Raw genomic sequence first — 57,671 nt, 5'->3', positions numbered from 1 at the left:
CATCTTCCAGCCGTTACCGGCGGGATCGCGAAAACCGGCATCGACGCTGCCGTAACGGTCCACCGGCTCCTGCGTGAATTCCACGCCGCGCGCCTTCAGTTGCTCGTAACTCGCCCGGCAGTCGGCGACCGAAAGCACCAGAGGCGGCATCGCCCCTTTCGCGACCATCGCGCGCAGTGTCTGCGCGGTGGCTTCGTCGTGTATCGGCGGGCCAGGTGTGAAGAGGCCGAGCTGGAACGACGGCTGCTCCGGATGCTGGACCGTCAGCCACCGGTAGGACCCGTTGCGCACGTCCGTGTGAACACGAAAGCCGAGTTTGTCGACGTAAAACGCGAGCGCCTCGTCCTGATTGTCGACGTACAGGCCGACCACGTTGATACCCTGGTTCATCGCTCCTCCCTCGTTGACGACTTCGATGGTTTCGACGGCTCGACTGTATCGCCGGCCACGCGGCGGCGCTTCTCCAAAACTGCGATCGTGAGGTCGGGACGTTGCGCGGCCTTCAGCACGCAGGCAGGCACGCGCTCGCGTTGCGACTGATCGGCTCGCGCGTCGACGCGCATCTCGCTCGGGCTGCGGCCGGTGATGTCGCGAAAGATGCGGCCGAACGTGCCGAGGCTTTCCCATCCGGTTGCGAAGGCGATATCGGTGATGCCGAGGTCGGTGTCGCGCAACAGCGTAATGGCTTGCTCGATACGCCGTGTCAGTAGATAGCGGTGCGGCGGAACGCCGAAGGCCCGCTTGAACGAGCGCGCGAAATGCGCTTGCGACACGCCGCTGACTTCGGCGAGACGCCGGACCGGCCAGGCCTCGTGCGATGCGGCGTCCATGCGGTCTTTGGCGCGCAGCAGCCGGCGCAGCAGGGCCGGGTCTTCCAGTGCGCCGGCGGTAGTCTGCGACGGGGATGACTGAACGTGACGATGCTGGCGACCGGGCATGAGTTCGGATGGACGGCGCTGGCGGTAAGCCAGTAGTTTAGCCGCCGCGCAGACCCGCCTCGCGTCAGAACCGATACCCGATACCGCCGAGAATCACATCGGTATCGCGGCTATAACGCGTCATCACGCGATTCCACGTGACGCGCGCCGACCAGTGCTGCGTGACGCGGTACGAAGCCGTGAGGGACAGCAGTCCCGACAGAATGCCGTCGCCCGTGTCGCGATTGTCGTTGGAATCGCCGTGATGGATCGCCGCGTACGCGCCCGCGCCGACGCCGATCGCAAAGCGGTCGTTGAAGAAGGCGCGCGTCAGCCACAGTTGCGCGGTCATGCCGTCGCGGCGCGCGGACAGGCCATTGCCTTCGTGCAGGTAACCGAGCGTCGCATCGAGATACGGCGTCAGTCCGCGCCGGTATTCGATCGCCTCCGCCGCCGACGCCCGCGAGTCGAGGCTGTTCAGAATCGTCTGGCCCGCCATCAGCGTGATTTCGTTGTTCGTCACCCTGTTCGTGCGCGGCAGCGCGAAATCGCGCGGACCCGGCGTGTCGGGCGCATCGAGCTGGTAGCCGATGCCGAGCAGGATCGCGGTAGTCGACTCGCCGCTCCTCACCTGCACATGGTTGAGCTGCAGATTCGCGGTCCAGCGCGGCGTCGAATACCACGTGGCGCGCGCGCTATAGACGACGCCCCAGCCGTGCGTATTCGAATAGCCCTCGCCCTGTTCGGCCGCCTCGGTATCGAAGTAGCGATACGGGCCGACGCCGAGTGCAAGGACCACGCGCCGGTCCATCACAGGGAGCCGGCCCCATACCTGCGCGACCGGACCATCGCGATGATGGCCGGGTATGTGCCCTTCGTTGAGCCACGTGAAGCTGCCGGCGAAGTAATGGCCGAAACCTTCCGTATAGTCGAGCGCCCATGAATAGGTGTGGTTGTGTTCGCCTGTGAGCGGCCCGGCGTACAGTCCGAGTTCCTGCGCGGAGGCCCGACCTGCCGTCGCGCCGAGGGCGGCAGCGGCAATCAGAAATGTCCAGATAACCTTCGTCATCGAGTGGCTGGTTTCATGGTTATAAAAAGGGTGTACAGCCTGACGACCAGCGGTCGTGGTCGTGACGTCGGGGGCCATTGTGGCATGGGTTTGCGTGAAACCTGAGTCAACCGTCGCATCGAAATTTTTCAGTTCATTTAAAAAGTATCGAACACACCGGCTGTAAATCAGGCTTTGTGAAGTTCTGAAAAGCAGCGAAAAGCTCGCATCGTCGCGGTCGTGCGCCCCCTTCTCATCGCTTCGATTCGCCGATTATCTTATATGTTGTCATATAACATGCAAAGGCCATCGATAATCATCGAAACCCAGCCGGCAATCCTTCATCCCCGTTCACCCTTTGTTGACAAGAGACAACTCGTAATACGCAGTAAGTTCGGGTAAGTACTGCGTGTACGACAGCACGCTCTCACATAGAATTTATACGTCATCGTATAACTATCGTAGGAGAGAGAGGATGCACCAGATCTCGCCAGCCACGCGCGCTCCTCTTTCGCGCAGCCGGCACATGACCTCCCCCAGCGACATCCCAAAGCGGATTGCCGACTGATCGCCGGACCATGCGCGCCGCGGGACGCCGCGCCGCCCGCGGCGCAATCGAGGTCGCTGCATTTTCAGGCGACGGCTGCGCATGCCCGCCCCGGTCAAGAAAACCGGAGCACATCTGAATACATCGCCTTCTTCAACAACAGGACAAATCCATGCTCTATAGACTCACCGTCATTGCATGCTTCGCCGCAACACTCGCGGCTTGCGGCAGCGGCGACAACACGCCGCCCGCGTCGAGCGCGGACAACGGTACGACCACGCCGCCGGCTGCGGCGGCACCCGCCCCGTTCAAGGTCGGCACGACGACCAGCGACCCCGATCTGCCGCCCGCACCGCAACTGCCAACCACGGACCAGGTCTGCAGTACGCTCGAGGCAAGCAACAATCTGGTGCGCCAGCCCACCGGCGCATTGGGACCGGAAGCCGACAACGGCAAGACCGCGGCAATCCTGAATCCGGACCAGGCGCGCATCCAGGCCGCGCTCGATGCCTGCGGCGCGGCCGTGGACGCCGAGGTCGGCGCGGCGATCTCCGCGGCGGACGCCGCGGCTGCCGCGTCGCAAACCGCGGCAGCCGTGCCGAACGTGAACATCTCGGGCGCGTCGGCACAGCAACTCGCCGGTTCGCAATATCGCGCGAAGAAGTTCGCGGTGCGCCTCGTCGTATCGAGCACCGGTCCGGGCAACGCGTTCATCACGGGCCCGCTCACGCTGCCCTCGGGCGTCACGCTGTGGATCGACAACGGCGTGACCGTGTACGCGACGCGTGACGTGATGGCCTACGCGCCGAACGCTTCCGGACCGTACTGCGCGAACACGGCCGTCAGCTCGACCAAGGCAGGCAGCTCCGGCAACTGTCTGCCGCTGATCGGCGGCAACTACCTCGTCAATTCGGCGGTAGTCGGCGGCGGCAGCATCGACGGCCGCGCGGCGTCGGAGATCGTCAGCTCGAACAGCCTCTATCCGCTGATGCGCGTCGACCTGAGCTGCACGAACACCTACGCCGCGTATGCGCAGGGCCAGCAGGCTCCGACAGGCACGCCTTGCGACGACGGCGGCAACTTCGTCAACACGTCGGCTTCCGCGCGTCACATGACCTGGTGGGATCTCGCGTGGCTCGGCAACATGATCGAGAACGGCACGACCGGCGTCGGCTCGCAGTCGAACTTCCGCATGATGGTGTTCAGCTACGCGAAGAACCTGACGCTCTTCGGCATCACGCTGAACAACAGCGCGAACTTCCACGTCGTGCCGAGCGGCGTCGACGGCCTCACGGTGTGGAACGTCAAGGTGCAGACGCCGTCGGCGTCCGCTTCGGCCAACCCGGCTGGCAACGGCAACCCGAACTACCTGGGCATGGTGCCGACCGTCGATACGGCGAAAAACACCGACGCGTTCGACCCCGCTTCGGCATCGAAACCCGTCGTGCAGGCGCTGACGATCAGCGCGGGCAAGACCTCGACGGCCGGCAAGATCTCGTTCGACGGTTATCTGAAGAACGCGGTGTTCGCGTACAACTACATCAGCACCGGTGACGACGACATCTCGCCGAAGGGTTCCAACAACCCGAGCCCGGCGGAATCGGGCCTGTACGGCATCGACGGCAATCGCGGCGTCGCGACCGATCGCAAGTATGGTTTTGTCATCGCGCACAACCATATCTACGCGGGTCACGGCATCTCGGTCGGCAGCGAAACCAACGGGGGCGTGACGAACATCCAGGTCTACGACAACTCGTTCGACGGCTCGGAGCAGGCGCTGCGCATCAAGTCCGACTGGGCACGCGGCGGTCTCGTGACGAACATCAACTACAACAACATCTGTATCCGCAATAGCGGCCAGGCGCTGCTGTTCACGCCGTACTACAGCACGAAGGCATTGTCGAATCCGACCACGCCGCTGTGGCCGGATTTCCACGATATTTCGCTGTCGAACATCCACATCATCGGCGGTACGTCGGCGATTTTCGAGGGTTTCGAGGCGAATTCGGGCGGCATTGCGCACGCGCAGATTCCGCTCGGCATGACGCTCACGAACGTGCTCGCCGATTCGCCGGATAACGTGGCGGTCACCACGTCGGACGCGAACCTGACGCTGAACAACGTGAACCTGCCGATCTTCCCGTCGACCGCGAACCGGGTCGTGCTGAACGGCTCCGCGTCGCAGTCGCTTTCCACCGCGAACGCGGTCGATTGCAGCGCCGCGTACGTCGACTTCCCGGCAATCGGCGATTCGTCGACGACCGGCCAGACGTGGGCGGGTTCGCAGTAAGCACCGGGTAGTAGTGAATCGACGGCGTGCGGCAGCGGCAAACCGCACGCGTCGAGACAGGGATGTACGCGGAATATGTGTTCAACACGCCGGACCTGAAGAACGTTTCCGGCGTGCTGCCTTTATCGGCCGGCCGCGCCGACCGCGTCACGCCGCCGGCTGACTCTTGCCGTAAGTGAGCCGGCCGTTTTTCGACAACAGCACCGCCACCGGCCGCGTCATTTCGAACTCGGAGAAGATGATCGTTACGCTGACCGTGATCGGCACCGCGAGAAACGCGCCCGGCACGCCCCACAGCGCCGACCATACCGCCATGCTGGCGAGAATCGCGAACGGGCTCAGGTTCAGCGAGTTGCCCATCATGTACGGATCGAGGATGTTGCCGATCACGAAGTGAATCGCGGTCAGCGACAGCAGCACGATCAGTATCGAGTTGAAGTCGCCGAATTGCAGCACCGACATCAGCACCGGGAACACGATCGCCAGCACCGAGCCGATATACGGCACGTAGTTCAGCAACGCGGTCAGCACCGCCCATAGCCCGGCGAATTCCAGACCGATGCCACGCATCGCGCCCCAGCAGACGGCGCCGAGCAGCACGCCGAGAAACGTCTTCAGCGCGAGGTACGCGCCGATGCGGCGGTTGATGTCGGTGACAACCGCGCGGATCCGCGCGGCATTGGTCGAATTCGCCGACATGTTCGCGAGCTTCTCGCCGAACGTGCCGCGCTCGACGAGCAGAAAGGCCGCATACAGCACGACCACGAAGAGGTCGATGATGACCGACGACAGCGACGTGAGCATGCCCGTCACGATCGCCTGGATGTTGAACTGCGCGAGCATGTTCCGCCGCAGCGAATCCCAGGTCGGTTCGCTTTCCAGATGCAGCAGCACGGAAATTTTATGGATTATCGCGAGCACCGAGTCCTGGTAGCGCGGCGCGAGCGCGACCAGCGCATCGTAGTTCGCGACGAGCATGTCGACCGCGAAGAAGATGCCGGCCGCGATCAGGAACATCGACAGCCCGTAGCGCAGTTGCACCGGCAACCGCTTGCCGATGACCGGGATACGTTGCAGCAGGCGCGTGAAATCGACGACCACATACACCGCGATCACGCCGAACACAATCGGAATGAAAACCGCGCGTCCGATATAGAGCACCCAGCCCACAATCAGCAGCAGCACCACCACGCATACGGATGCCTGCAATCTGTCGGTCATCTGTCAGTGCTCCATTGATCCGCAAACAGGTTCGCCCCAGCGTCGCGCGGGTCGTCACGCCTCGCGCGGCATTGCCGTCCCCGTCGCCACGACCGCTGTCCATCTTACGGTCGCCAGCGACGAACGTCTCAGGGTAGACAGCACCGATCTTCGCACATAACGATGACACGCCAAACAAAACGCGACAGATCGCTCCATCGACGAATCACGCGCCGGCGAACGCGACTTCGGCGGCCGTGCCACACCCGCCATCGGGCCCCGGACACCCCGAAATGCGCCATCAGAAAGTCGCAAAACGTTGTGATTCACCGGGTTCGCTCGCGACACGCATCTGCTACGCTGACCTGAAAGGTTTCACCCGGCCTGACATAAGCCGACGCTGGCGCATCCGCGGCGCGGCGGTGAGGTATTACCGTCGTCCACGCAGCGAAGCCCGCGCCGCGCGCATCTCGCGTGTATCCCGCATGTATCTATGCGCCGCGGATATCGGTGCGATATCCGCGTGCGATATCTGCTGCACGTATCCCTCTTAATCACGGCACGGAGTACGAGATGCTGGAACGGCTGGGAGCACGATTCGTCGCACTAGGCCTCGCCCTGACCTTCGCCGGTTGCGGCGGCGGCGGTGGTGGTTCGGACACAGGCAGCACAGGCTCGAACGGCGCGGCCGGCACACCGGCGTCGAGCCCAACGCCCGCGTCGAGTCCCGCGCCCGCATCGGGCGCCTCCGACGCGAGCGCCACGACGCCGACGCTCGCCGCCGCGACGCCGATCATCGACGGCACGACACTCGGCGACACCAACTGGCCCGCGGGCGTGAGCGCGACGGGCGGAACCGGTCAGCCCGTCGGCGGCCTCAATTGCGCGCTGCGCAGCAGCGCCTACACGTACGCGCATCTGTCCATCTACCAGAATGGCCGCCTGCTTACCCTGCCCCCCGACATCGGCATGGTCGAGCCGACCCTGGCCGCGCCGACCGGCTGTGCCTATCCGGTCCACACAGTCGACTCGAGCGGCAAGATCCATATGGATGCGACGACTGGCGCGTCCTACACGCTCGGGCAGTTCTTCTCGATCTGGGGCGAGACGCTCAGCGCGTCGAACGTCGCGGGTCTGACCGGCTCGCCGGTCGCGATCTATGTGAACGACGGCGGCGCACTCACGCAATACACCGGCGACCCCACGAGCCTCGTACTGAAGCCGCATACGGAAATCACCGTGATGATCGGCACACCGCTCACGCAAGTGCCCACCTACACGTGGACCGATCCGCCGCCGTTCGATCCGAACCCGATCACGCTCGTGTATGGCGGGGTGGTGGGCACCACCGGAGCCTGGCCGAACGGCAGCACGGCAACGGGCGGCACCGGCTCGCCGGTCGACGGGCTGACCTGCGCGCCGGACATGAGCGTGCTGTATCACGTGCACGCGCACCTTGCGATCATCAAGGACGGTCAGTGGCTCGCGTTGCCGATGAACGTCGGCATCCTGTCGCAATGCACGTATGAGATGCATACGCACGACCAGACCGGCATCATCCATATCGAAGCACCGAACGTCAAAACCTACACGCTCGGCGATTTCTTCGACATCTGGGGCGAGCCGCTGACGAACACGAACATCGCGGGCATCACGGGAGATGTGGTCGCATATATCAACGACAACGGCGACTCGCGCCGCTACATGGGCGACATACGCAATATCGAGTTGACGTCGCTGCGGGATATCACGCTGCAGATCGGCACGCCGCCGGTGAGCACGCTGGCGACGTATTCGTGGTACGAGCCGCAGTGACGAACGGGGGTCGCCGGCTTCGTGCGGCGTGACGGTTGCAGCCGGTGCGATCTGCTGCAAGAGCACGGCGGCAACCTAGCGCGGCGTGCGCGAATGACCGATGCCGCCCGGCCGCCGCGGCACGATCCCCGCGACGGATCGCGGCACCGCGTTCGCGATCAGAATCAGCGACGCGCCCGCGAGACCGCTCGACACATGCTTGAGCGCATGGCCGGCGATCACGTGATGCGTCAATTCCCACACCTGCCAGTCGAGGCTCTCGAAAATCTTCGCGACGCCGTAGAAGACGATCACGAGCGTCCACCCGAACACGCCATTCACCTTGCGCGTCATCGTCATGACGATGATGAACGCGAGCCCGCCGAACTGCAGGATCGCGTACGGCCACAGACTGTTGAACGCCAGCCAGTAGCCGACGGTCGCGGGCGATACGACGGCCATGATCAGCAGTTGCGGCCAGCCGACCCGCTGACCGCTCCACGATGTCCATAGCATCGCGAGAATGCCGGCGAACACGATCGTCATCGGCAAGCGATCCCAGACGAGCGTCGCATCGGTCGGCGCCACGTGGTAATAGGCTGAGCCAAACGCGGTCAGCACGAGTCCGAACGCGGCGACCACCATGCCGGGAAATTGCGCCGGTTGATTCGACGCATGCCGTCGCACCCAGTCGAGACAGAGAATCCCCGCGATCAGGATCACGACGTTCGACAGCACGTCCGACGCGTTGTGCAGCGAGCCGAGCGAGCGTTCGTCGGCGAAGTGATGATAGGACGCCGGCTGCGCAAGCGGCCAGATCAGTTGCAACACCGCGCCCACCACGAAAAGCATGACGCTGCCAGACAGCAAGCGGGAAATCTTCACGTTGCTCGACTCCGGAGTGGGCAAAACCCGGGAACGCTCGGTAGAGGGTGACGCGGCGCGGATCGACGGGCGTGCCGGGTTGGTCCCCGTTTGAATTCGCGCAGCCTGCCCGTATCATCGGACAAACCGGTTTGTGCAACAAGACCGGTTGCGGCCACCGATTACGCTGCGGTCATAGTATTCTCCTTACTCGATGAAAACTGCGTGCAAACCGTGTGCAAACCGCGCGCAGGATTGCGAGTAAAAGAGCGCAAGTTGCAAAGCCGCAAGACCCGGCGAGCAGTGCCGACGCGATGTTTCCGCGAAGTTTCGGTTGTAAAACCAGCAGGGTCGCGACGACCCAAAGAACCCTTTGGACTTCATGCAAGCGCAGAAACACCCCCCGTCCCACCCGCTGCGTCGATGGCTCGGCGCAACACCCGCGCTGCTGCTATGCGCGAGCCTGCTCGGCGGCTGTGCGTTGCCCTCGCTCGAGAATCGCACCGAATCGCATGCATTGACGTCCGCGCAGGCCGCCACCACCGACCTCGGCCGCGCCGTCGCCCCCCAGCTTGCCACCCATGCGGGCCTCGCGGGGATCTATCCGCTGTCGGATGCGCACGTCGCGTTCGCCGCGCGCATGGACCTGATCCGCTCGGCGCAGCGCACGCTCGATATCCAGTACTACATCTGGCGCAATGATCTGACCGGCACGCTGCTGCTCGAACAGATCCACGAAGCGGCCGACCGCGGCGTACGGGTGCGGCTGCTGCTCGACGATCTCGGCACCCCCTCCTCGCTCGACCCGACGCTCGCGGCGCTCGACGCGCATCCGAATATCGAGGTGCGGCTGTTCAATCCGTTCGTGGTGCGCAACCCGAAATTCGTCGGCTTTCTGACGGATTTTCCGCGCGCCAACCGGCGCATGCACAACAAGTCGCTGACCGCCGACAGCACCGCCACGATTCTCGGCGGCCGCAACATCGGCGATGAGTACTTCGACGCAACCGACGGTGTCGTGTTCGCCGACCTCGACGTACTGGCCGTCGGGCCGGCCGCCGCCGACGTCTCGCGCGACTTCGACCGCTACTGGGCGAGCGCGTCGGCCTATCCGGCCGAGCGGATCCTGCCGCACGAAAGCGTCGACCAGTTAGCCGTGCTCGAACGCAAGGCGCAGGCGATCGCCGGGGACCCAGCGGCCGCGGCCTACATGGAGGCACTGCGCGGTCCGCACGTCGTGCAGAAAATGCTCGACGACACGCTGCCGTTCGACTGGGCCAGAACGCAAATGATCAGCGACGACCCCGCGAAAGGGCTGAACAACGCGCCGCCGGAAGCGCTGATTCCTCATCAGATGCGCGAAGTGCTGGGCGACCCGACAAAGGAAATCGATCTCGTGTCGCCGTATTTCGTGCCGGCGCGCACCGGCACGCAGTACCTGACCGGCCTCGCCGGAAAAGGTGTCGACGTACGCGTCCTGACGAACGCGCTCGAGGCGACGGACGTCGCCGCGGTTCACTCCGGCTACATGAAGCGGCGCGTCGAGCTGCTGAAGAACGGCGTGCACCTGTACGAACTACGGCGTATGCCGGGCACGCCCGACAAGAAAGAACAGTCGCCGGGTCCGTTCGGCAGTTCGGGCTCCAGTCTGCATGCGAAGACGTTTGTCGTCGACTCGCAACGGGTCTTCGTCGGCTCGTTCAACTTCGACCCGCGCTCGGCCTATCTGAATACCGAGCTTGGCCTCGTGATCGACAGCTCCGAGCTCGCGACCCAGATCGATCGCAAGTTCCTCGCGCTATTGCCTCAAGTCGCGTATGCGGTGCGGCTCGACGAAAACGGCAAGCTCTACTGGATCGAGCGCAACGGCGACGTCGAAATCCGCCACGACACCGAACCCAATACGACGTGGTATGGGCGGCTCGGTGTGTGGATGTTGTCGATTCTTCCGATCGAGTCGCTGCTGTAGCGGGCGCGCAAAAAAGCCAGGGATACCTCGGTATGCCTGGCTCTTATATGCAACCGGGCCGCTGCGCCGCGGCGACCATCAGAAACGCCGCAAGTCGCGATCGCGCAACGGATCGGGCGTACGCGACACTTCACGCAACACGCCGCTGGTGTCGAACGAGAAGTTGAACAGCAGGTGGGTGATGTTGTTTTCCGTATAACGGTACGACCACACTTCGCGTTGCGAGCGACGGAAAAAGGCCGTTTCGACGGGCCGGCCAAAATTGACCAGCACGTCGTCGCGCGTCCATGTGCCGATTTGCGCGCGATTGAATTCGCTCAGTTGCAATACCTGACGCACGCTGACGATCTTGCCGGAAGCGTCGATGTCGGCGGCGACAGTGGTCGAGCCCATCGGCTGGGTCGGCCACATGAGCCGGCGCCCGCCATTGGGCAGTTCATGGACTTCGCGCGGCGGGCCCATCCGGGCAATGACCGCCGACTGATCCTGGCCGGCCTGGAATTGTTGCCACGGCTGCGCGCAACCGGCCAGGATCAGCGCCGTTACGCACGTGAGCGCCGCGCGGCGCCAGCTAATGGATGCGCGCGCGGTTCGCGCGGCGGAATCGGGAACGTGAGCGACGCGCGTCGGCATGGGTTCCTCCCGTGACGTTCAATGATGCGATGAGCGGAGCGGCGTGGAATGTCTCTGCCAGCCTGGTGTCGTCGACACAGCGGGAACGTTCGCAAATCGCGCTCATGTTTGCGGGGGCTGGCGATGACAGATACCAGGTTACCGCCCTCGGCGATGCAGGCAAGACGCCCGCTCGCCGAGGGCGGCCATCAACGGCGTGCTGCTTACCCTATGATCTTCGCGCGCAGACGCGCATGTTCTTCCGCGGAGATCGAGCCGGACGCCTTCAGCCGGTCGAGCTTTTCCAGTTCGTCCGCGGCGCTGAAGCCCACCACGTTGCGCAGGTCTTCCCGCATCTGTTTGGCGCGTGCCTGATCGCGCTCCGCCATGCCGCGATGCTGCGTGAGCAGGTACGCGAAGATACCGATATACGGCAGGATGATCAGGAAAATCACCCACAGAACCTTGCCCCAACCCGATACGTCATGACGGCGGAACAGGTCGCCCGAAACCGTAATGAGCAGCCAGAACCACAAAATGAACATGAAGATGGAAAAGACATCGGCCAGGAAATTTGTGAACGTGAAACCATCATTAAAGAAAAGCATCCTTGTTCTCCATTCATTCCGGTTGAAATTGAAAGGCTTATTGGATTTCCATCTAATGGTTACTCGCTATGGACAACTCATGCAATCAGCCCAGCAGCGCTGAAAATTTACCATGACAGCATGTCAATTGCGCACGCGCGTGCATAGGGTTTGCATGAAGCCCCCCATCGGCTGTTCAGCGCGTGTTTCATCTGTTCTCCTTGCGTTGCGCGACGCATATTCCCGATGCCGGCCTTTGTAATCTTTATAGCGTAACCCGGCACAATAACGCGAGGATTTTTTTCCGGCTTCCGCGCCGCCCGCCATTTCATTGCGCCGATCAACCTGCGGAATTTGCATTTTCCGCAACCGGCTGAAAAGCATCGCAAGGAATCAGCGCTTGCGCATCGCCGTGCCCTTTTGCGCGCTGACGGTCTGCCTGGTCCGGTTCAACTGCGCGGCGATTTCGTTGATCGTCGCGCCGCCGACGTAGAGCCGCACCACTTCCACTTCTCGGCTCGTGAGTTCGGGCGCGGCGCGGCTGAAAACCTGCGCGGGCGCCACGGTGCCGCCGAGCCCCGTCAACGTCGACGAAAAGTACCTCGCGGCCGCATGCACCGCGTGAATGGCGGTCACCAGATGGCCGATATCCTTGGCCTTGTTCAGCACCGAATGAATACCGAGCCGCCACATTTCCGCGACGATGGCGGCCAGGTCCTGCGCAAATAGGACAGCAGCGTCATGCCATCGCCGTACTCGCCGCCGGGCATCGCGTAATCGGTGACGACGACATCGCATTCGACCGTATTGAGCAACCTGATGAGTTCCCCAGAATTCGCTGCCGTGCCCATGATCTCCAGCATCGGAAGAACGGACAGTTCGTGCTTGACGCCCGGGAGCAGCACCGGCTGGTCGTCGGCAAGCACGATACGAATCTTCACGCTGTTCATCTGGACCTCCGCGAATGGGGGGAGAGAGAAAAAAAACGGGGGGGTGGGATGCATGCCGAATGTATCTGAAACGGCTTCCGCGGAACATCCTCGCACGCCCCCACCGCTTCGTGCATACCGAAAACGTTCGGACACGTTCTAGATATTAGATTTTTAAATAGTACCCGTCCTATTTAACGGGATGCCACATTCTGCTCACTCGTGATGTCGGGATAATGCAAAGTCGGCCGCAGTCCATACTTTTTGCGCGCCGTACGTCCACAAAATGTTCCGGTGTTGCCATGTCGTCGAGCTCTCCCTACAACGTGTTGAATCAGTTGCGCCGTTATAAGCGGCTGCTGGTGTTCGGCGGCGGAGTGGTGACGACCCTGATGCTGCTGATCGCATTCATGCTCGCGACGGTGTCGGCGATACGCGCGCACGTGGCCGCCGAGCGCGAGAACTTCGCCGCCTGTCGCGACCGGATCATGGAACAGATCCGCGCGGGCAAGGCGTCGTTCCGGATCGCGCTGGTCGGCGCGGAGATGGCCTGGCCGAACGGCTAATGGCCGCGCTCGCCGCCGGTCTGGCCGGCGCCGCCGACAGCCGGGCCGGCGCGCGGGCCGAACGACGCTACGCCGTTCGCAATGCTGGTCACCGAATACGAACCCGACTTCCTGAGCGCGCCGCTCGCCGCGGACGGCCGTTTCAGGGGTGCCTACACGATCGTCGACAGCACGCTCCCGCGAGCGCGCGACGAAGCGCTGGACGACCCGCAACGCATACTGGCGATGACGAAGAAAGCCGGCGAAACGTGGCACAACGGCAAGTTCACGATCGTGGAACCGCTCGGCGGCATGGGCTGGATGCTCGTGCATACATACACGTGGCGCGACATCATCGCGAGCATGGGTCACAACTGGCTATCGGCGCGACGATAACGCTCATCACGCTGGTGGCCGCGTGGACGTTCCTGATGTCCTTCATAAAGCGCGCGGTTCGCCCGGCGCTCGATCGCTCGCAGCGCCTGTTCGAAAGCGAGCAGTTGAGCCGCACGCTGATCGAGACCGCTCCCGTCGGGCTCGGACTGATCGCGCTGAAGGACGGCACGCCGCTGTTGCGCAGCCCGGCGATGGTCGACACGGCGCGACGCGTCGTCGTGCCGGCGCCGACGCTGTCGGCCGAGCTGGCCGCGCGCTATCGCGCACGCGCGCGCGGCGGCGAGCATGCCGGCAGCGAAGTGATGCACGAAGAGCTGACGTTGCCCACGCGCGACGGCGATCCGGTCGACCTCGCCGTCAGCGCGACGCCGTCGCGCTACCAGGGCGAGGACGTGCTCGTCGTCGCCGTGACCGACGTGACCGCGCGCAAACGCCTCGAACAGCATTTGCGCGAGGCGCGGCAAGCCGCCGACTCGGCCAGCGCGGCGAAGTCGGCGTTCCTCGCCGCGATGAGCCACGAGATCCGCACGCCGCTGAACGCGGTGCTCGGCAATCTCGAACTGCTCGCGCAATCGTCGCTGAACGCGTTGCAACGCGACCGGCTGACGACGATTCGCGCGTCGTCGGAGGGGCTGCTCGCGATCATCAGCGACGTGCTCGATTTTTCGAAGATCGAAGCGGGCGAAATGACGCTCGAACACGTCGAGTTCGATGCGCTCGACGTGGTGTCGCGCTCGCTGACGATGTTCGCGCCGCTCGCGCACGCGAAGGATCTGCGGCTCGTCGCGGGGCTCGGCGCCGCTGCGTAGCGGCCGATGCGCGGCGACCCGACGCGGCTCGGTCAAGTGATCAACAATCTGCTGTCGAACGCGATCAAGTTCACCGGGCGCGGGGAAGTAGTGCTGCGGATGTCGGTCGTCGAAGAAACACATCTGCGGATCGAGGTCAAAGACACCGGCATCGGCATGACCGCCGAACAGCAGGCCACGGTGTTCGCGCCGTTCAGTCAGGCGGACGCGACGATCAGCCGCCGCTTCGGCGGCACAGGCCTCGGGTTGACGCTGTGTTCGCAGCTCATGCACGCGCTGAGCGGCAGCATCGCGGTGCGCAGCGAGGCCGGTAAAGGCAGTTGCTTTACCGTGCGCGTGCCGCTCGGCGAGCCGCAATCCGCGCCCGACATGCCGCGCTTCCACGGCGAAACGGTGGCGCTCGTGGCCGCCGCCGATGCATGGCAGGCCGCCACCGCGCCGACGTTGCAGGCGTGGGGGCTGACGGTCGCCGCATACCGGCACCCGGCGTTGATCGGGCAGCAGACGCTGGAGGAAGTGGAAGCCGTCATTTTCAGCGGCGACCGCGATACGTGGCACGCGGACGATGAAAGCGCGATCCTCGACGAGGCGTCGTGGGTCATCGATTGCAGCGCCGAAGGTCCGGTCTATCCGGTCGCAACGGGCCGGCTCGTGCGGGTGTCGAGCTTCAGTCCGAAGGGACTCGCGCAGGCGTTGCAGCATACGCTGCGCGGCATGCCGCTGGAACGGAAGACCGAGACGCCACAGGTGCTGCCACGCCGGCTCAAGGTACTGGTCGCGGAAGACAATGTGGCCAATCGCCGGCTGTTCGAAGAGCAACTGGCGCTGCTCGGCTGCGAAGCGACGCTGGCGGCGGACGGCGAGGAGGCGCTCGACGCGCTGTCGCAGCGGACCTTCGACGTGCTGATCACCGATCTGTGGATGCCGTGATGGACGGCTATGCGCTGGCTCGCGAAGCACGCACGCGCTGGCCGGACATGCCGGTAATCGCGGCCACTGCATCGGTGACGCTCGAGGAGCGCGAGCGCTGCGAGCAGGCGGGGGTGACGAAGCCGCTGTCGCTTGCGCGGCTATGCGCGGCGCTGGCCCAAGTGACGGGGCAGACCACGGCCGCTGCATGGACCGAGACAGAGGCTACTACCCGGGACGACCGCAGTATCGGCGCCGGGGACGCGGACGACGGACTACTCGGCGAGCGGGCATTGCCGCCCGCCGTGCGTCAGTCCTTCCTCGATTCGTTCGACGCGTCACTTACGGCGCTCGCGGCCACACGACGGGACAACGATACGACGCGTATGCTCGCCGAACTGCATTCGCTACGCGGTGCGCTGCGCGTTTTCGACGCGGAGGAATTGGACGAGCCCTGCGCGCGGTTGCAAAGCACGGTGCGGGAGCAAGGCGTTGCGGCAGCCGCGGATCTGCTCGACACGTTCGACATCCAGGTTCAGGCGACGATGCTGCGTCACGCACAGAGTGCGCGCGAAGCGTTGTCGATGATCCTGGCCAATGCCAGGCGAGCCGCGCCTGAACATGCGGCGAACCGTTTGCTGCCAGCGCTGGAGGCTGTGCTGCATAAGCCGGTGGTCGACGCAAACTGAGCCGGGTTGATGCCCGTGCGCGCTAGCCAAACCATACGAGGACGAAGCAATACAGGACGAATGCCACCAATAGCAGCATCCAGGCGTGGGAAAGTTCCATATGAGAAATCGTTGATCTTGATCGAGATCGCTCAGCGCAAGAAAATCAATCGCAAAGAAGGTCGCAAACCATTAGCAGCAGCACAAACGACGCGAGTAAACACACGATGCCCGTGCGTACCAGGACGCTGGGCCATTGCGTACGCTGCAGTACATCGATCTGGATAATGTTTTGTACCGGTAGTGGATCACATCGCATCATAAGTATTGCGAGTACGACGGACAGTACCGTGAGCAGGACGACAAAAAAATGTAGGGCAAACGTGTAATTCAAGATCAATATCTTTTCGACTTTTAGTGCGGGCGCCCATCGCGAACAACGCTTTCGACATTGCAAACGTGCGCGAGTTAAGCATACAGACAGGAATTTTTCGGAGCGCTGATATACGCCCTCCGCGGACCTGTGTGAGCCCACTATTTCGGATAGAAATAGCGGGCTCATGGCTTGGTTGTCTCTATGACAACACCTTGGCGAGCATAGTAATGGCTCGCACGGTCAATTCGCTATCAGCCCTGTCCGAAAAGATTCTCTACAAATCGGATTGATCGAAATACCCAAAGGATGTCCCGGTCACACGGGATTGGATGACTTGAACACGAACGCTTCAGCAGGCGCCGCGGCCGGATCGGCCACTTCGATCGCGACATGCGTAAGCGCTTCTTTCGACGCAAATGCATTGAGCCATTGCCACGCAAGCCGCGACAGCACATGCTGTTCGATAAAACCGATCAACAAACGCGCGCCCGTTTCCTGCACCAGGCAACGTCCGACGATATAGTCGACCACTTCCGGCGCGTATGTCAGCTCGATCTGTTTGCTTTCCGCCATACGCCACACCACCCGATCCAGGTGCAAACGCACGATCTCGGCAAGAGCGTTCTGGCTCAGCGGTCGATACGGCACGACCGTCACGCGGCCGAGGAACGCCGCGGGAAATGCCCTCAGTAATTCCGGTGTGAGCGCGGACCGCATCCCGTCCATATCCGGCGCGAGCATCGGATCGGCGCACAAACTCGCGATCAGATCGGAACCGAAGTTGCTTGTCATCAGGATGGTGGTGTTGCGGAAGTCGATATAGCGTCCGTCTCCGTCTTCCATGTAGCCCTTATCGAGCACCTGGTAGAACATTTCGTGCACGTCGCCATGCGCCTTCTCGATTTCGTCGAGCAATACGACCGAGTACGGGCGCCGACGTACTGCCTCCGTCAGCACGCCGCCTTCGCCATAACCGACGTATCCCGGCGGCGCCCCCTTGAGTCCGGAGACGGTATGCGCCTCCTGATACTCACTCATGTTGATCGTGATCAGGTTCTGCTCACCGCCATAAAGCGCCTCGGCCAATGCAAGCGCGGTCTCGGTCTTGCCGACGCCGGACGGCCCCGCAAGCAGAAACACACCAAGCGGCTTGCACGGATCCGCCAAGCCGGCACGCGCGGTCTGCACACGCTGTGCGATCTGCTCAAGCGCGGCGTACTGGCCGATCACCCGCGAAGCGAGTGTGATGGGTAATAACTGAACGGCACTCACCTCGTCTGTCACCATGCGCCCGACAGGAATGCCCGTCCAGTCCGAGACGATTTCCGCAACGATCGCTTCGTTGACCTCGGGAAATACGAGTGGGGTGTCCGCCTGCAGGTGCGATAACTTCTGCTCCAACTCGCGTAATGTGCCCATCGATGTGTCGACGCTCGTCCGCGCATCGCCCTCGACGATGCCGCTCAGTGCATCGCGCGCGTCCGCCAGCGCCTTCGCGGTCTGCGCCTGTACCTGCCATGCAACATCGACAGCGAATTCCTCCACCTCGAGCGTGGCGATGCTCTCCTTGATCCCAACGAGCGCCGCACCATCGCCGAGACCGATGCGCGCCTCGTTGTCCAGCAGCTCAGCCTCGACGCGCGCGGCCCGCAACCGCTCGCGGATACCTTGCAGCTCGCGCGGCGGCGCATGTTGCGACAAGGCGACGCGCGCGCAAGCGGTATCGAGCAGGCTGATCGCCTTGTCCGGCAATTGACGCGACGGAATGTAGCGATGCGACAGCGTGACGGCCGCGCGAATCGCTTCGTCGAGCACCACGACACCATGATGGCTGGCAAGTGTGCGGGCAAGACCTCGCACCATGTCGATGGCGGATGGTTCCTCGGGCTCCACGATCTGCAGCACCTGGAAACGGCGCGTGAGCGCCGGGTCTTTCTCGATGTGCCGCTTGTACTCAGCCCACGTGGTCGCGCCGATCGTGCGCAACGTGCCGCGCGCGAGCGCCGGCTTGAGCAGATTGGCTGCGTCGCCGGTGCCGGCCTGACCGCCCGCGCCGATCAGCGTGTGGATTTCGTCGACGAACAGCACGACGGGTGCCGGCGACTTCACTGCTTCTTCGAGCACGGATTTCAGTCGCGCTTCGAACTCGCCCTTCATGCTCGCGCCGGCAAGCAGCGCACCGACGTCGAGACTCAGCAACCGGACCTCGGCGAGTTTCGGCGGTACTTCGCCGGTCGCGATCGCGAGCGCGAGTCCCTCGACGACGGCGGTCTTGCCCACGCCCGCGTCGCCGGTGAGCAGCGGGTTGTTCTGGCGCCGGCGCAACAGCACGTCGATCATCGTGCGAATCTCGAGTTCACGGCCGACCACGGGATCGATCTCGCCCGCTCGCGCCCGCGCGGTGAGGTCCGCGCAGAACTGCGCGAGCGCGGCGCCCTTCGCCGGCGCGGCGAGCGCCCCGGACGCCTCGCCCGGCACCGCGGACGAGAAATCGCTCCGGTCGTACGGCGCGTCCTGCGCCTCGGGCGATCCTTCTATCCACGCCGGCAGTGCGTCATGAAGGCCGTCGAGCCGAATCTTGCCGAACGCCGGCGAAATGGACAGCAGCACGCGCCGCAACTCCGGTGTCTCGACGAGCGCGGCGATAAGCCACGCGCCACGAATCCGGTGCTCGCCGAACGCCAGCGTCGCGACCACCCACGCTCGCTCGATCGCCGCCTCGACGTGATGCGAAAAATCGGTGAGCGCACTGGCACCGGACGGCAATGCGGCCAGCGAGGTTTGCAGGTCCCGTTCGAGCAGTTCGCGGCTGATGTCGCAATGCCTGACGATACGATGCAGATCGCTATCAGGCTGCATCATCAACTGATGCAGCCAGTGCACCAGCTCGATATATGGATTACCGCGCAGCTTGGCGAGCGCGGTAGCGGATTCAATGCTCCTGAAGAGCGTCGCGCCGAGCTTGCCGAACAGCGCATGGCGTGAAATGGACATGATGACGTAGCGGTTGACTGAGGCTTGTGGCCAGGGGTAAGGCGAACGAAGTGCGGGTTCGGCTCGACATTCGATCTGCTGACCGGATGTATCCGAAAACACGCACATGTCGCATTGATCGTGCGTCAAAGCATAGCCCGTCGAGTGCCACATGTATTTGGGCCGTTGCCCATATTCCGCCCGAAACGTGCGAAGTACCATCCATTCCGTAATGCATCCCCTCACACGTCGGCTCGCACTTTTTGCAGGCGGCTTTTGCACTTCCCGTAGCAGGAGAGTTTTCCCGCATGCACGCTCCATCGGCAGATTTCTTTCGCGCCCGTCGCGTTCACCCAGCGGCCAGATCATGACCGGATATCAGGCCCGGTGGGACAACTCGCCCCCCGAAGCAGGCATGCTCAGGATGTTCGCAAGGGCACTCGAACCTATCGGGCAGAAGCCGTCCGTTTCACGAAGCGATCCGTCAGACGCGAGCGCGGCTGGCTGCGTACTCCGCTCGAACGGAGACAACGGTACTGATTCGGGCCACTCGTCCAGCGGCGAACCGTCCGCGAGTGCCGACCCTCAACCCATGTGCGATTCTCCATTGAACCCGCGAAACGAAATGCCGCCCTGTTCAGAAGCCGCCGGTCCTGCGCATCGCACAAGCGTGCCGCCCGTTGCCCGGATCGAACCCGAGCTCGGGAAGCCGGAAGACTGGAGCGACCTGATCGCGCTAGCCGGGGATGGCTGCGACAATGGTCATGGCGATCCGCTGCGAACCGCGAACCATTCACCCGTGCGTGAAGACGACGGGCGCGGCGGCAGCACGTTGTTCTGGACGACCGACGTCGGCGCGGCGGACACACTCGAATCAAACGTATCCGAGCTGGACCCGCTCGCCGCGCTCACACTGGAATACCGTCAGGCACTCCTGAGCCAGAAGAGCGGCAACACGCATGCGCTGAAGACGGCAACCGCGGACAACAGCAACCCGGTCATCACGATACGGCACGATCCGTTCGCCGAACTCACGCCCCCCTCGCATACCGAATCGTCGGTGGTCGACCTGCTCACCCACGGCAGAAATATCGACACGCTGCTGGATAGCCTCGACGCGTTTGGCGCCGGCCAGATCTTCGAAGCGGACGAACCGCACGAAATCCTGACGCTGCTCGCGCCGCGCGGCCTCTCCCCCCGCCGTGCGAGCCAGGCCGCGCAGCTTGCGCGCGAGGAACACCACATGGTCAGCATAGACAGCTCCATGTCCATGCCTCATTCGATCGAATCCGAAGAACCCGAGTCCCCAGATGAACACGACCGCTGAGCTGCCCGCATCGCGCGCGCCGACACTTAACAGCCTGCTTGAGACACAGACCTTCGGCGAACTGAAAGCGCGGACAATCGACAACGTGCGCAGGCATCCGTCGAACGTACGCGAACGCTGGCTGCTGTTCGAGCTGTTGTGCGTCGACGGCGAATGGGAACGCGCGCTGCAGCAACTGCAAACGTGTGCCGCGCTGGAACCCGAAGGCGCGTCGCGCGCGCACCTCTATCGCGGGCTGATCCAGAGCGAGATGTTCCGCACCGAGGTGTTCGCGGGTCAGCGCACGCCCGGCGAAATCGATCCGCTGCCGACGTGGGTCAACTTGCTGATAGAGGCCAACGTCAAACTCGGCGAAGGCAACCTCATCGCCGCCGACGAACTGCGTACCGCCGCCTTCGACCACGCACCGGCAACGCGTGGCGAAAGCACGCGGATCGGCGCATTCGAGTGGCTTGCCGACAGCGACACCCGTCTTGGCCCGGTGTGCGAACTGGCCGTCGCGGGCGGCTACCGGTGGGTACCGTTCGACGCAATGAAATCGCTCACGCTCGGCCCTGTCACCGCGCTGACCGATCTCGTCTGGCGTTCAGTCATCGTGGGCCTGCGCAACGCCACCGTGTTGCGCGGCTACCTCCCAGTGCGCTATCCGGGTTCGGAAAGCGGCCCGTCCGCGATCAAGCTTGCGCGTGAAACCATATGGAGGGACATCGGCGAAACGGGCGTGATCGCGCTCGGCCAGAAAACCTGGCGCACCGACACCGGCGACTTCGGCCTGCTCGACATCGGCGAATGCCACTTCATTCACGACGAGCGGACATGAGCACGTCCGACATCCGGCATCGGCAGGCGTACCTGCCGTCGTTGATCGATCGCCTGCTCGACGACGCCCCTCACCGGCAAACCGAACATCCGGGCGCTTATGCGCCCGACGCCGAACGCATGCACCGCATTATCGAACGCGATCTGAGTCTGCTGCTCAACACGACCAGTCTCGACGACGAACTCGACAAGACGCGGCATCACGCAGTGGCCGCGTCGGTCGTCAACTATGGCATTGCTCCGCTGTCCGGCAACTATCTCACCAATCACAATTGGGAGAATGTCGAGAACACGGTCCTCACCGCGCTCACGCGCTTCGAACCGCGCCTGATATCTGGCTCGCTGCGTATCCGGCCGCTCCACAGCAAGGACCCGATCCGCTACAACCAGTTGATATTCGAAATCGCCGGGCTCATGCACTGGTCGCCCTATCCGCTCGAATTTCGCATTCAAAGCGCGTTCGACATCGAAATGAACCTGATCAGGTTCGATACGGACTTCCGTGGGGAGCACTGACATGGATCCGCAATTTCTCGACTACTACAACACCGAACTGACCTACATGCGGGAGATGGCCGGCGAATTCGCCGCGCAGCATCCGAAGATCGCGCGCCGTCTCGGCATGGACGGCATCGAGGTCGCCGACCCCTTCGTGGAGCGCCTCATCGAGGCGTTCTGCTTCACATCCGCCCGTACGCAGATCAAGCTCGATGCCGAGTTTCCGCGCTTCACGCAGCGGCTGCTCGAAGTGATCTATCCGAATTACGTCACGCCCACGCCGTCCATTGCGGTCGCGCAGTTGCGGCCCAGCCTCAGCGCCGGCGAATTCACGAAAGGCGTGCAGGTGCCGCGCGATAGCATGCTGCGCTCGGCGATTCCGCCCGGCGAGCAAACCGCGTGCGAATTCCGCAGTAGTCAGGACGTGACACTGTGGCCGATCGAAATCGCCGAGGCACGGCTCACTGCCGTGCCTCCGGATATCCCGAACACCGACCGCCATCTGCTGCCGCATCAGCAGTTACGCGGCGCATTGCGGTTGCGGCTGCGCACAACGGGCGAGGTCACGTTCAGCCAGATGCCGAACTTCGACCGGCTGCCGGTCTACCTCGGCGGAGACGAACGCATCGCCTCGCATCTGTTCGAGCTGATCCACGCCGGCAGCGTCGCCTCGGTGGTACGCGCGTATGGCGCGCAGCGCGGCGAGGGGCACGTGGTTGCGAAATCGCCCGTGGAGTTCGAAGGCCTGCGGGCAGATCAGGGACTGCTGCCGCTCACATGCAATACGTTCCACGGCCACAATCTGTTGCAGGAGTATTTCGCATGCCGCCAGCGCTTCTATTTCTTCGCATTGACGCAGCTCGCACCGGGTCTCGCGCGCGTGGACAGCAACGAAGCCGAAGTCGTGCTGCTGCTCGACCGACTGCCGGAAGAACTGACCACGCACGTCGATGCATCACGCTTCCTGCTGTTCTGCACGCCGGTCATCAATCTGTTTCCCAAACGCATCGACCGTGTCGAACTCAACCGCGCGCAGACCGATTTCCATCTGCTTGCCGACCGCACGCGGCCACTCGATTACGAAATCTTCTCGATCTCTCGCGTGTCCGGCAAGAAGGCCGAAACCTCGCTCGAAGTCGAGTTCAATCCGCTCTATCAGACGCTACACAGCGACGTGGGCAACCACGGCCGCTATTTCTCGGTGCGCCGCGAGCAGCGTGCGCTGTCGGCCAACGCGCGCAAATACGGCACACGCACGCCGTACATCGGTACCGAGGTCTACGTGTCGCTGGTCGATCAGGCCGAAGCGCCGTACCCCGACGACATCCGTTACCTGTCGGTCGACGCCTGGGTCACGAACCGCGACCTGCCGCGTCTGATTCCGCGCAACGGTAAAACCGACCTCAGGATGCCCGACTCGGTGCCAATCGAGGGCGTCAGCCTCGTGCATGCGCCAGGCGCGCCGCGCGCGCCTTATGCAAGCGGCGAAACGGCGTGGCGTCTGATCCGCCAGTTGAGCTTCAACTACATGCCGCTCGCCGAACTCGATCACGGCGACGGTGGCCAGGCGCTGCGCAACATGCTGGGCCTTTTCATCACGCCAGGCGAGCGCGAACAGGCGAGGCAGATCGAGGCACTCGTCGGCGCGCGCACCGAGCCCGTCGTCCGGCGTCTGCCCGGAGAGGGGCTGCTCGTCTACGGGCGTGGCGTGCGCTGCGAACTGACCGTCGACGAAACCGGCTTCTCCGGTGTCAGTCCGTATCTGTTCGGCCTCGTGCTCGAGCATTACCTCGCCCGTCATGTGTCGATCAACGTCTTTACCGAAACCGAACTCCGTTCGATGCAGCGTGGCCTCGTCACGCAGTGGCGACCGCGCATGGGCGGACGCGGAGCAGTGTAAATGGACGCCCTGAACATACCCGTCGCCGCGTCCATGCCGTCGGTGCTCGATTCGCAATCGCCGCGCCCCCGGCTCAGCGCCTGGTTCGACCCGCAAACGCCGTGGCAATCCGGCTTCATGAGCCTGCTGCGCGCCATTGCCGCGCGCGAGCCGAACATGCCGTTGCCGGGTACCGCGCGCCTGCCTGGCGAGGAACCCTTTCGGATCGGCCAGCAGCCGACGATGACGTTCGCGCCGCGAGAAATCGCAGCGCTCGACATGCGCAACGGCCGCCTCGACGTGCGTCTGTTCGGACTCGGCGTCTGGGGACCGCAAGGGCCACTGCCGCTGCACATGACAGAGCTCGCCTACAGTCGCGTCGAGAGTCATCAGGATCACGCACTCGTTGACCTCGTCGACCTGTTCCATCATCGCGCGCTGTCGCAACTCTACCGCGCGTGGGCATCGGCGCAGGCCACCGCGTCGCTCGACCGGCCCGACGACGAAACGTTCTCCTTCTATGTCGCCAGCCTGACCGGAGTCGACCCGGCCGAAGCGCGGCGCTCCTGTCTGCCGACGCACGCGCGCTACAGCGCGGCGGCGCATCTCGTGCGCGAGTCGCGCAATCCGGCCGGCGTCGCCGCGACGTTATCGCATTACTTCGGCGTGCCCATGACGGTCGAAGAGTTCGTTTCGCACTGGATCCATCTATCCGCATCGGAACACACGAAACTCGGCATACCCGGCCCGGCGGCCATCATCGGCGAATGCGCGCAGCTCGGCGAGACGATTCCCGACCGGCAGCACAAGTTCCGTCTCGTGGTGGGGCCGCTCGACCTCGAACAGTATCTGCGACTTACACCGCATGGCGAAGATCTGGCCACGTTCGTCGAATGGGTGCGGGCCTTCGTCGGCCACGAATATGCATGGGAGGTCAAGCTGCTGGTCCAGCCGCGCGCCGCGCCGCCGGCCCGCACCGGCGCGCAGCAACGACTCGGCTATTCGACATGGCTCGGCGAGTCGGTCGACGAACGGCCTGTCGTCGGCATGGTGTTCGAGCCCGAGCAATACAACGATCGATCCCGGAGTCTCTCCATATGAATGCCAATACTCCCGCTGCCGTGCTGCGCTACGCCGACCTGCTCGAACCGGTCGGCGCCGATGCACCCTGCGGCCCCGACCTCGAATACGATCCGGATTTCGTGATGCTGCTCGCCGCCGCGGCCCCACGTGTCGAAGCGCAGTACGGCGATTTCGTCGACATCCCGGCCGCCGCCAATTGGGCCGAAATCGAACGGGATTGCCGCGCGCTGCTGCTGCGCACGAAGGACATCCGCCTCGCGATCATCCTGCTGCGCAGCCGGGTGCGGCTCGACGGAGCGGCCGGGCTGCGCGACGGCTTGGCGCTCCTGAAGGCAATGTTCGAATGCTACGGCGAAGCGCTCCATCCGCTGCCTGTCTTCGAAGGCGAGCGCGACCCGGTGACGTACGCGAACGCGATCGCCGCGCTCGTCGATGCCGACGGCGTACTCGGCGACGTACGCGACATCGTGATGCCAAAAGCCGCGGGCCTGAAGCTACATCTACGCGATATCGAAAAAGCGTTTGCAATGCCACGCCAGAAAGACACGCTTGCGCCGGAATCCGTCGCCAGACTCCTCAAGGAATGGTGGGGCCGGCGCGACGCGACGATCGCGGCGTTCGTCGACGCGCAGCGTCTGACTGAAAGCATTGCCGCATGGTGCGACGAAAAGCTCGGCGCCGATGCCCTCGATCTCGGCGCACTGGCTCGCGCGCTGCAGCCGTTTGCGCAACCGCAACTGGAGAATGGCGGGACGGCGGCGCCCGTGGTCGCGAGGCACGCCGCGGCGCAAGGCGATGACACAGCATCCGGGGCGGCTCCCCTTACCACGCCCGCCGCCGCGCCAACCCCGCTCGCGGCCGCGGCGTTGCCGTCAGACGTGCCGACCGATCCATCTTCCGTGGCCGCTACGCCGCCCATCGACCGGTGGAGCGCGCTCGCGGCCATTCAGCAAACACGCATGTGGTTCGAGCAGAACGAACCGAGCAGCCCCGTCATTGTCCTGTTGCGCCAGTCGGAACGAATGATAGGCAAGCGTTTTTCGGAACTTGCCCAGATCATTCCGGCCGATCTGCTGGCCAAATGGGATGAGATCGATAACTGAGCCAGTTCGGGCGTCACCGCTTTTACTTCTTTTTCCGTCAATCCATACGGCACATCGGCTAACGCAATAACCTCCAATGAAAAGACTCGTCAAACTTCTTGTCCTCGTCAGCTTCGGGATCGCGCGTATTGCATCGGCTGTGTGTCTGCAGTTGAGTCCCACCGATATTGCCAACATGCAAAATGACAATGAGGTCGCTTATCAGCAGGTGCAGGCCAACGTGCTATTTCAGAATAGTTCTGTATCGATCGATCCCGGGCTTCCTGTCGGTTCGTCGATCGCCACGGGCCTATCCACCGCACTTCCCGTGCGAACGGGTTTCATGATGTGCACGGACGGCGGTACGCTGATAATGAGTCTCGTCGGGGCCACGCCATCCAGCATACCGGGTGTCTATAACACCAATGTGCCCGGTGTCGGCTTCAAACTCAGTCAGGTTAGCGGAAACGGCACCACGGTGGACTTTCCGCTCACAAGGCCGGTCCCGCCAGGCACGGACGGACCGGGCCAGAGGGTACGCAACTACTTCAGCGCCGGCACCCAGTTCCGGATCGAATTATTCAAGACCGGGGACATCGCCAGCAATGTCAACGTTCAGTTTGGTCTTGTGGGTATCGCCCAGGCAGACGGTGACGGCGCGACTGTTCTCGCGGTCAACGGTGGCAGCATCAACATCAAGGTGCTGCCTAGCTGTTCGGTCAACACCACCACACTGAACATCGACTTTGGCACGTTCGGTCCGGCCGACGTATCCACTACATCGGGCCCCACGCAGCCGGTCCAGTTCACGATGCTCTGCACCGGGCCGACGCCGCCTGCGTCGATTACCGCGGCACTAACCGGCGCGCCCGATCCCGACGACGCCAGCATGCTGAAAAACACCGGGGCGACGAATCTCGCTATCCGCCTGAAAGATGTGTCTAGCGGCACGATCCTGAGGCCGAACGATCCAGCAAGCACGCTCGTCCATACCCCGAACGGAAGCATGCAGTCGCCGTTCTCACTCGATGCGACCGTCCTGCGCGTGGGAAGCGCGACGCCGACCGCCGGCAAAATTCAGGCGACCGCGACGCTCACCATGACCATCCTCTAACCCCACCCCAATCGGCTATGTTGGCCCGGAAGCACCCGCATGATCGCTTTACCCATTACATCGCCAGACTCGATCTTCGTGCAGATCGCAAGCTACCGTGACTCACAACTGATCCCCACGCTGCTCGATTTGATCAACAAGGCAAAAAGACCGGATTGGCTGCGCGTCGCAGTCTGCTGGCAGCACGCGCCCGACGAAACGCTGGGCGAATTCTGGCGGCAAGGTTTCGGCAAATGGCGAATGGAAGAGGCCGGCGACTGGACCGTTCAGCATCTCGACTATCGCGGCACCAAGATTGAACTGATCGACGTACCGCACATGATGACGCAGGGCGCATGCTGGGCTCGGAACACGCTTCAGCAACGCTACGGGGGGGAACGCTATACGCTGCAGCTCGATTCGCATCATCGCTTCGTCGAAGGATGGGACAGGCTCGTAATCGACACCCTGGAATCGCTGCGCGGCAAAAGCCCCAAGCCGCTGCTGACCGCGTATCTTCCCTCGTTTGACCCTGCGAACGACGCGAACTTGCATGGCAGTCCGCAGCTCCTGGGTTTCGATTGCTTCGGTGCGGAAGGCGTCGTGATGTTTCGCGGCAAGAATTTTCCGGCAGCGGATGCACCGGTTCGCGCGCGCTTCTACAGCGGACATTTCGCGTTCGCCGACGGCCACTTCGCGGAAGCCGTCCAGCATGATCCAGACTATTTCTTTCTCGGCGAGGAAATCTCTATCGCGGTGCGAGCCTTCACGCATGGCTACGACCTATACCATCCGCACTGTCTGATTGCCTGGCACGAGTACACGCGTGAGCATCGCGTGAGGATGTGGGACGACCACACCGATCAGGCAAAGCAAAGGGGCGAAATCGACGAACACTGGGGGGAACGCAGCGCTCGCGCGTACCGGCGCAATCGCGCACTACTCGGCGTCGACGGCGAAACGTATGCGCAACATGACTTCGGCAAATACGGGCTTGGCACCGAGCGCACCGTGGCCGAGTATGAGACATATGCGGGCATCAGCTTCGCCTGTCGCGGCGTGCACGAGGCCACGCTAAATCATGAGCCACCACCGGCGCCCGCCACACCGCGCCCCGACGAAGCCATATGGAAAGCCGCCATGCGGCGCGCCAATGATGTCCGCGTCTGCCTGCATCAGGATACCTTCGACAAGCACGTGGCGTTGCCGGGAACGACAAACGCGTTGTCGTGCGCAACATCGGCTGTCGTCACCATTTACGACGACGGAGCAGCCAGTCTGCACCGCGAGACCATCGAGGCCAGCCGGCTGTCCCAATACCGGGTGAACAATTGGCTCGATTATCACGTCATCTTCGTATCAGCGCTCGAACGGATCCCAGACCGGTACGTCATCGAACTGTTTGACGACACCGGCAATCTGCTGAGCCAGGTCGGGCACACCATCGTTGTTTGACGCTTCCTCACCTGCAAGATACGGAAAACGCTCCGGCTTCGCGCGACCAAGCGGATTGCTCCATGTCACCGGATTCGGTGCGTAATAGTAAGGACTGACGCCACCGTCAACCGTGCGATCGGGGCTGATATAACGGCCCGCGTCCGGATCATAAAAACGCGTGCCGTTATGGTGCAATGCCGTTTCCTCGTCCGCATATTGACCGGCATAGCGAAGCGGCTGCGCGACTGTTCCACCGCGGCTCGACGCCGGGGTGACAATCTTCCCCCAAGCACGATAGTTGCCGTTCCATACCACGTTGCCGGCTTCGTCGGTCAGTGCGATCGCGGTTCCCACACCGTCGGTATGGTAGTGGTAAATCTGCGTGTCCTTGATGCTGCCATCGCTTGCCAGCGGCTGGTCTACGCAGGCAAGCGGCGCAAAACCCGTCGAACCGGCCGGCCCCGGTTGATAAAGATAGGTGCGTAGTGCATCCAGACGCTGCTCCTGAATAAGCCTGCGCCCCTGCCACAGATAGCGCGTGAGCTCGTCCTGCGCCGGTGTCCGCGACCGCTGCGGCAAACCGGCTTCAACGCGCTTCGCGATACGCCGGCCGAGTCCATCGTACTGATAGCGCACGGTACGACCCATGCGATGCGCGGCGATCACCCGTCCTTCCGCATCCCATTCCAGCGACAGCGCGTGATCGCGACCGCTCCTGCGCACCAGTTGACCCCACGCATCGTATTCATAGCGATAGCCACGACACTCCCGGATCCGGTGATCGGCGTAGACGGCCGGCAACCAGTTGCCACCGGGCGTATCGAGCAGGTTGCGCGCGGCATCCCATGTGAAGTACTCGATGCCGAGCTGCTCCGACACGCTTCGCAGCATGCAGCCGCGCCGGTCGTAGTCGTACCAGGTCTGGTCTTCGGCGGGACCGCCGGTTCTGATCAGCAGGCCACCGCGACTGTAATCCGCTTCACGCCACAACTGCATATCGCTTTCAGGTGGCGTCGCCGCAGCGGCTCGCTCGTCGCGCGTCGTCGAGCGCCACCACGCAGGCCGGCCGAGCAGCGCATAGCCCGTCTGCGTTCGCAAGCGACCCTGCGTGCGTGCAACCAGACGCCGCATCGGGTCATACCGGAATTGCGCAACCTCGCGCTCGTCCAGTTCGACAAGCGCGATCGCTCCGGTCTCGAGACGGCGGGTCCGTACTTCCTGCCCCTGCGGCAACAGCGTCGCGACGAGGCGGCCGATAGCGTCATACGTGTAACGCAGTTCGCCGTTTGCCCCCTGCTCCGCGACCAGACGGCCGCCCGCGTCATACTCGAAACGGATTTCATCGGCACCGATGCCGAGCAGTTCGCCTTCGTCTGTCGGCGTGCGGCTAATCGCCTCGAGCCCTCCGCGAACGCCGTAGCGATATAGGTAGCGGTTGTGCTGCGTTTCTCGCTCGACAACCCGTCCCGCCGCATCATAGGTGAACGTCTCGCTACGCTCGTGCGCGCCCGCTTTCGATGTCACCCGGCCAATCTCACCCGCATCCGTATAGTCGAAGCTGCGCACGACGCCGTCCGCGTCGGTAATCGACAGGCAGTGGCGCGCGCCCCACTCGAGCGTCTGGACTGCCCCGTTCCCGCTTTCGATGCGCACTGGACGACCATGCGCGTCGTACTGCCGCGCGATCACATGCCCTTCCTCGTCGACTACGCGCACCGCGTTGCCGCGCCGGTCACGGTACCAATGCCGACTCTGGCCACCCGGTCCAACAAATGAAATCCGTTGGCCAGAGACGTTCCAGACATGGCGCTCCACCTGCCCGTCCGGACGCGTAACGCTCACCGGCTGACCAAGCCTGTCCCGCTCGATCAGCGTGACCGCGCCGAGTGCGTCGGTCACGCGCACGACACAGCCATTGGCATCGCGCTCATAGTGTGTCGCGCTGCCATCGGCCTCGGTGCGTCGGATCAATTGACCCCACACGTCGTGCACATAGACCGTCGCGACACCGAGCGCGTCGGTCGAGCGGGCAACGAAGCCATGCGCGTCGTACTCGAAGCGCGTCATTGCGCCGCCCGGCCTCTGATAATGCAAAGGCTGCAGACGCCGGTTGCGCGCCCACATCCATATGCGGCCGTCGCTCTCCGTCACGGACACCGGCTCGCGCGACGCGAACGCGTATTGCGTGACCCGGATCTTGCCGAGCGGATCGGTTTCCTGTGTGACGCGGCCGAGCCCATCGTATTCGAGGTAGACCACACGCTCGCCCGGCAGCCAGATAGTGGTCGGGGCGTCTGCATTCCGATAGTCGAAGCGATAGCGCCGTCCGTCGAAATCCGTATGCCGCCGCAGGTGGCCGTGCTCGTCGTATTGCCAGCCAGCGACGCGGCCGAATACGTCGGTCACCTGACTGGCGCGATTATCGACGTCATAGGCAAACCGGTCATGTGCGCCCTCGGAAGTGGCGCGCTCAACCACGCGCGCGATACCGCCGATCGTCCGCCACGCGTAGCGCGTAATCATGCCGAGCGGCCCGGCCTCCTCGACGATCCGCCCTTCCCGCCATGCAAAGCGGCGAACGATCGCGCCGACGCGATTGCGAACCTCCGTGAGTTCACCGTCCGGACTGTACCCATATTGGACGAGCACACCGCCTGGGCCCCCACCGACGCACTCGATGGCGGTGAGGCGCGTGCTCATGGCGGTCTCATAGTGCATCCGCACCTCGTGTCCGCCCGTATCGCGCATGCGTAGCAGACGCCCTTGCGTGTCCCAGATGCATCCGACCCGCTGCTGGTGCAGATCCTCGATGTACTTGAGCCGCGCAATCCCGTTTGCGCCAAAATCACCGAAAACCAGGTAATGCGGCGTCAGATCGGCCACGACGATGCGGCCATCAGGCAGATGAGCGAAGTGTAGTTGCGCCGACGGTGCGATGACCTGGGTGCCACGTTCGGGAAACGGTACGCTGAGCGTGTTGCCGTATTCGTCGGCATATACGAGCCTGTCGCCCACCTTGTGCAACGTGATTTCCCAGCGGGTGTGCCAGCCGACGCCCAGCAGCCCGACCGTAGCGCGGGCGCTCGAATAGTAACGAGACCAGTCGAGCGGGAGCCAGCCACGAAGAGCGAAGTCGGTTTCGTCGGCCGGAAGACAGACCTTGCTGCCCGACGTCACATCCACCGCGCGGCACAAGACACCCGACAGCGCCCGGCGCAGTCGATACCGGTCGACCACGTCACCAAGCCGCTGGCAAACGTCGACCGTCGGGTCGCCGTTCGCCGATGGCAATACGACACCGGGCAGCTTGACCAGCTCCGCGCCTAGCCCGGCGATTCCGCTTTCCAATCCGCGATCCCTCCCGTTACGAACCGATCAGCACGTCCGGCGAACCGGCGGTGATCGACGCGCCGCACGAAGTGTCGCCGCCGACAAGAGCCGCCGGCACGTTGTTGATGAATACGGAGGCCGAACCGGCAACCACCACTTGCATGGAGGGATGGAGCGGGCAGCTTGCCGAACTGATACCGGCCAACGCCGCGGGTATTCCGTTGATCGTCACGGACGGCGAGCCGGTGACGATCGCACCGCCATGTCCGGTTGCATCGCCTTTGCGGGCAGCGGGAAACATAACGAATAATTTCCTCGTGAATACTGGGCCGAGCGCTGGTGCGCAAGGCCGCTGTATTGGGTTGTGGAAGGCTTTGTTACCACTCGATCTCTGACAGCGGTAGCGACGGTGGTGGTGTCGGCGTTGGCGTCGGCGTTGGCGTCGGCGTTGGCGTCGGCGTTGGCGTCGGCGTTGGCGTCGGCGTTGGTGTCGGCGTTGGTGTCGGCGTTGGTGTCGGTGTTGGTGTCGGTGTTGGCGTTGGTGTCGGTGTTGGCGTCGGATCAGGCGGAAGCGACGGATCCGGACAGTCCGGTATCAACCCCCCATCTCCCGCGGCGAGCACCACGACTGGAACCGGAACTGTCGTTTTATTACCGTGTTCGAAATCTCCCGGATTGAGCTCCAGCGGCATGCCCTGCACGACGACGCGCTCGTCGCCCTGGATGCGAATGCATTTGCCGATAAGCTTTATCTCGCCATCCTTGTTCATCGTCAGCGACGACTTGCCGCAAACGATGGACAGAGCGCCACCCGCGGACAGCGAATAAGCGCCCCCAACCGCGTGCGACGACGCGCCGCCGATCGTGACGGAACGGGCTCCGCCCACCGTCAGCGCGGATGCACCGCCAACCGCCGTGGCCTCCGCTCCGCCGATAGCAACCGACTGCGCAAGCCCGACCGAATAAAACGCGGCCTTCTTCACGTGCACCGTGTACTGGCCTCCCACGGCGACGCTGTGCGCCGCCGCCACGCCGACCGTATAGTCGGCGCCGACGACATGCGACTCGTTGGACTTCGTCAGGCGGCTCATTTCCCGTTCGGCCTGGATCGTGAATTCCTCGGCACCGGCCTTGTCGTCGAAACGGATGCTGTTGAAATTCTGCCGCCCCCCTTCCAGCGACCGGCTCATGAAACCGCTCTGCGTCGCGTTGCCGGGCAACTCATAAGGCGGGCGGGTGACCGTGTTGTACAGGCTGCCGGTAATCAGCGGACGATCCGGGTCGCCATTCCAGAAATCGACGATGACTTCCTGTCCGATCCGCGGGATGTAGATGCCGCCAAAACCCGCGCCGGCCCATGCCTGGCTCACGCGCACCCAGCACGAATCCGTTTCGGCGTCACGGCCATAGCGGTCCCACGCGAAGCGGACCTTCACGCGGCCGAATTCATCGGTCCACAGTTCGTTGCCCGGTGGACCGACGACGATCGCCGACTGCGGGCCGCTCACTCGCGGTTTCGGCGTTTCCCGCGGCAGCCTGAACATTTCGCTCGTCGGCTGCACGTCGAATTCGTGGGTACACGTGTATTCGTAATTGCTGCCCGATTCGTCCGGATTGCCGGTCAGCTCGAGCTCTGTCGCGATAACGAGGTATTCGCAATTCGCCGCCGTGTAGTCGTAACCGGTCAGCTCGAAGGTCTGGCCGCACGCGAGCCCGCGCACGTTGCCCGAGCCTTTCGCGCGCCTGCCCGGTGCGCGCAGCGCTTCCATGCGCAGGCGGGCCAGCAGCTCGCCGTGGCTGCCGTCGGTGTAGTCGCCGGGCCACTCGTAGCGCTCGAGCGTATTCCAGCTCGTGTTGCGCGGCTGCTGGTTGATCGCGCGCAGATCGGCGCGCGAGCGGGTGAAGTCGAAGTCGCTCGCCACGTAGTGACCGGTGCATAGCGCTTCGGTCGTCGAGAACTCCTTGATGTACTCGGCGTCGGTCTTGCCGCCCTGCGGCTGGAAAGCGAGCGTCTGGTATGCCGGGTTCGGCGACTTGCGGTGCGCGCCGATGTGGTCGCACAGCACCAGCCGGTGCTTGCCATCGGAATGCTCGAAGAACCAGTAGATGCCCCATTCCTCCATCAGGCGCTGAATGAAATGGAAATCGGTCTCGCCATACTGCACCTGGAACGCGCGCGGCTCGTTGCGCGGGCTTTCGCCGTTCAGCTCATAGCGGCTCACGTCGAGTCGCTTTTCGACTGGATATGGATAGTCCTTCAGCACCTCGTCGATGATCTCGATGACGGTCTTGTCCTGAAAAACCTTGAAGTCGGTCGTCAGCTCGGCGAGCCACAGCCACGGCTTCAGCACGACGCGATAGACGTTGTAGCGGCCCTCGCGGCCGACGTAGGCCGCCTCGGCGACGAGCCCCGTGATCTCACGCTGGGCGGCTTGCGCGCCGGCCGCCAGCTCATCCGGCCGATCGAGCTCCATCGTGACGGTCATTTCCTCGCCGAGTAGCGCCGTCAGGTCGATGTTGGCGCTGACGGCGAGCGGCACCGTATAGTCGTCGGGCGTGCGCAGCAGCAGCGTGTATTTAAACGGCTTGCCCAGATATTCTTCGCCGTTCAGCGATTTGAATTCGAGCGCAGGCTGGCCGAGCAGTTGCGGCATTGCCGCACTGGACACCGTGACCGCACGAGCCTGAACAGCGGCCGTGTTCAACGTACTATTTGACATTCACTCCCCTAGACTCTGTTCGTCGAAAACGATCCGGTGCGGGATTGCGCACCGGTTTTCCGAAACTGCAACCCGCCATCGCCGGCGGGGAAATCTGCCGATGCCGCCGTCCGGTTCCTGGCGTCACCGCTGCTGCCGGGACAGCGAAAACCGCTCAGCAGGCCCGTCAACCCCGCCCCCGACTGACCGCCCGAGGTCAGTTCGAGCACCGCGTGGCGGCCATCGAAACTGAACTCCACCGCCGAGCGGCTCGACGACAACGTCGACGTCACGCGGCCACGGTCGATCAGACGCAACAGCGCCCACGGTCCTTCGGCCATGATGGTCGAGGTGTCCGGATGGACACGCGGATTCGCGGTGATACCGGCGATCGAGCCGCCACGCGGCCCCGGCCAACTGACCGGGAATGTCGTGACCGGGCCGTGCGCATAGCGCAGACTCTGGCCGTCGATATCGATCAGCAGATCGGTGATTTCCGGATCCAGCGACACGACCTTCAGGCCCATCTTCCACGCCATCCGGTTCGCGCCCGGATCGCGGAAAAACACCTCGCGGATCGCGGCCGCGCGCTCGAACGGCTCGAGGCCCGGGCCCTGCATCGGCGGCATACCGGGGCTGACCGGCTTGTAGCGCCACGGCCGCACGCTCGTGTCCACGTGACTCGCGAGCGTCTTCTGGAAGAAGTCGTCGAGCAGCCCGCCGGCCGCGAACACGCGGTTGAAGTCGTCGATATCGACTTCCTGGGCGCTGACGGTGAACGGATACCTGCCTTCGATCACGCGACGGCACTGCGCGCCGACACTCGACTCGACCTGCAGCGCCAGCAACGACCCGACGCCACGGTCCACCTTGCGCATCGACTGCGACGCGATACCGGTGAGCACAGCACGAAACGGCGCGGGCAGCTTCTCCGCTTCCAGTTGCAGCGTGGAGCCGAGGTCGTCGACGGACGGCATGCTGTTGGTCGCGAGCACGTTGCCGGCCATCACGAGGTGCGTGTACTGCTCGTTGATCAAACCGATGATGCCGTTGAGCCGCAGCGCACTGCCGCCGCCCATCGGCACCTGCACGGGCGCCGGGGCCGGCGCGCCGCCGCTGCTGGCCTGACCGGTCACCACTTCGCGCAGCGCGGCGAAGCGGTTGTCGACCAGTTCCCGTTCCATGCGCTGCCGCGCGATCTGACCGAGCGTCGCGGTCGCGGCAACGGCGCTTGCCGCGCGCGCCGCCCGCGAGCGACGCATGATTGCATTCGTTGCGCTATCGGCGAGCGACGGCTCGTCCGCGTTGTCGGTCACCGACAGCGACGTCTCGCGCACCGCCGTGCGCGTGAGCCGGGCGAGCGGCGAATCCGGCGCGGCCAGTGTCCGCAGCATCTGCAGATCGGGCGCCAGCGTGTCGTCGCCACCGGCGATCGGCCTCACGTCGTCGAGAAACTGCTGCCAGTAGTTGCCATAGTCGGTCAGATACTGGCGGCGGATTTCGTCCGCGATCCGGTCCTTGCGGGAGCCCGCGATGTCACCCGCGATGTCGCCGGCCGCCTCGCCAGGCGCGCCGCCTGCCCGTCGTCGCCGTCGCGCCGATGTCTCGGCGACGCCCATGACCCACGCATCCTGTTTTTGCGCCTGCTCGAGAAATTCGGGCAGGCGCGGGTTAAAAACCGCGTGATAGCCCTCGTAGGTATAGAGACCCGGTATGCCCCGCTCGAACGTCGAGCCCGGTGCCAGCGAGAACACCGCTGTCGCCTGCGGACCCGCGGCGCTAATCAGCGTGACGCTCTCGGGCGCTTCCGGCGCCATCGCGTTCATCGCCCGTTCATAGAGCCGCCCCGATGCCGGATTGCGGCCCAGAAAGTCGCGCGCACGCGTGACGAGTTGCGCGTTCAGTGGGTTTGCGGGCACCGCGGGCACGCCTTCGACGAACAACGCATCGAGATGGCGCGCCATCACGCCGCGCTCGCCCATCGATGCGACGCTGTTCGCGTGTTCCCAGTCGCCGAGTACCCACGCCTTGATCGCCTTCGCGTCGTAATGCGAGCGATCGAATAGCATCAGATAGACCGACAGCGTGCGATAGACGCCGTCCGCGTCCTGCGCGCCGATTTGCGTGTCGAGCACCGCTTCGAGTCGGCTGGCGATCCGCGGCAGCAACATCTGCTTCAGCAGATTGCCGTAGGTCTCGGTGGCCGCGCCGCGCACGACGGGCACCGTGTACAGACCATAGCGCCACGCGATACCGGGGCTGTCGAGGTCCAGGTCATGGAATTGCGGCAACTCGCGCGACGCGGACAGAATCGGCCCCGTCGCGCCGGGCCGCGGCGCCTTGCGCTGCGCCGTCACGCGCGTGGCGAACGTATCGGTCTTGCGATCGATAGCGGCCAGATAGTCGCGGTTGTTGTCGAAGCTCACGATCAGCGCACCGATCAGTCCCACCGCCACGACAACCGACAGCAGATGGCCGACGAGGCGCAACACGCGAAAACGCATTTCCCAGTACCGGTTCGGCCGCACGAGATGTCCTTCGGCGAGGATCACGCGCTGGAACAGGTTGCGCAGGAAATAGCCGCGATAGGCGCTTGGCACGCCGTCGCCCGGCGATGACGTGGACGACGTGGACGACGCCACGGCCAATAGCCCGGCCGCCTTCGCGTTGCCGCCGACGATACCCGCCAGCCCTCGGCGCAGCCGCTGCAGCAGCGTCGTGCTGTCGGCGGACACCACTTCGTGAGTCTGCGCCGCACTCGTGAAATAGACGCCGCGCAACGTGCTGTTCAACTGCGTGTCGTCGTATTTCGAATCGAGAAACACCAGTGCGAGCAGTTCGGTCAGCTCCGCGCACAGCGTGCGGAATTCGGACGGCAGCGCATACAGCTTTTTGCGCCGATCGACTTCGTACACTTCCGAAAAGCGCGTATTGATGCCGTCTTCGAGTCCCTGTTCCAGCTCGCGCAACTCAGCCGCACAGTTCACGCGCAGCGCGTCGCGATGCTGCTCGTCACCCTCGTTCCGATAAGGCAGCGTGAAACCGAGAATCTGCGCGCGGCTTTCCGCCGTCAGCGACTGGAAATATTCGCCGAAGCCAGGCAGCAAATCGAGCTTGGTGACGAGCACGTAGACCGGAAAGCGGATGCCTAGCTGCTGACGCAACTCGCCAAGCCGCGCGCGCATCGATGCGGCCAGCGCCTTGCGCCCGGACGGCGCAGACGTCAGCAGTTCCTCGACGGAGACAGCCAGCAACGCGCCGTTGATCGGCGCACGCGGCCGCCGTTTGCGCAGCAGCGCGAGGAAACCGTGCCATTCCGCCGCGTTCGTCGACTTCGGGTCTTGCGGCTCCGCGTCTTCCGGCCTGGCGTCTTCCGGCTTCACGTCATGCCGCCTCAAGCTGTCCGCCGAGGCTGCGTCCTGCACCGTATAACGGCCGGCGGTATCGATCAGGACCACCTCATTCGCGAACCACCAATCGCAGTTTGCCGTTTCGACGCGAGTCTTCAGCGACGTCTCAGCCATCTGGTCGGCATCGGGAAAATCGAGGCCCGAATTCAGGATCAGCGTGGTCTTGCCGGCTCCCGGCGAGCCGATCACCATGTACCACGGCAGTTCGTACAGATAGCGCTGGTTTTCCAGCAAACGACGCAACCCACCCGGACCGCCACGCAGGCGCTTGAGCTTTTCGATCGCCTTCGCGACCACCGAGCTGACCGCGCTGATTTCCTTGCGCGCGAGCGGCACGGCGTCCGCTTTGCGCGCGAACGGATTCAGGATGCGGTGAAGCAGCGCTTTATCGTCCTGCACCGCCTTCAACAGACGATAGATCCCGTAAATCGCATAGCACGCGAGCAGCACCGAAATCAGCAGCGCGCGGGACCACGGCGTGGCGAGCGGATGTGCGTCACCGAATGCGAGCAGCGGTCCGAAATGCCATAACCAGAGCGCGACACAAAGCAGCGCCACGCCGATCACGCCGGCCGGCGAGTGGAGGAGCCAGAACAGCAGCAGCACCAGCAGCAGAATGATCGTCAGCGTGCGCGACAGCACGCTTTCGAGCGGACGATAATCGCCGAATGCGATGAAAGGGCCGATAAACCAGACGGCTGCGGCGACCACGAGGATCGCGGCGAACATCAGCGTCTGGCGCGTAAAAAGAAGTTTCCGGAAGCGGTTCAGATAAGACATTCAGGCTTTCCCGTTATTGCGTGACGAGGACTTCCACGCGTCGATTGCGGGAACGACCTTCTGCCGTGGCGTTATCCGCGACAGGTTGTGTATCGCCCTTGCCGATCGCGACGATGCGACCGGCAGGCATGCCATGCGCCTTCAGGACGCCGGCGACGAATGCCGCGCGTTTCTCGGACAGCACCTGGTTGTCCGGAAACTCGGCGGTGTGAATCGGCTGGTTGTCGGTGTGCCCCGTCACGGCGACGTGGCCGCCGACGCGCGCCACTTCCTGCGCAACCTTCGTCAACACCGGATCGAGTTCCGGTCGAATGCGGCTTCGCCCCGGAACGAACATGTCGTCCCCGCGGAAAACGACTTTGCTGCTGCGCTGGTTCTCGTCGACCGTCAGTTGGCCGCGAGCGACCTCATCCTTCAGCAGCACCGACAGGCGCAGCCGCTCACGCACGACAGGCGCCTCGGCCTTCGCCTGTACCCGCACCGGCTGCCCGATCGCGAGAATCTTCGCCTCCAGCGCGTGGCTTTCGGACAGCAGGCGGTACTTGTACCAGGCAAAAATCGAGAACACGCACAACACGGCGATGCCCGCCGTCACCCAGACCGGCACGCTTCTCAGGAGCCGCATCTTGCCGGGTTCCTCGCCGCGCCAATGCGGCGACAGTTCGAGACGCAGCGTGTCGCGCGCGCCGCTGATAAGCGTCAGCAGACGCTGGCGAATCTGTTCGAGATGACGCGAACCATCCACGATCACGCTGTAGCGCCCTTCGAATCCAAGACCGAGAATGCGATACAGCACTTCGAGAACATCGATGTATTCCTGGGGATCGGTCGCCATGCGGCCGATCAGCAGAAAGAATTTCTCGCCGCCGTCCACTTCGCCTTCGAACGCGATCAGCAGGCTGCGCGTCGCCCATGCGCCACCGCCGCCCCAGCGCGTGCGGTTCGCGGCTTCGTCGAGCGCGGTGCACAGCGCGTAGCGAACCACCGCCACGTGCTTCCACGGCAGATTCGCCTTGTCGCAGACTTTCTGGAACGCGGTGACTTCGCGCACGAGCAGCGAGCGCAGGCTCGCGACCGCGGCTGAAGAATCGAGTGTGACCGGCATGTCGGCCAGCATGCGCAGCAGCGGCTGCGCGGCTTCGCGCAACGGATTCTGCGCAACCCGCATGCGGTCGACACGCGTTTGCAGGTCTTCCGGCGGATCGAACGCGGCGGGGTCGATGACCGGCTCCTGGTCGCCAACGTCTGCCGCCGACGGACGCTCCGTCGGCAATACCGGCGGCAGATCCTTACCCGAAGCGGAGTTGTCCGCGTCCGTCAGAAAATCGAACGCGTCGTCTCCGTATGCCTCTGTACTCATTTCTGACGCACGCCCCACAGTTCAAGCTTGAGCTCCGGAAAATGCCCGGCGATATGCATGGCGAGACCGCCGTGGCGCGCGATCTGATCCCAGAACGGCCCCGTGCGCGAAAGCTCGAAATAGATGAAGCCCGAGTTGAATGGAATCTGGCGCGGCGGCACCGGCAGCGGCGCCATCGTCAGCCCCGGCAGCAACGAACGGACCAGTTCCGGCAACCGTTGCGGATGGCTGATCTTCGTCTGCGCGAGAAATTGTTGCTGCAGCAGCTCCGGCGGCATCTGCGCGCCCACCGCGAGTACGAGACTCGAATAGCCGGCCAGTTCGATCGGCAGCACGGCCGCGGTACGGATGCCATGCGTCTGCTCCGTCAGCGGAATCGGCTGCGCGCCGCGAATCAGCACCTGGTTCAACAGATGATGAATCTCATCGACGAGCGGCTTGATGCTGCGGTAAAGCTGCGCATGGTCGTAACCGGGGGCGGCGGCCGGACGCCGTGTTTGCGGGCGCACGAACGTCGACAGCTCACCAGCAAAGAGCGCGAGCTCCCGATAGAGATTGACTGGCGCGGTTTCCTCCAGTTGGCAGATGTGTTCGAGCAACGGTTCGTAGCGATTGAGCACCTGTAGCAGCAGATAATCGGCCACTTCGGCGGCGGCGCCTGTACGGTCATCGGTTCCGGACAGACGGGCGGCCAGCGCGTCGGCGCGCAATCGCGCGAGACCGTGCAGTTGCATCGTCCATTCGCGCAGCAGCGGATTCGCACCGCAGCCGGTGACAGGCGGAATGTGCTCGGAACTGTGCAGCGACACGGCGCCGTCGGCATGCAACGCCTTCACGCGTGTCAACGCGATGCCGATCCATGACTGCGTAAGCTCCTTCTCGGGCAACAGCCGCAGACGCAGATTCGCGAGCTGGACAGGCTTCGGCCCCTGACCGATCGCGTTGCTGTCGCGCAGCTCCATGTCGTAGGCAAGGTAGCGCGCGAGCGATCCGCTCTGCTCGGAAAAGGCCGTTTCCTCGGTGTTGGGCAGACGCAGCGGGACGGCCAGGTAAATCACCTGATCCTGATGTTCCGGACCGATCGTGAGCGGCGGCGGAGGCGGCGTCAGGCCCGGCACGTCGAACGGCGTGCCGTCCGGAAACACGCCGAGCCCGCTCTTGAACACGAGCTTGCCGAACGCCAGTGATTCCTGATCGATTTCATACCGGCCGAAGCCCCAGAAAAACGGGCTCAGCGGCGCGCTGCGCCGGTGCGCGAGCGACTCGAGATACCGTTCCTGCTGCTGAAACAACTGTGGACGCAGGAAAAGACCTTCGCTCCACACAACCTTGTTATACCAACTCATGGAAATTAATCTGTCTTTGAAACCGAAACAGCGCGCTGGTCAAGCTGGATCATCAGCTTCTGTTCCTTGTCTGGAATAGCCATCCGGTACCACGCGGCGTTGGGCGCCACGGGCAACCGGTAGACCGCACGCCATACCGATTTCCCAAGCTCCCGGTAGCCGGCCAGCACGCCGATCACCGTGGTCGCGGGGTTCGACTTGCGCGTCACGTCGCGCCGGTCACCGGGACGCAGAATGAATTCGTCGACGACCAGCGCGTCGTCGCCAAGGACTTTTCCGTCCTCGCCCTGCAGCGTGAAAAAGTCGGCATTCTCGAATGCCGTCGCGGACTTCAACTCATAGACCCGGACCTGGATCGGCGCCGCGTTACCCCACTCGTTCGGATTGACGTTGTCGCTGGCGGCGATCCGCAACCGCAGGTTCGTCTGCTCCTTGATGACGGGAGTGGGTGTGGTGCTGCACGCTGTCAACCCTATGCTTGCCCCGCTCAGTGCCAGCCAGCCTGCAATGCGTAGCCACGTTACGAAGCGGGAAAATAAGTTTGGAACCATCTGACGGAGTCGAAGTGATCTTGTGCGTCGCCCTGAATAAATTAACCAGGATGGCGGCATCCAGCCCGGCACCCTGGCCAACCATCGTGATTCTCGCCAGTTACTGCGGCGAGAATCACGATTCGACAACGCATGCAACTCAGGCGCTGTTCTTCTTGATGTCGAACGTTGCCGTGATCGCGCCACCGCTGCCGCCTTGCGCGTTCTGAACCACGTACTCCTGCTTCAGGCGAGCAAACGACAGACGCACCTTTTCGATCGGACGCGATTCGCTATCGCTCACACCCGACGGCTGCACTGCCGTGACGAGCACGTCGTTCATCGTGAACTTGATGTACTCGAGCGGATTGCCACCCGCCTTACGCACGACGAGTTTCGCTTCGTCGATGTGTTTGCCGGTCAGGCAGTACTGCGTCAGATTGGGGGTGGCACGATCGATGTAGTGCTCGAACGAGAGGTCCTCGACCGTTGCGCGACCTGCACCACCGCCGGAGCCGATGTGCATGTTGGATTGCTGCGTAACGCCCCACGACCACCTCAGGACATCGATTTCGTCCTTGTGGCTTGCGTCCGTCGACTCACCATCGATCCCGTTGATTTTGAGAAAGATGTCTTGCGCCATGAAACTACTCCTTGCGACTTGTAGGTATTAAAGATGCTCAATGAAGTCAGGCATATTTAATGAGCGCCTGCCTGTCGCTCAGTTACCGGCTAGCGCCGGATATCACCGGATAAGCGGTAGCCATCAGTTCAGGCTGCCTCTTTCACGATCGGCAGTTTCGCGACAAGGCGAAGCGAAACTGTCAGACCTTCGAGCTGGAAGTGCGGACGCAGGAAGAACTTCGCCTGGTAGTAGCCAGGATTGCCCTCGACGTCTTCGACCACCACTTCGGCCGCGGCCAGCGGCCGCCGCGCCTTGGTTTCCTGCGACGAATTCGCTGGATCGGCATCGACATAGTTCATGACCCACTCGTTGAGCCACTGCTGCATCTCGTCGCGCTCCTTGAACGAGCCGACCTTGTCGCGCACGATGCACTTCAGGTAGTGTGCAAAGCGCGAGCAGGCGAACAGATACGGCAGACGTGCGGACAGGTTCGCATTCGCGGTTGCGTCCGGATCGTGGTACTCGACCGGCTTCTGCAACGACTGCGCGCCAATGAATGCCGCATAGTCGGTGTTCTTGCGATGAATCAGCGGCATGAAGCCATTCTTCGACAGTTCCGCTTCGCGGCGGTCGGAGATCGCGATTTCGGTCGGGCACTTCATGTCGACACCGCCGTCGTCGGTCGGGAACGAGTGGCACGGGAGGTTCTCGACCACGCCACCGCTTTCGACGCCGCGAATCAGCGTGCACCAGCCGTACTTCCTGAATGAGCGGTTGATGTTCACCGCCATCGCATAGGCCGCGTTCGACCACACGTACTTACGATGATCGGAACCGTCGGTCGCCTCCTCGAAATTGAATTCGTCGACAGGGTTCGTCCTGACGCCATACGGCAGGCGCGACAGGAAACGCGGCATCGCGAGACCGATGTAGCGCGAATCTTCCGAATGACGCAGCGAGTTCCACGGCGCGTACTCGAGGTTTTGCGTGAAGATCTTGGTCAGGTCACGCGGATTGGCGAGTTCCTGCCACGAATCCATCTGCAACACCGATGGTGCGGCACCGGTAATGAATGGCGCATGCGATGCCGCCGCCACCTTTGCGATTGACGCGAGCAGATCGACGTCGGGCGGCGTATGGTCGAAGTAATAGTCGGCCACGAGGCAACCGTACGGCTCGCCACCCAGTTGACCGTATTCTTCTTCGTAGATCTGCTTGAAGAACGGGCTCTGGTCCCACGCAATGCCCTTGTAGCGCTTCATCGTGCGACGCAGGTCTTCCTTCGAGACGTCCATGAAGCGGATCTTCAACTGGTCGTCCGTTTCCGTGTTCGTAACGAGGTGATGCAGACCGCGCCATGCGCTTTCCAGTTGCTGGAATTCGTCGTGATGCAGGATCAGGTTGATCTGCTCGGACAGCTTGCGATCGATTTCACCGATGATCGACTCGATGTTCTTATACGCGTCGTCGGACACGGTGGCAGCCGTGAGCAGCGCCTGCTGCGCGAGCGTTTGCACCGCGCTTTCGACTGCTTCACGCGCGCGTTCGGTTTTCGGTTTGAATTCACGCGATAGAAGCGCGTTGAAATCGGATTGACTGGTTACGCTCGAGGTTGCCTCGGCTTGAATCTTCGATTGGCGTTCGGCCATCATTTCCCCACTGGTTCAGGCTCTGCTTTCGCTCTGAAAGCACAAATCATTCGTTGATTGCCGACTCGTCGGCGGATGCCGCTTGCGGCTTCGGCAACTTCGAAGGCTTCGGCGCCTTCGCAAGCGCCTCGAGCAACGCGGGGTCTTTAAGAACCTTGCTGACGAGGTTCTCAGCGCCGCTCTTGCCGTCCATATAGGTCTGCAGGTTGGCGAGCTGCGTGCGTGCTTCGAGCAACTGCGCAAGCGCGTCGACTTTCTTCGCGACAGCCGCTGGCGAAAAGTCGTCCATGCTTTCGAATGTGATGTCGACCGTTAGCTGGCCTTCATTCGTCAGCGTGTTGGGGACCGCGAAGGCAACCCGCGGCTTCATGGCCTTCATTCGCTCGTCGAAGTTATCGATGTCGATACTGAAGAATTTGCGATCGCCAACGGCGGGCAGCGGCTCGAGCGGCTTGCCCGACAGGTCGGCCAGCACACCCATCACGAACGGCAGTTCGACCTTCTTTTCCGAACCGTAGATTTCTACGTCGTATTCGATCTGAACTCGAGGGGCACGATTACGTGCAATGAATTTTTGAGAACTGTTGGAAACCGGCATATTGCTCTGACTTTATTCGTTCAAGAAAAGGACCAGCGGCGCTACAGCAAACTTTGGAGAAGCAGATCCGCAAAGCAAAGATATTAAGTACGGAAGTTGCTGGAGGACATGGGCGATTGCCCAAAATCGACCCTGTCGAACGGATCGATCGAGTGGACTGCTGGCGCCACACGAAACCGCGTTGCGACGATGTGCCCGTTTTCAGGGTGTGCGCGAGTCGGGGAGAAGGGTGATTTCGACACGACGATTCATTTCGCGGCCCAGACTATTTTCATTACTGGCGAGCGGGCGCGTGTCGCCATAGCCCTGAATCGCGAAGCGCGTGACGGGCAGTGACGCCGTATCGACCAACCAGTCTCGAATAGCGCGCGCTCGCGCTTCGGAAAGCTTCAGATTCGCGGCGCTCAAGCCAACGTTATCCGTATGACCCGCGATCAGAACTGGTTTGCCGGGGTTTGCGAGAATCAGATCGAGAGCGGCCTTGAGTTTGGACTCGGCACCGGGCTTCAGTGTGGTCTTGCCACTGTCGAACAGCGACAGGTTGTCGATCGTCATGCCTTTCGGCGGATTCGAATTCGAAACGGCCTGCTCCAGCGCCGGCACTCCGACGTCTTCATGGCGAGCCAACCCGGCATACCGGCCGGGCAATGTTTCAGGCCGCCCGCGCTGCGCGTCTGCCTGTGTCACGGGCGGGTGCAGGAAAGCATCGAGGCCACCGGCGACGCGCGTGACAGGCCGGCTGTTCATCCACGCCGACACGCTGATCGACACAGCCACCAGAACGACCGACGCTGCCACCGTGTGCGACACCGACCAACGCGGTTTCCTCCGCTCACTTTTCGTGGCCTGAAGCACAGGCCGCCGCGCAGTGATCCCGGGCAGCGGCAACGGTTGTGCCTTCGGTGGTATCAGGGATGGCTGCAGGCCCGTCTTGCCGGTCAGCCATCGTGTCCACGCGCCGGGACGCACTGGCGAATATCCGACGTCGGCCAGCAACAACCCGCGCAACGACAGCGGCGCCGTGTTCGCGAGCGATGAAAGAATCGACAACAGCGCGGCATCCTCGAGCCAGTCGAATACCGCGTGCCCCAGCGCCGCACGTGGAGCGAGCTCCGATTGCGTCATCGCAAGCCACGCTTGATCCAGCTCACGACGGATCAGGCCCACGGCTTGCCGCGCATGCTGGATTTCAGGCCGCGCCGTGGATACGTCGATGACGTCGCCGAACCATACGGGATCTACGGCAGTGTCACCGTTGGCCCGGAGACATGCGTAGATCGCGATATGGCAAGGCAGCACGCCCACCCGGTGGCGTATGGTCCTGTCGAGCTCATACCGCCAATGGGAGAATTCACGGCGCATCACCGCGTCGTCGCGGTCGCCGTCGGGGACAACGGGCATCAGCACGGCATCCGGCAGCCGCTGATGCGCCTCCCTGATCGTGTCTATCGATTCCGCCAGCTCGCCCGGGGTCCTGACGAGCATCCACACCGCGTCGCCGTCACGGCGCAACGTGGACGCCTGCGCACCACGCGCAAACGCCGACGCGGCATAAGGTCCGACCACGAGAATGATGGGCAATTCGCGCGCTTTGTCCGGCTGAATGGCGTCATCCTCGCGGTTCGCGCGCCATCGCCTGCACGCGGGGAAAGCGGCTGCGCCGAACGCTGTCAGCAAGGTCAGGCCGGGCACGACAAGCCACCACGATCGAGAACCGAGCGACAAACACAGCAATGTCAGGCCAATTACGACGAGCGCGAGCCAGCTCAGCGGCAAGCGGTAGAGGTCCACGGAAGTCATGATGAATGTGCCTTCCGGACAAGGCCCCCGTGACCGGCATGCGCTTGCGACAGACGATCGATTGAGGCGCCGAGTCCGGCGTTGAACACGATCCATAGTGAAGCGATGACGGCAACGGCCGCGACGATTGCACCGGCGGCCATCCAGCGCGAGCTCGGTCTGCTCGACATGCACGACGTACCTGAAGTGCGCGACGACGGCGACGCGGCATTCACTACCGATGCGAAAGTTGCCGCGTCGCCCTGCGTTAGCCGGTTCAGCACCAACCTCACACGCTGCCGACAGGCCGCCGCATCCTCTCGGCCACCTTCAAAGCCCAGTTCCAGCAGGATTCCGTATAGCTCGAGTGCGGCCCGGTCCTGACGGCCACCATCAAGCAAGACGTCGATACCCCCCCAGACCCGCGCAGCGCCATCGCGCAGGCCATGAAAGCGCATCTGCAGCGATTCGCGCAGCCATTCGTTTTGTCGCGGCGGTGATAATGCGCGCAACGTCAGTTCGTCGAGCAGTACGCTTTGTGCGAGACTGACTTCGTCGATGGCCGCCGCCGGATATTCGTTATCCTGCATGGCCTGCCGAAGTGTCTCAACCAGCGAGCCACAACGCGCACGCCAGACATGAATGGCAGGTATCTCCGCACCGCCACGCAGCAATGCCGCATACAGCGCAGTCGCTCGCATCAGCGGAGCGGGTGATTCAAACGTCATTGAAGAAGCGGGTAGTCGTGGGATGGCATCAAGGCATTTCGATGACGTAAGTCACGAAAGTGCTCACCGTGCCGGCAGTAACCTTGCCGGTCGGGTAATAGCTCGCGAAGAAGGTCGCCGGCGTCGGTTCCGTCGACGTGATCGGAATGATTTTCATCGTGGACCGGTCACCAACCTTGATCGGTGAACCATCCGCATTCGCGAGCTTGATCTGCACGTTGGACGCCGACGTCGCGCCGCTCACGGTCTGCGGGTTCAAATGGCCGGTCACCGGATCAGTCGTCGGACCACTTTCGAAATACACGCGTGCGCCCGTTTCTCCACTCGCGCATTTCATCATGATGGTGAAGTCCTTCGCGCCGGCGCCTGCCGTGGAAAGCGATTGCGTCGAAACCGTCGGCAACGTCACCGTCATGTCGGGCGAACCGATCAGCGTGCACGTCGTCCCAACATAGGTGCCTGTGAAATTGAGCCTGACGGAAGGCGAAGACTGCGCGCTGGTTGTCGCGGGTACAGCCAGAATGCCGGCCATGAGACCGAGCATCAGTCCGGCAATTCTCAGGTATTTCTCGATATTGTTCATTTCCCGACCTCCACTGTCGGCGTGATCATCGGAACCGCGACGCCAGCGCGGACTACCGCGCCGCGGCCAGCGAATCACTGAAGGGAATTGCCAGGGTTTGCACCCGAAGAGGCATTCGTAGTGCGCCTGGCCGGCGGCGGAGACCAGACGAGAGCCGGATCACAGCTCAGCTTGATACGGGCGACAATACCCGATTGCTGGCTGTTGTCCGTCTTGTTGTCCGGTATCGCGTAAGGCATCACGCACTGCTCCGCGGGACCGTTGCCCCAACGTACGCGCAGCTTGCCGTGGTCCTCGAGGCCGCGCAGGTATGCGAGGCCACCTTGACCAACAATGCCCACTGATTTTTCCGATTCGTCGAACAGCTCCGTGCCCATCGGCAACGCCTTACCTTGCTGGTCTTCGACCTCGGCGAAAATAGGCATGCCCTGGGTTGTCGCAATCTTCACCTTCACGAGTGAATTGGCTCGCGGCACCACCTCCTCGCTCGTATTGCCCAGTTCGACATCGAGCGGTACGTCGCTCGGATCGAGTGCCACTGTATTAACACGGTAAGGCGTCAACGAGGACACCACCGCATAGCCGTTGCTGTCGATACGCGCGCCCTGGCCGTTGATGATGCGGCCGCCCTCCGCCCCTTTCGCCTCGACAAGCGCGAACGCCTGACCAAGCGGTGGACTCAGGGTTACGCCGCCGCTGTGCACGACCACCGCGCCGTCGGCATTGAACGCAGCCTGACGCGTCTGGTTGCTGACCGATACATTGCCGTTGTAGGTACCGAACGGCGCACGGTACATCGCATAGCCGCCCGCGGAAACGGTCCGATTGCCATCGAAGACGGTCCGTGACGCGTTGATGCCGTAATTGATCGGCGTGGCGCCGGTCGTGTTACCCGAAGCCGTAGTCTGAATCGTACTGTCGCCACCTGAGCTACGCGACAGGTTCGTGGTCAGGTAATCGAACATGTGGTGCCTGTTCGAGTCGGCCCGGCCCAGAGGAACAGTGAGATTCACGCCGACTTGCGTGCTGAGCCGCGAATTTTGCAGACGCGAGCGTTGCGCATACATCGAATAGGAAATGCGCTTGTACGAACTGTTGAAACCGACCTGGTACTGGAGGTCGTAGCCCTTCGCGCTACCCCAGTAGTTTTGCGAACTGCCGGCGATATAAAACGAACTCGACTCGCCGACCGGCTGGTTGATATTCAGTTGCAGACGGCTGCGCATACGGTAGTCGTACAGATTCGCGTTGTCTGCCGTACTATGGCGCGCGTAGATTGCATCCCGCAGGCTGTAGAAGCGCGCGGTGGAATAGCGGTACGCCGCGACGGAGAAATTCGTGTTCGTTCCAGGAACGAGCTTGCTATAGCTAATTCGCGTGCTATAACCCGGCCGGCCGCCAGACACGCCGGGTATACGGGTGCCGGCTGCCGTCACGTCCAGCGCAAGCGCGCCGAGCGGCGTATTGAGCGCGACACCGACGAGGCCGGCCCAATAGCCCTCGGAGAATTGAGCGCCTGTATAGCCGGTCAACAGGTTCGTCACACCGCGCTGATAAACCACCTGTGCGACCCACGGCTGGACATCGAGCACCGTGTCGCGATAGACGCCAGTCGTTACGTTGAAGCGCGAAACACCGGGCCTCAGCAATTGCGGCACGGAGGCGAACGGCACAAGAAAGGTTCGTTGACGGCCATCGCTTTCCGTTATCGTGACCTGAAGGTCACCGCCGTAGCCGGTAGCCGGCAGATCGCTCAGCTCGAACGGCCCTGGGGGCACGCTGGTCTCGGCCACGATGATGTTGTTCTGGCGTACCGTGACGCGTGCATTGGTGTCAGCCACGCCGCGCACGACTGGCGCGTAGGAACGCATCGAATCCGGCAGCATGCGGTCGTCGCTGGAAATCTGCACGCCACGCACGTTGAACGAGTCGAATACGTCGCCGCTCGTCGAGCTGTCGCCAATAGTGAATTGGCTCTTGAGCGCCGTGATGTCGTGCTGCGCAAACAGCGCAACATTTTGCCAATGCGCATCCGGCGAGCGGTTTTGCCAGTTTGCCGTGGACCACTGACGAAGACGCCAGCCGTTGATATTGATCCCGCTCTGCAGGCCGAGATAGACGCTGTTCAGATCCGCGCCGTTACCGTTCTGGTGACTGGCATAGCTGGCAAGGCTGTATTGCAGGAAACCCGCATTGATGCCGTTATCCCACCGGGAAGGATCGACGTATCCCGCGGCTTCCTTACGCAACTCGAGTTGAGGAATCGAGAGATCGAGTTGCAGATCAGCGGTGTTGAACGACGCGACCGATCCCGGCACCACTTCCGCCAGCGGGAGGCACAGCGACGAAGACTCCGTCGCATCAAGTTCATTCCTGCCGGCTTCCTTGAGCCGCTCGATTACGCGGCTGGTATCGACACCGATTCGGTCCAGACCGGACATCGTGAAGCATGGTGCGGCGATATCGGAACCCGGCACCTCCTGAAACAGGACTTCCAGGCGCCCACGCTTCTTGCCGTTGACGAATAATTCGAGCGGATACAGGCCGGGCGCAACCGGGTTGCCTCGCGTATAGCGCGACAGATCGGCGACGTTGCCGGTGAAGAACGCAGGATTGAACTCGACTTCCTGAGGGGTCTCCACCGGAGCTGCGTCGGGAAACGGCGCCTTGGCGGTCATGCCTTCAGGAGGCAGTGCCGAACCAGCTTCCACGGCCTGTTGCGGCAACTCGGGGGCGGTACAATCGCCGGTCATCTCCGCGCCCGAGCTGTCCGTCGAACACGCGGCAAACGCGGAATCCGCGGAGAATGCCCAGCACCCTGACGCTACGATTGCCGCCCAAGCCAACGGATGACATCTGAAAGGGAAGCTACCTAATACCGATCCTACTGCCGCTTTCTTATTCCGCACGCCCGATATCCCGTAATTCGTTTATTGGTTTTTCTGCACTTCTGTGTTCTGAGTTGCCTGGACCTCTGCAGAATCCTTGATCGGCGTGCCGAAATCGTTCAGAACCGTGTACGAAATCGCCGCAGGGGCTTTGATATCGAGCTTTCCTTCCTCCGGTACGAGATCGACGTGGCCGAACGGCGGCGCCATGTCAGGCCGCAGGGAAACTTTGCTATTTCCCGCTGCCACTTCGGCGCTGCCAATGGAAACGTAGTAAGGCGACGGATTGTCCAGCCGTATAACGCGTTCACCTTTGGCGCCGGACTCGATATGCCATTTCAGATTGGCGCGTCCCGCCGTCGGATCGTCGAGCAACGATACCGGCCGATAGAACATCTTGATGCGAGTACGAAACGCAAGCTGAATCATGTTGCGATCATCCGCGTCTTTGGGCTTAGGCGGAATTTCCAGCACGTTCAGCCAATAAACGGACTCGCGGTCTTTCGGCATGTCGCCGCCGGTAAACATAATGCGCAAAGCCTGGCCCCTGTGAGGCTCGACTCGAAACACTGACGGCAACAGTGTGAACGGCACCTTGATTTCATTGGGCGCAGCCGCGGAATTGCCATCGTCCAGCCAGGCCTGAACCAGCACGGGGCGATTGTCGACGTTGTTCAGTCGAACATTGACCTCGCGGTTCTGGGCCGGATAGATGACTCGTGTACCGGTAATCGTGATGGCCGCCTGTGCGGCATAATTGGCCGCACTGCAGATGACTGCGACAACCATCAGAATACGGAACTTCGTTGAGCGCATACGCCCCTCCAAGCGACTGAATAACCAAGACGTAAAATCGGGTCATCTTCCGAATGGAAGAACAACCCGATGTCACTCAGCTCTGATTGGCTTACTGATATGCCAACGTATAGCGAACGATTGCCGTCACATAACCCGCCGTGGTTTTGTCCGTTGCGTAGTACTGGCCGCCGTAGCTCATCTGGGCAGTACCGGAAGCATCGATAGGAACGAACGTACCGGTGCTGCCGAGCTTGATCGGAGTCGTGCCATCGCGGTCCAGCAATTGCACTTCAACGTTCCCGGCCTTCGAAACGCTAGCCTGATTGATGGCATTGCGAGTATCCGGATTCATATTCGTCGTCTCGAAATGCGCGGCAACGCTTTTCAGCGACGCCGGGCAACTCGATACCGAAATATCGAACATTTTGGAGCCGTAGGTTTGCCCGGCGGCAGTGAGCGACTGGGTAGAAATGGTAGGCAGCGTAACCGTCTTGTCTTCGTCGCCGGCGTTGATCACACACGTTTCGTCGATCAGCTCGCCATTGAACGTTACCTGGCCCGTACCCGGTGCCGCTTGCGCAAAAACCATCGGCGCGACAGACAGACCCATCAGTGCGAGCATCAGTTGCGTGACTTGCTTTTTCATGGATTGATTCCTCTTCCTTCTGTTATCTACAACTACGAACCTTGGTAATGCCGAGGTGTTCAGCGATCTTCAAGGTAGAGGAATGATGTCATCGCGATGGAGCGCTGTTAATGGGCCGTTACCCAAAATGAATGTCCACTCGATCAGCCGGTAAGAGATGTGCCGAGTACCTGGCCGCATCCGCGGCCAGATCGACGGAAATGTGGGAGAGTGAAGAGAACGAAAAGATGCCGCTGGAACGGACCGGCGAAAAACTACGAGCGATGAAGTCTACGAGCAGTACTCGCGCATGATCGTGACAAGCTCGACGTCGTTCTTCGCACCGAGCTTCTTCATTCCGGCATTCTTCTGATTGCTCACGGTCTTCGGACTGCGCTTGAGCCGTTCGGCGATCGCGCCGATCGACATGCCGTCGCAGATCATTCTTACGACAGTCGCTTCTTTTTCAGACAACACACCGCGGGAGACGCCGTTTTCAGCGGTGTGACTCACCCCGGACAGCATCTTGTCCGAGAGAGAATCGGGCAGGTACGTGTTGCCGCTTCTGACGGTACGAACCGCGGCGGCGAGATGGATAAAACCCTCGCGTCCCTTGCCGATGAAGCCCGCAGCCCCCGCGTTGAGCGCCGCGGAAACGATATAGGTAGAACAATGACCGCTCAGAAATACGACCTGTGTAGCGGGAGCGACGCGTCGAATCCGGTCAAGAAGGTTCAGGCCATCCGCGTAGGGATCGCCCTCGAATTCGTAGTCGCACAGAAGGACATCTACCGGAACCTCGACAAGCAGGTCAAGCAACCGGCCGATACTCTCGCTTTTAAAGCAAGGTTCGATGTCCGGACAGGACCGCAGAATATGTTCGACACCCAGTAGGATAAATGGATGATCGTCGGCAATGCCTACTCGTATTTTCCTCACTTTTACTCCATGACCAAGCTGGCGAAACCTTTCCATGCCACACCGCGCGCATGTATAAAGCTATCGAAAGGCAACGTCCTGTTTTGTCAACCTGGACCGAATAAAAGCCATTGCCGAAATATTTTTATATGATCAGTCACACAAGCTTGCAACATACACGCCACGCCATACCAACCAACTTGACACGAATCAGGCGATCAGGCGCCCGGCTCAAAGCAGGCGACTCAAGCCCGATTGCGGCCATTTCCGATCGCCCTCGGATTAACTTTCCCGGATTCTGATGATCGCCACCGACGCACCAAGGAATGGTGTCTCCCGGATGTACCGACTCTGGACATTACGTCAGCCCGGCCTGCACAACTCAGGGAAACACCATTAGCCCGTTTGTTTCGGCGTTATACCAACGAATAGAATCGGAATGCGGGCCTTTGTCCGGCAACGCGCCGTGAAGACGCCGGTTGCATCAAAAAACCAGGACGGAATATCCGTACTTGACGCCATATAGGTCGGGTATGGAAGCCGCACTGGCTCGATACCTCTTGCCCATCGGCAGTGAATTGAACCGTTCCAGTCCGACATGGGTATGAATTCTATGGCACGCGAAGAACAGATAAACTCAGAAAATTCTGATATTGCCCTACGGAAGGGAGCCGGCGCGAATTCAACCCGCTCCGCTCGACATCCGTCATGCAACCCGCGCACTACTCTCCACCATTCCCATGTGCGAACGCATCGACAGGCATGTCTGCGCCTCGTGAAGCGTCCTCCCTGATCTGGTCGATCATTTCTTTTCGTCGCTTAGGGGACGCCTGAAGCAGCAGGTTCATCGTCGAGATGAATTGCCGCTCCTCCTTCCCGGTCAGACTCACGAACGCGAGTAGCGCCCGCGTTGTCGCACACTTTACTTTCCCGAACATTTCCATTTCTGGCCTCCTCACGGTGTCGCAATCTGCTGAATATTGCGACCAACGGAATTCGAAAGCTCAAGACTCCCGAATTGATTCTGGCGGCCGAAAGCCGATCAATAAATTTGACCTGTATGAAAGATGAGATGGTGTGCGAATTCGTCTGGTCTCGATCCTCGTACGCAACGAGTCCAGGCGGACAGGCGAGGCGGAGGCTCCGTCGTCGCCCGTCTTTAAAGACCATACGGCTAGTTGCTGCCCCGTCCGCTCAACTCCTTGCGCACGGCAACGCGGCTAGTCACGGAGGCGACGCCGGGCACGCCTTTCGCAATGTTGGTCGCAAGATCGACCTGCTCCGCGGTCGGTACGCTGCCCGTCAGCGTCACTACGCCGTTATTCGCGCGAATCGTGATGTTGCTGGCGCGCAGCCCCTGGGCTCTCGCGCCTCTGAACGCGCGGCGGATGTCTCGCGCGAGTTGCCGGTTGGCCGCCTTGAGCTCGGCCGGGGTTTGCGACGAACCCGCCGCGGCCTGCGCCGCCGCGTTCGAACCGGCCGACTGCGGTTGCGCTTGCGCATCGAGGCAAGCGAACACGATCGCCGCCGCGCCCATCAGTGCGAGTAATGTCTTTGCGTTCATTTTTTTCTCCTGTCGTCTATGGCCGGATGACATCGACGATGACTCCGGCGGTTAATCGGTGATGCGTTCATCGAATACGGTCAGCGCGGCGAGACTGACGAGGCTGCACGCCGCCATGTACCAGACCGGCGCATAGGCGCTGCCCGTCGCGCCGATGAGCCAGGTCACCACGAACGGCGCGAAACCGCCGAACAGCGTCACGCCCACGCTATAGATGATGCCGAGCGAACGTCCGCGCATCTCGCGCGGAAAGCCTTCGAGCAACAGCAAAAAGCCGGCCGGATTCGCGATCACCCACAGACCGATGAGAAGCGCGACGGCGGCGAGAATCGTGAGCATCGCCGGTGCGTGAAGCATCAGCGCGAACGCCGGATAAAGCGCGAGTACGCTGACGACGCTCGTCGCGAGGAGAATGGGTTTGCGCGACCTCAGCCGGTCGGTCAGCTTGCCGCAGAACGGCGATGCGACGGTCAGTATGAGTCCCGCGAGACCGCTCGGCAGAAACGCCGCCGCGCCCGATACATGCGCAAAGCGCGTCAACCACGCCGGCAGGTAGAACACGATGAGGTACATCGAGGACGTGCTGCCGATCATCAGCAGCGTGCCGAGCACGATCCGGCGCACGTCGTGGCGCGCCGGCGTGGCCGCGCTCGCATGCGCTTCAGGACCCGCATGCAGCGTCTCGTGAAGATGGCTGCGGATATACAGCCCGACCGGGCCGATCAGCAACCCTAGCAGGAACGGCACGCGCCAGCCCCAGCTTTCGAGCGCGGCGGGCGTCAGCGCATGGGTCAACAGCATCCCGCACAGCGCGCCGGCGAGCGCCGATGCGCCCTGGCTCGCGAGTTGCCAGCTCACCAGATAACCGCGCGTGCCCGGCGCGGCCGATTCCATCAGGAACGTCGTCGACGCCCCCACTTCGCCGCCCGCCGAGAATCCCTGGATCAGACGGCCGGCGACGATCAGCAGCGGCGCGGCCACGCCAATCCGCGCGTAGGTCGGCGCGAGACCGATGATGGCCGTGCCGAGCGCCATCATCAGAATGGTCAGTGTCATCGCGGCCTTGCGGCCGCGCCGGTCCGCGTACGTGCCGATCACGATTCCGCCGATCGGCCGCACGACGAAACCGGCGCCGAACGTCGCGAACGACAGCAGCAACGGCCCGTGCAAGCCGCCTACCGGAAAGAACAGCTTGCCGATCAGCGCCGCGAAAAAACTGTAGACCGTGAAGTCGAAGAACTCGAGTGCGTTTCCGAGCGACGTCGCGAGGATGATCCGGCGATGCGTCGAATGTTGCGACACATTGCTCGAGGCAACGTCCGGTGCAACATCCGGCACGGCGACGGCGCGCGCATCGCCCGACGGCGCAATGGGTGGGCAGGTGGTCTTCATACGTGTGACTCTTCCGATGCAAAGGAAAGCGCGATCAACGCGACGCCGGTTCCAGCCTGGAACCTTCGACTCAGAACAGGTGATAGATGCCCACCGAGGCCGTCAGCGGCGTCGTGCCCAGTTCGGGCGACGCCGAGCCCGTCTGAAGCGGCAGCGGATTGCTGTTCAGAATCACGGTGGAGATGCCGTAGTTGCGGATAAAACCGGCGCGCGCATACAGCGACGTGCGCTTCGACAGCGAATAGTCATAGCCGAGCATCACGCCGAGCGCCGAATCCCTGGCCGGTTCGCCCTCGGCATCGCGCACGCCGGACGTGTCGCGATAGACCACCGACGCGCGCACCGCATTACGTCCCCACGGCACCGTCGCGCCGATCACGTAAGCGCGCGCAATGCCGTTGCCTTCGAGTTTCGGCGCGACCTGCTGGAACGCGGCCGACAGCATGTAGCTGCCGACGTCATAGATCGCCGACACGCCGTAGATGTCGTTGCGCACGGTCTGCGTGCCGGACGCGGTCTCGACCGGCGCGCTCCACACGCGGTTATACGCGCCCGACACATACAGCTTGCCGTTCGTCCACGACGCGACCACGCCCTGGTTCGACGCGTTCGGCGACACGCCCGGCTGACCGTTGAACGCGTACAGGAACGTCGCGCCGAAGCCCATGATGCGCGGCGTGGTCCATGTCGCCGCGTTGCTCGCGCGCACCAGCACCTGGCTCGAGCCCGGCCCGAGGTTGGCGTTGTAGCCGATGCCCTTCGGCGTCTGTACCGCACCGCCGGCGAGCCACGTGACGACCGAATTCGTCGTCACTTCGCCGAACGGATCGATGAATTGCGGCAAGGTCGCGGTCGGTTGCAGGCCGAAGCGCACCACGCCCCACGTCGCCGAATTGAGGCCGACCCATGCGGCGCGATCGAACAGCGTATTGCTGGTGCCGAACGTACCGTTGTTCGCCATGAAGCCGTTTTCAAGATTGAATTCCGCTTTCAGGCCACCGCCGAGATCTTCACGGCCGAACAAGCCGAATTGCGACGTATGGACGCCGCCGCTCTGCGTCTGCCAGCGCGAATTGCCGCTCACGCTCTGGAAATTGAGGCCCATGTCGACCGCACCATAGAGCGAAATGCCGTTCTGCTGGATCGCGCTTTGCATCGACGGCCATTGGGACAGCAACTGCTGAAGATACGAATCAGCCCATGCGGCGTGGGAAAACAGCGCCACTGCCGCGGCACAAACGGTCTTCTTATATTTCATGTGATTCCCCGATATGGACGTAGTCTTGCAGCCGCCCCAGCGACACGCCGGTCGGCGAAAAGCGAATTGACGAATTGGCGAATGTCAGGCCGTGAGGTATTGCTCGACCAGAGTGGCCCAGTAGGCGACGCCGATCGGCAGCGCCTGGTCGTTGAAGTCG

Annotated in this window: 48 protein-coding genes (2 of these 48 running past the window's edge); 16 read left to right on the top strand and 32 right to left on the bottom strand. The window is 62.7% G+C overall.

Annotated features, from left to right (window positions below; translation table 11 throughout):
* From QM685_RS15460 to QM685_RS15450, 3 genes are all read right to left on the bottom strand, one after another.
* Window positions 1-390: the 5' portion of a VOC family protein gene (locus QM685_RS15460; RefSeq protein ID WP_415117234.1), read on the bottom strand. The gene continues 27 nt to the left of window position 1, outside the view; only the first 390 of its 417 coding nucleotides appear in the window; its start codon is at window positions 388-390; its stop codon lies off the left edge, out of view.
* Entirely contained in the window at window positions 387-938 is a 552-nt protein-coding gene (locus QM685_RS15455) for a helix-turn-helix domain-containing protein (RefSeq protein WP_415117233.1), read from the bottom strand. The genes QM685_RS15460 and QM685_RS15455 overlap by 4 nt, the downstream gene beginning before the upstream one ends.
* 64 nt (window positions 939-1,002) lie before the next feature.
* Complete coding sequence (locus QM685_RS15450; protein WP_415117232.1) at window positions 1,003-1,986, bottom strand: hypothetical protein; 984 nt, start codon at window positions 1,984-1,986, stop codon at window positions 1,003-1,005.
* A 698-nt stretch (window positions 1,987-2,684) separates the two neighbouring features.
* Between QM685_RS15450 and QM685_RS15445 the strand changes: the two genes are divergently transcribed.
* Window positions 2,685-4,802 carry a glycoside hydrolase family 28 protein gene (locus tag QM685_RS15445; RefSeq protein ID WP_415117231.1) on the top strand — a complete coding sequence of 706 codons (2,118 nt, stop codon included), beginning with the start codon at window positions 2,685-2,687 and terminating at the stop codon, window positions 4,800-4,802.
* A gap of 147 nt (window positions 4,803-4,949) precedes the next feature.
* Here QM685_RS15445 and QM685_RS15440 read toward each other — a convergent pair whose 3' ends face one another.
* Window positions 4,950-6,023 (bottom strand): AI-2E family transporter, encoded by a 1,074-nt coding sequence (locus tag QM685_RS15440; protein ID WP_415117230.1) that lies wholly within the window; start codon window positions 6,021-6,023, stop codon window positions 4,950-4,952.
* Between the two features lie 552 nt (window positions 6,024-6,575).
* Between QM685_RS15440 and QM685_RS15435 the strand changes: the two genes are divergently transcribed.
* Window positions 6,576-7,817, top strand: coding sequence for a hypothetical protein (locus tag QM685_RS15435; RefSeq protein ID WP_415117229.1), 1,242 nt, complete (start codon window positions 6,576-6,578; stop codon window positions 7,815-7,817).
* A gap of 75 nt (window positions 7,818-7,892) precedes the next feature.
* Here the strand turns inward: QM685_RS15435 and QM685_RS15430 are convergent, their stop codons facing one another.
* Window positions 7,893-8,681 carry a hypothetical protein gene (locus tag QM685_RS15430; RefSeq protein WP_415117228.1) on the bottom strand — a complete coding sequence of 263 codons (789 nt, stop codon included), beginning with the start codon at window positions 8,679-8,681 and terminating at the stop codon, window positions 7,893-7,895.
* Window positions 8,682-9,042: 361 nt separating this feature from the next.
* Between QM685_RS15430 and QM685_RS15425 the strand changes: the two genes are divergently transcribed.
* A complete protein-coding gene (locus tag QM685_RS15425) occupies window positions 9,043-10,629 on the top strand; it encodes a phospholipase D family protein (protein WP_415117227.1) in 1,587 nt (528 codons plus the stop codon).
* Between the two features lie 78 nt (window positions 10,630-10,707).
* Here the strand turns inward: QM685_RS15425 and QM685_RS15420 are convergent, their stop codons facing one another.
* From QM685_RS15420 to QM685_RS15400, 5 genes are all read right to left on the bottom strand, one after another.
* Window positions 10,708-11,262 carry a hypothetical protein gene (locus tag QM685_RS15420; protein WP_415117226.1) on the bottom strand — a complete coding sequence of 185 codons (555 nt, stop codon included), beginning with the start codon at window positions 11,260-11,262 and terminating at the stop codon, window positions 10,708-10,710.
* Between the two features lie 203 nt (window positions 11,263-11,465).
* The gene (locus tag QM685_RS15415) at window positions 11,466-11,849 is read right to left on the bottom strand and encodes an SHOCT domain-containing protein (protein ID WP_415117225.1); all 384 of its coding nucleotides are present in this window, start codon (window positions 11,847-11,849) and stop codon (window positions 11,466-11,468) included.
* Between the two features lie 123 nt (window positions 11,850-11,972).
* Window positions 11,973-12,188, bottom strand: a complete 216-nt coding sequence (locus QM685_RS15410; RefSeq protein ID WP_415117224.1) for a hypothetical protein — start codon at window positions 12,186-12,188, stop codon at window positions 11,973-11,975.
* A gap of 33 nt (window positions 12,189-12,221) precedes the next feature.
* Window positions 12,222-12,497, bottom strand: coding sequence for a LuxR C-terminal-related transcriptional regulator (locus tag QM685_RS15405; RefSeq protein WP_415117223.1), 276 nt, complete (start codon window positions 12,495-12,497; stop codon window positions 12,222-12,224).
* Window positions 12,491-12,778, bottom strand: a complete 288-nt coding sequence (locus QM685_RS15400) for a response regulator (protein WP_415117222.1) — start codon at window positions 12,776-12,778, stop codon at window positions 12,491-12,493. The genes QM685_RS15405 and QM685_RS15400 overlap by 7 nt, the downstream gene beginning before the upstream one ends.
* A gap of 281 nt (window positions 12,779-13,059) precedes the next feature.
* On the opposite strand from QM685_RS15400, the gene QM685_RS15395 reads away from it, so the two are divergent.
* From QM685_RS15395 to QM685_RS15375, 5 genes are all read left to right on the top strand, one after another.
* Window positions 13,060-13,323, top strand: coding sequence for a hypothetical protein (locus QM685_RS15395; RefSeq protein WP_415117221.1), 264 nt, complete (start codon window positions 13,060-13,062; stop codon window positions 13,321-13,323).
* Window positions 13,324-13,404: 81 nt separating this feature from the next.
* A complete protein-coding gene (locus QM685_RS15390; RefSeq protein ID WP_415117220.1) occupies window positions 13,405-13,698 on the top strand; it encodes a hypothetical protein in 294 nt (97 codons plus the stop codon).
* Window positions 13,699-13,733: 35 nt separating this feature from the next.
* The gene (locus QM685_RS15385) at window positions 13,734-14,507 is read left to right on the top strand and encodes a histidine kinase dimerization/phospho-acceptor domain-containing protein (RefSeq protein WP_415117219.1); all 774 of its coding nucleotides are present in this window, start codon (window positions 13,734-13,736) and stop codon (window positions 14,505-14,507) included.
* 6 nt (window positions 14,508-14,513) lie between these two features.
* Window positions 14,514-15,437 carry an ATP-binding protein gene (locus tag QM685_RS15380; RefSeq protein ID WP_415117218.1) on the top strand — a complete coding sequence of 308 codons (924 nt, stop codon included), beginning with the start codon at window positions 14,514-14,516 and terminating at the stop codon, window positions 15,435-15,437.
* On the top strand, window positions 15,437-16,105 hold the full coding sequence (locus QM685_RS15375; protein ID WP_415117217.1) for an Hpt domain-containing protein: 669 nt from the start codon (window positions 15,437-15,439) through the stop codon (window positions 16,103-16,105). Before QM685_RS15380 ends, QM685_RS15375 begins: the two co-directional genes overlap by 1 nt.
* 670 nt (window positions 16,106-16,775) lie before the next feature.
* Here QM685_RS15375 and tssH read toward each other — a convergent pair.
* On the bottom strand, window positions 16,776-19,454 hold the full coding sequence (gene tssH, locus QM685_RS15370) for a type VI secretion system ATPase TssH (protein ID WP_415117216.1): 2,679 nt from the start codon (window positions 19,452-19,454) through the stop codon (window positions 16,776-16,778).
* Between the two features lie 346 nt (window positions 19,455-19,800).
* On the opposite strand from tssH, the gene QM685_RS15365 reads away from it, so the two are divergent.
* From QM685_RS15365 to QM685_RS15330, 8 genes are all read left to right on the top strand, one after another.
* The gene (locus tag QM685_RS15365; protein ID WP_415117215.1) at window positions 19,801-20,760 is read left to right on the top strand and encodes a TagK domain-containing protein; all 960 of its coding nucleotides are present in this window, start codon (window positions 19,801-19,803) and stop codon (window positions 20,758-20,760) included.
* On the top strand, window positions 20,744-21,580 hold the full coding sequence (locus tag QM685_RS15360) for a type VI secretion system accessory protein TagJ (protein ID WP_415117214.1): 837 nt from the start codon (window positions 20,744-20,746) through the stop codon (window positions 21,578-21,580). Before QM685_RS15365 ends, QM685_RS15360 begins: the two co-directional genes overlap by 17 nt.
* On the top strand, window positions 21,577-22,095 hold the full coding sequence (tssE, locus tag QM685_RS15355; protein ID WP_415117213.1) for a type VI secretion system baseplate subunit TssE: 519 nt from the start codon (window positions 21,577-21,579) through the stop codon (window positions 22,093-22,095). The genes QM685_RS15360 and tssE overlap by 4 nt, the downstream gene beginning before the upstream one ends.
* A 1-nt stretch (window position 22,096) precedes the next feature.
* Window positions 22,097-23,977 carry a type VI secretion system baseplate subunit TssF gene (gene tssF, locus QM685_RS15350; RefSeq protein WP_415117212.1) on the top strand — a complete coding sequence of 627 codons (1,881 nt, stop codon included), beginning with the start codon at window positions 22,097-22,099 and terminating at the stop codon, window positions 23,975-23,977.
* Window positions 23,978-25,057, top strand: a complete 1,080-nt coding sequence (gene tssG, locus QM685_RS15345) for a type VI secretion system baseplate subunit TssG (RefSeq protein ID WP_415117211.1) — start codon at window positions 23,978-23,980, stop codon at window positions 25,055-25,057.
* The gene (locus QM685_RS15340; protein ID WP_415117210.1) at window positions 25,054-26,142 is read left to right on the top strand and encodes an ImpA family type VI secretion system protein; all 1,089 of its coding nucleotides are present in this window, start codon (window positions 25,054-25,056) and stop codon (window positions 26,140-26,142) included. Before tssG ends, QM685_RS15340 begins: the two co-directional genes overlap by 4 nt.
* 76 nt (window positions 26,143-26,218) lie before the next feature.
* Window positions 26,219-27,235 carry a fimbrial protein gene (locus QM685_RS15335; protein ID WP_415117209.1) on the top strand — a complete coding sequence of 339 codons (1,017 nt, stop codon included), beginning with the start codon at window positions 26,219-26,221 and terminating at the stop codon, window positions 27,233-27,235.
* Between the two features lie 39 nt (window positions 27,236-27,274).
* Entirely contained in the window at window positions 27,275-28,669 is a 1,395-nt protein-coding gene (locus QM685_RS15330) for a GlcNAc-transferase family protein (protein ID WP_415117208.1), read from the top strand.
* Here the strand turns inward: QM685_RS15330 and QM685_RS15325 are convergent.
* From QM685_RS15325 to QM685_RS15225, 21 genes are all read right to left on the bottom strand, one after another.
* Window positions 28,574-31,999 (bottom strand): RHS repeat-associated core domain-containing protein, encoded by a 3,426-nt coding sequence (locus QM685_RS15325; RefSeq protein ID WP_415117207.1) that lies wholly within the window; start codon window positions 31,997-31,999, stop codon window positions 28,574-28,576. The genes QM685_RS15330 and QM685_RS15325 overlap by 96 nt on opposite strands.
* A gap of 16 nt (window positions 32,000-32,015) precedes the next feature.
* Window positions 32,016-32,282 (bottom strand): PAAR domain-containing protein, encoded by a 267-nt coding sequence (locus QM685_RS15320; RefSeq protein ID WP_415117206.1) that lies wholly within the window; start codon window positions 32,280-32,282, stop codon window positions 32,016-32,018.
* A gap of 76 nt (window positions 32,283-32,358) precedes the next feature.
* A complete protein-coding gene (locus QM685_RS15315) occupies window positions 32,359-34,701 on the bottom strand; it encodes a type VI secretion system Vgr family protein (protein WP_415117205.1) in 2,343 nt (780 codons plus the stop codon).
* Between the two features lie 8 nt (window positions 34,702-34,709).
* Window positions 34,710-38,870 carry a type VI secretion system membrane subunit TssM gene (tssM, locus tag QM685_RS15310; protein ID WP_415117204.1) on the bottom strand — a complete coding sequence of 1,387 codons (4,161 nt, stop codon included), beginning with the start codon at window positions 38,868-38,870 and terminating at the stop codon, window positions 34,710-34,712.
* Between the two features lie 13 nt (window positions 38,871-38,883).
* A complete protein-coding gene (gene tssL, locus QM685_RS15305; RefSeq protein WP_415117203.1) occupies window positions 38,884-40,230 on the bottom strand; it encodes a type VI secretion system protein TssL, long form in 1,347 nt (448 codons plus the stop codon).
* Window positions 40,227-41,576 carry a type VI secretion system baseplate subunit TssK gene (tssK, locus tag QM685_RS15300; protein ID WP_415117202.1) on the bottom strand — a complete coding sequence of 450 codons (1,350 nt, stop codon included), beginning with the start codon at window positions 41,574-41,576 and terminating at the stop codon, window positions 40,227-40,229. The genes tssL and tssK overlap by 4 nt, the downstream gene beginning before the upstream one ends.
* Window positions 41,577-41,581: 5 nt before the next feature.
* Window positions 41,582-42,127 carry a type VI secretion system lipoprotein TssJ gene (tssJ, locus tag QM685_RS15295; RefSeq protein WP_415117201.1) on the bottom strand — a complete coding sequence of 182 codons (546 nt, stop codon included), beginning with the start codon at window positions 42,125-42,127 and terminating at the stop codon, window positions 41,582-41,584.
* Window positions 42,128-42,266: 139 nt separating this feature from the next.
* On the bottom strand, window positions 42,267-42,749 hold the full coding sequence (locus QM685_RS15290) for an Hcp family type VI secretion system effector (protein WP_415117200.1): 483 nt from the start codon (window positions 42,747-42,749) through the stop codon (window positions 42,267-42,269).
* A 128-nt stretch (window positions 42,750-42,877) separates the two neighbouring features.
* A complete protein-coding gene (gene tssC / locus QM685_RS15285; RefSeq protein ID WP_415117283.1) occupies window positions 42,878-44,380 on the bottom strand; it encodes a type VI secretion system contractile sheath large subunit in 1,503 nt (500 codons plus the stop codon).
* A gap of 46 nt (window positions 44,381-44,426) precedes the next feature.
* Entirely contained in the window at window positions 44,427-44,978 is a 552-nt protein-coding gene (tssB, locus tag QM685_RS15280; RefSeq protein ID WP_415117199.1) for a type VI secretion system contractile sheath small subunit, read from the bottom strand.
* Between the two features lie 201 nt (window positions 44,979-45,179).
* Window positions 45,180-46,778 carry an OmpA family protein gene (locus QM685_RS15275; protein WP_415117198.1) on the bottom strand — a complete coding sequence of 533 codons (1,599 nt, stop codon included), beginning with the start codon at window positions 46,776-46,778 and terminating at the stop codon, window positions 45,180-45,182.
* Window positions 46,775-47,485 carry a DotU family type IV/VI secretion system protein gene (locus QM685_RS15270; RefSeq protein ID WP_415117197.1) on the bottom strand — a complete coding sequence of 237 codons (711 nt, stop codon included), beginning with the start codon at window positions 47,483-47,485 and terminating at the stop codon, window positions 46,775-46,777. The genes QM685_RS15275 and QM685_RS15270 overlap by 4 nt, the downstream gene beginning before the upstream one ends.
* Before the next feature lie 28 nt (window positions 47,486-47,513).
* On the bottom strand, window positions 47,514-48,068 hold the full coding sequence (locus QM685_RS15265; protein ID WP_415117196.1) for a fimbrial protein: 555 nt from the start codon (window positions 48,066-48,068) through the stop codon (window positions 47,514-47,516).
* 74 nt (window positions 48,069-48,142) lie between these two features.
* Window positions 48,143-50,821: a fimbria/pilus outer membrane usher protein gene (locus tag QM685_RS15260; protein ID WP_415117195.1), complete on the bottom strand. Its 2,679-nt coding sequence runs from the start codon at window positions 50,819-50,821 to the stop codon at window positions 48,143-48,145.
* A gap of 177 nt (window positions 50,822-50,998) precedes the next feature.
* Window positions 50,999-51,772 carry a fimbria/pilus periplasmic chaperone gene (locus QM685_RS15255; RefSeq protein WP_415117194.1) on the bottom strand — a complete coding sequence of 258 codons (774 nt, stop codon included), beginning with the start codon at window positions 51,770-51,772 and terminating at the stop codon, window positions 50,999-51,001.
* A gap of 91 nt (window positions 51,773-51,863) precedes the next feature.
* A complete protein-coding gene (locus QM685_RS15250; RefSeq protein WP_415117193.1) occupies window positions 51,864-52,400 on the bottom strand; it encodes a fimbrial protein in 537 nt (178 codons plus the stop codon).
* Between the two features lie 270 nt (window positions 52,401-52,670).
* Window positions 52,671-53,318, bottom strand: a complete 648-nt coding sequence (locus QM685_RS15245; protein WP_415117282.1) for a response regulator — start codon at window positions 53,316-53,318, stop codon at window positions 52,671-52,673.
* Between the two features lie 1,153 nt (window positions 53,319-54,471).
* Window positions 54,472-54,861, bottom strand: a complete 390-nt coding sequence (locus QM685_RS15240) for a BON domain-containing protein (protein ID WP_415117192.1) — start codon at window positions 54,859-54,861, stop codon at window positions 54,472-54,474.
* Window positions 54,862-54,912: 51 nt separating this feature from the next.
* Complete coding sequence (locus QM685_RS15235; protein WP_415117191.1) at window positions 54,913-56,253, bottom strand: MFS transporter; 1,341 nt, start codon at window positions 56,251-56,253, stop codon at window positions 54,913-54,915.
* A 70-nt stretch (window positions 56,254-56,323) separates the two neighbouring features.
* Window positions 56,324-57,511 (bottom strand): porin, encoded by a 1,188-nt coding sequence (locus QM685_RS15230; protein WP_415117190.1) that lies wholly within the window; start codon window positions 57,509-57,511, stop codon window positions 56,324-56,326.
* An 84-nt stretch (window positions 57,512-57,595) separates the two neighbouring features.
* Window positions 57,596-57,671 carry the end of a M20 aminoacylase family protein gene (locus tag QM685_RS15225; protein WP_415117189.1) on the bottom strand. The gene runs 1,106 nt beyond the window's last position, so 76 of the gene's 1,182 nt are visible here — the last part of the coding sequence; its start codon lies beyond the right edge, outside the window; it ends in the stop codon at window positions 57,596-57,598.

The sequence above is a fragment of the Paraburkholderia sp. genome, assembly GCF_047605525.1.
GTDB lineage: Bacteria > Pseudomonadota > Gammaproteobacteria > Burkholderiales > Burkholderiaceae > Paraburkholderia.
Note: the sequence above shows the minus strand (reverse complement) of the source record. Positions and strands in the feature narration are given on the sequence as shown.

What these genes read in the sequence shown, in the direction of transcription:
- QM685_RS15455 (WP_415117233.1), bottom strand. Translation starts at nt 938, where the DNA reads ATGCCCGGTCGCCAGCATCGTCACGTTCAGTCATCCCCGTCGCAGACT.
- QM685_RS15450 (WP_415117232.1), bottom strand. Translation starts at nt 1,986, where the DNA reads ATGACGAAGGTTATCTGGACATTTCTGATTGCCGCTGCCGCCCTCGGC.
- QM685_RS15445 (WP_415117231.1), top strand. Translation starts at nt 2,685, where the DNA reads ATGCTCTATAGACTCACCGTCATTGCATGCTTCGCCGCAACACTCGCG.
- QM685_RS15440 (WP_415117230.1), bottom strand. Translation starts at nt 6,023, where the DNA reads ATGACCGACAGATTGCAGGCATCCGTATGCGTGGTGGTGCTGCTGCTG.
- QM685_RS15435 (WP_415117229.1), top strand. Translation starts at nt 6,576, where the DNA reads ATGCTGGAACGGCTGGGAGCACGATTCGTCGCACTAGGCCTCGCCCTG.
- QM685_RS15425 (WP_415117227.1), top strand. Translation starts at nt 9,043, where the DNA reads ATGCAAGCGCAGAAACACCCCCCGTCCCACCCGCTGCGTCGATGGCTC.
- QM685_RS15420 (WP_415117226.1), bottom strand. Translation starts at nt 11,262, where the DNA reads ATGCCGACGCGCGTCGCTCACGTTCCCGATTCCGCCGCGCGAACCGCG.
- QM685_RS15415 (WP_415117225.1), bottom strand. Translation starts at nt 11,849, where the DNA reads ATGCTTTTCTTTAATGATGGTTTCACGTTCACAAATTTCCTGGCCGAT.
- QM685_RS15410 (WP_415117224.1), bottom strand. Translation starts at nt 12,188, where the DNA reads ATGCAAATTCCGCAGGTTGATCGGCGCAATGAAATGGCGGGCGGCGCG.
- QM685_RS15400 (WP_415117222.1), bottom strand. Translation starts at nt 12,778, where the DNA reads ATGAACAGCGTGAAGATTCGTATCGTGCTTGCCGACGACCAGCCGGTG.
- QM685_RS15395 (WP_415117221.1), top strand. Translation starts at nt 13,060, where the DNA reads ATGTCGTCGAGCTCTCCCTACAACGTGTTGAATCAGTTGCGCCGTTAT.
- QM685_RS15390 (WP_415117220.1), top strand. Translation starts at nt 13,405, where the DNA reads ATGCTGGTCACCGAATACGAACCCGACTTCCTGAGCGCGCCGCTCGCC.
- QM685_RS15385 (WP_415117219.1), top strand. Translation starts at nt 13,734, where the DNA reads ATGTCCTTCATAAAGCGCGCGGTTCGCCCGGCGCTCGATCGCTCGCAG.
- QM685_RS15380 (WP_415117218.1), top strand. Translation starts at nt 14,514, where the DNA reads ATGCGCGGCGACCCGACGCGGCTCGGTCAAGTGATCAACAATCTGCTG.
- QM685_RS15375 (WP_415117217.1), top strand. Translation starts at nt 15,437, where the DNA reads ATGGACGGCTATGCGCTGGCTCGCGAAGCACGCACGCGCTGGCCGGAC.
- tssH (WP_415117216.1), bottom strand. Translation starts at nt 19,454, where the DNA reads ATGTCCATTTCACGCCATGCGCTGTTCGGCAAGCTCGGCGCGACGCTC.
- QM685_RS15365 (WP_415117215.1), top strand. Translation starts at nt 19,801, where the DNA reads ATGACCGGATATCAGGCCCGGTGGGACAACTCGCCCCCCGAAGCAGGC.
- QM685_RS15360 (WP_415117214.1), top strand. Translation starts at nt 20,744, where the DNA reads ATGAACACGACCGCTGAGCTGCCCGCATCGCGCGCGCCGACACTTAAC.
- tssE (WP_415117213.1), top strand. Translation starts at nt 21,577, where the DNA reads ATGAGCACGTCCGACATCCGGCATCGGCAGGCGTACCTGCCGTCGTTG.
- tssF (WP_415117212.1), top strand. Translation starts at nt 22,097, where the DNA reads ATGGATCCGCAATTTCTCGACTACTACAACACCGAACTGACCTACATG.
- tssG (WP_415117211.1), top strand. Translation starts at nt 23,978, where the DNA reads ATGGACGCCCTGAACATACCCGTCGCCGCGTCCATGCCGTCGGTGCTC.
- QM685_RS15340 (WP_415117210.1), top strand. Translation starts at nt 25,054, where the DNA reads ATGAATGCCAATACTCCCGCTGCCGTGCTGCGCTACGCCGACCTGCTC.
- QM685_RS15335 (WP_415117209.1), top strand. Translation starts at nt 26,219, where the DNA reads ATGAAAAGACTCGTCAAACTTCTTGTCCTCGTCAGCTTCGGGATCGCG.
- QM685_RS15330 (WP_415117208.1), top strand. Translation starts at nt 27,275, where the DNA reads ATGATCGCTTTACCCATTACATCGCCAGACTCGATCTTCGTGCAGATC.
- QM685_RS15320 (WP_415117206.1), bottom strand. Translation starts at nt 32,282, where the DNA reads ATGTTTCCCGCTGCCCGCAAAGGCGATGCAACCGGACATGGCGGTGCG.
- QM685_RS15315 (WP_415117205.1), bottom strand. Translation starts at nt 34,701, where the DNA reads ATGTCAAATAGTACGTTGAACACGGCCGCTGTTCAGGCTCGTGCGGTC.
- tssM (WP_415117204.1), bottom strand. Translation starts at nt 38,870, where the DNA reads ATGTCTTATCTGAACCGCTTCCGGAAACTTCTTTTTACGCGCCAGACG.
- tssL (WP_415117203.1), bottom strand. Translation starts at nt 40,230, where the DNA reads ATGAGTACAGAGGCATACGGAGACGACGCGTTCGATTTTCTGACGGAC.
- tssK (WP_415117202.1), bottom strand. Translation starts at nt 41,576, where the DNA reads ATGAGTTGGTATAACAAGGTTGTGTGGAGCGAAGGTCTTTTCCTGCGT.
- tssJ (WP_415117201.1), bottom strand. Translation starts at nt 42,127, where the DNA reads ATGGTTCCAAACTTATTTTCCCGCTTCGTAACGTGGCTACGCATTGCA.
- QM685_RS15290 (WP_415117200.1), bottom strand. Translation starts at nt 42,749, where the DNA reads ATGGCGCAAGACATCTTTCTCAAAATCAACGGGATCGATGGTGAGTCG.
- tssC (WP_415117283.1), bottom strand. Translation starts at nt 44,380, where the DNA reads ATGGCCGAACGCCAATCGAAGATTCAAGCCGAGGCAACCTCGAGCGTA.
- tssB (WP_415117199.1), bottom strand. Translation starts at nt 44,978, where the DNA reads ATGCCGGTTTCCAACAGTTCTCAAAAATTCATTGCACGTAATCGTGCC.
- QM685_RS15275 (WP_415117198.1), bottom strand. Translation starts at nt 46,778, where the DNA reads ATGACTTCCGTGGACCTCTACCGCTTGCCGCTGAGCTGGCTCGCGCTC.
- QM685_RS15270 (WP_415117197.1), bottom strand. Translation starts at nt 47,485, where the DNA reads ATGACGTTTGAATCACCCGCTCCGCTGATGCGAGCGACTGCGCTGTAT.
- QM685_RS15265 (WP_415117196.1), bottom strand. Translation starts at nt 48,068, where the DNA reads ATGAACAATATCGAGAAATACCTGAGAATTGCCGGACTGATGCTCGGT.
- QM685_RS15260 (WP_415117195.1), bottom strand. Translation starts at nt 50,821, where the DNA reads ATGACCGGCGATTGTACCGCCCCCGAGTTGCCGCAACAGGCCGTGGAA.
- QM685_RS15255 (WP_415117194.1), bottom strand. Translation starts at nt 51,772, where the DNA reads ATGCGCTCAACGAAGTTCCGTATTCTGATGGTTGTCGCAGTCATCTGC.
- QM685_RS15250 (WP_415117193.1), bottom strand. Translation starts at nt 52,400, where the DNA reads ATGAAAAAGCAAGTCACGCAACTGATGCTCGCACTGATGGGTCTGTCT.
- QM685_RS15240 (WP_415117192.1), bottom strand. Translation starts at nt 54,861, where the DNA reads ATGAACGCAAAGACATTACTCGCACTGATGGGCGCGGCGGCGATCGTG.
- QM685_RS15235 (WP_415117191.1), bottom strand. Translation starts at nt 56,253, where the DNA reads ATGAAGACCACCTGCCCACCCATTGCGCCGTCGGGCGATGCGCGCGCC.
- QM685_RS15230 (WP_415117190.1), bottom strand. Translation starts at nt 57,511, where the DNA reads ATGAAATATAAGAAGACCGTTTGTGCCGCGGCAGTGGCGCTGTTTTCC.